The sequence below is a fragment of the Bacillus cereus group sp. Bc010 genome (assembly GCF_027716745.1).
GTDB lineage: Bacteria > Bacillota > Bacilli > Bacillales > Bacillaceae_G > Bacillus_A > Bacillus_A pacificus.
The window spans coordinates 57672-103019 of sequence record NZ_JAQFUY010000017.1 but is presented as its reverse complement, the minus strand read 5'-3'; the positions used below and the strand labels follow the sequence as shown (position 1 = coordinate 103019).

The window sequence follows — 45348 nt, the reverse complement described above, 5'->3', positions numbered from 1 at the left end:
ATAGGTTCGAGGTGGAAGCATGGTGACATGTGGAGCTGACGAATACTAATAGATCGAGGACTTAACCATATAATATGAAGCAAATGTTATCTAGTTTTGAAGGAATATGCCTTCATAGTTTGGTGATGATGGCAGAGAGGTCACACCCGTTCCCATACCGAACACGGAAGTTAAGCTCTCTAGCGCCGATGGTAGTTGGGACCTTGTCCCTGTGAGAGTAGGACGTCGCCAAGCAAAAGCCTAAGTCGTTTCGACTTAGGTTTTTTTGTGTTTATTTTTATATATCAAATGTCATAATCCGTAAATTTAGTAATCTTAATGAGAGAAAAGAATGAAAATGAGGCTATTGAGGGTAATAGTAATGATTTTTTTGCTTTTCAGGCTTTCTAAGTGCTCCCAAACAATCCTTATGATAGGAACTGTTATTCTTACTACAAGTATATATTTTACATAATGAGAGTAAGAAAAGCGGGATGAAAATAAGTATTCAATCCTTACAGTAATGAATGCGATACAAAGGAATAGAAACGATATGCTTTATTCCGCATTAACGGGCAGTAAGACTCCCACCTCAAAATTCAGCGGAAGCAAAGAAGCTAGGTCGGGGATCAACTGCCCGTAAAAGCCCGATTGGTGAGGGTTGATTAAAGTTTCACTTTATATAAAAGCATACGTAATTAATATACAAACGGTTTTGTGTATGGTAGATCTCTAGAAATATATATTCTAATTGCTTATCCTTCTTGCATATAGTTACAATTATTCTTTTGAATATAACTAAAACACGAACGTTATTGGTGAGTAATAAAAAAACATTCGATTATTTGTTGACATTGTTTATGAAATATTGTTAATATAGCCATAGAAAGAATAATATATAAGACCTCATATAATCGCGGGGATATGGCCTGCAAGTCTCTACCTAACGACCGTTATTCGTTAGACTATGAGGGAAAGTCACTCGGTATTTTTCTATTCACAAGGGATACGTATGCCTGAGTAGAGCGCTTTCTCTCATAGTAAAAGAGAAACTGTTCTATTTCAGGCTTTTTTTATTTGAATCGGGGGGATTCTAATATGAAATCACTAGTTGGAGTCATAATGGGAAGCACGTCAGACTGGGAAACAATGAAATATGCTTGTGACATTTTAGATGAATTAAATATACCGTATGAGAAAAAGGTTGTATCCGCTCATCGGACTCCGGATTATATGTTTGAATATGCAGAGACGGCTCGTGAACGTGGATTGAAAGTTATTATTGCTGGAGCTGGTGGAGCAGCACATTTACCAGGAATGGTTGCAGCGAAGACAAATCTTCCTGTAATCGGAGTTCCAGTTCAATCAAAAGCGTTAAACGGCTTAGATTCATTATTATCCATCGTCCAAATGCCAGGAGGGGTTCCAGTTGCAACTGTTGCAATTGGTAAGGCTGGTTCAACAAATGCTGGTTTACTTGCTGCACAAATACTTGGATCATTCCATGATGACATATATGATGCATTAGAATTGAGAAGAGAAGCAATTGAAAAAGATGTGCGCGAAGGTAGTGAGCTAGTATGACGAGAATCATTTTACCTGGAAAAACAATCGGTATTATTGGAGGCGGCCAGCTAGGAAGAATGATGGCATTGGCGGCTAAGGAGATGGGATATAAAATTGCTGTTTTAGATCCTACAAAAAACTCACCATGTGCACAAGTTGCTGATATTGAAATTGTTGCATCATATGACGATTTAAAAGCAATTCAGCATTTAGCAGAGATCAGTGATGTTGTCACATATGAATTTGAGAATATTGATCATAGATGTTTACAATGGCTTGAAAAACATGCTTACTTACCGCAAGGCAGTCAGTTGTTAAGTAAAACGCAAAATCGTTTTACAGAAAAGAATGCGATTGAGAAAGCAGGATTACCAGTAGCAACGTATAGAGTAGTTCAAAATCAAGGTCAGCTTACTGAAGCAATCGCTGAGTTATCATATCCTTCCGTCTTAAAAACGACGACAGGCGGATATGATGGGAAAGGGCAAGTTGTTTTAAGAAGTGAGGCTGACGTTGATACAGCGGGAGAGCTTGCGAATGCGGCAGAGTGTATTTTAGAGAAATGGGTGCCTTTTGAAAAAGAAGTATCAGTTATTGTCATTCGTAGTGTAAGTGGTGAAACGAAAGTATTTCCGGTAGCGGAAAATATTCATGTAAATAACATTTTGCATGAATCCATCGTTCCAGCTCGCATTACAGAAGAACTTTCTCAAAAAGCTATTGCTTATGCAAAAGTGCTTGCGGATGAACTAGAACTTGTGGGAACACTAGCGGTAGAGATGTTTGCTACAGCTGATGGTGAGATTTACATTAATGAATTAGCACCAAGACCTCACAATTCAGGACACTATACACAGGATGCATGTGAAACGAGTCAATTCGGCCAACATATTCGAGCAATCTGTAATTTACCTCTTGGAGAAACAAATTTGTTAAAACCAGTTGTCATGGTAAACATTTTAGGCGAACATATAGAAGGGGTCCTAAGACAAGTGAATAGATTAACCGGGTGCTATTTACACTTGTATGGAAAAGAAGAAGCAAAAGCAAAAGCGCAGCGAAAAATGGGGCATGTTAATATTTTAAATGATAATATTGAAGTCGCTCTAGAAAAAGCGAAGAGTTTGCATATTTGGGACCATCAAGAACAACTGTTGGAGGGAAAAAGATGATTAGTCGTTATACACGCCCAGAAATGGGTGCAATTTGGACGGAAGAGAACAAATTTAAAGCGTGGTTAGAAGTTGAGATTTTAGCTTGTGAAGCATGGGCTGAGCTTGGCGATATTCCGAAAGAAGATGTTAAAAAAATTCGTGAGCATGCATCATTTGATATTGATCGTATTTATGAAATTGAAAAAGAGACACGTCATGACGTAGTTGCATTCACTCGTGCTGTATCAGAAACACCAGCATTAGGCGAGGAACGTAAATGGATTCATTACGGTTTAACATCTACAGACGTAGTAGATACAGCGTTATCTTACATTTTAAAACAAGCGAATGAAATCATATTAAAAGACTTAGAAAACTTTGTAAGTATTTTAGCTAACAAAGCGAAAGAGCATAAATACACGATCATGATGGGAAGAACACACGGTGTTCATGCAGAACCAACAACATTCGGTTTAAAACTTGGTCTTTGGTATGAAGAAATGAAACGTAACGTAGAGCGTTTCAAACAAGCTGCTAATACAGTTCGTGTTGGTAAATTATCTGGTGCGGTTGGTACATATGCAAATATCGATCCATTCGTAGAAAAGTATGTTTGTGAAAACTTAGGATTAGAAGCAGCACCAATTTCAACACAAACATTGCAACGTGATCGCCATGCACATTACATGTCAACACTTGCATTAATCGCAACGTCTATCGAAAAGATGGCAGTTGAGATTCGTGGTTTACAAAAGAGTGAAACACGTGAAGTTGAAGAAGCTTTCGCCAAAGGTCAAAAAGGTTCTTCTGCAATGCCGCATAAGCGTAATCCAATTGGATCTGAAAATATGACTGGTTTAGCTCGTGTTATCCGCGGTTATATGATGACAGCTTATGAGAATGTTCCATTATGGCATGAGCGTGATATTTCTCACTCTTCAGCAGAACGCGTAATTTTACCAGATGCTACAATCGCGTTAAATTACATGCTAAACCGCTTTGGTAATATTGTTAAAAACTTAACTGTATACCCAGAGAATATGAAACGTAATATGACAAGAACATACGGCTTAATTTATTCTCAGCGCGTAATGCTTACGTTAATTGACAAAGGTATGGTGCGTGAAGAAGCTTACGATATCGTACAACCTAAAGCAATGGAAGCTTGGGAAACACAAGTACAATTTAAAGAGCTTGTAGAAGCTGATGAGCGTATTACGAGCAAGTTAACACAAGAAGAAATTAATGAATGCTTCAACTATGAGCATCATATGCAACACGTTGATACAATCTTTGAACGCCTTGGATTAAACGAAGCGTAAAATTTCATATGGCACAGAATAGAGTCATTCTGTGCCATTCTTTATAAAAACATTATTCACATTTTTCAAACTACAGGGGGCTTGCGAAATGCAAAAGCTAGAATTGCTGTATGAAGGTAAGGCAAAAAGAATTTATCGTACAGAATCAGCAGATATGGTTTGGGTAGAGTACAAAGATAGTGCGACTGCTTTCAATGGGGAGAAAAAAGAGACGATTACAGGAAAAGGTCGTTTGAACAATGAGATTACAACTTTATTGTTCAGAAAGTTACAAGAAGTAGGAATTAAAACACACTTTGTTGAGAAGCTATCTGAAACAGAACAACTTGTTAAAAAAGTGAGTATTATTCCTTTAGAAGTTGTCACAAGAAATGTAATTGCAGGAAGTCTTTCAAAACGATTAGGAATGGAAGAGGGAACTGTACTTGCAGAACCAATCGTAGAATTTTACTTCAAAGATGATGATTTAGGAGATCCGCTTGTAACGGAAGATCATATTCGTGTATTAAACGTTGCATCGCCAGAGCAAGTAAGCGTATTACGAGATATGGCTCTACAAATCAATCAAGTGTTGATTGATCATTTCGCAAGCTGTCGTGTAAGATTAGTAGATTTCAAATTAGAGTTTGGTGTAACGGATGAAGGAGAAATCATTTTAGCAGATGAAATTTCACCAGATACTTGCCGTTTATGGGATGAAACGAGCAATGAGAAGTTTGATAAAGACGTATTCCGTCGTGATCTTGGAAATTTAACAGATGCTTATGAAGAGATTTTAAAACGTTTAGGGGGAATTTCACATGTATAAAGTTAAGGTATATGTAACATTAAGAGAAAGCGTATTAGATCCACAAGGAACAGCAGTAAAAGGAGCACTTCATAGCCTTTCATTCACAGAAGTACAAGATGTTCGAATTGGAAAGTACATGGAACTAACAATTGATAAATCGGTAACTGACTTAGATAGCAAGGTAAAGGAAATGTGTGAAAAACTATTAGCAAACGTTGTAATGGAAGACTTCCGTTATGAAGTTGAGGAGGTTGTCGCACAGTGAAATTTGCCGTAATAGTATTTCCAGGTTCGAACTGTGATGTCGATATGTTCCATGCAATTAAAGATGAGCTTGGCGAAGAAGTAGATTACGTTTGGCACGATACAGAGAATTTAGATGAATATGATGCAATTCTACTACCAGGTGGTTTCTCTTACGGTGACTACTTACGCTGCGGTGCTATTTCTCGCTTTGCGAATGCAATGAAAGCAGTACAGAAAGCTGCTGAGCAAGGAAAGCCAATTTTAGGTGTATGTAATGGATTCCAGATTCTTGTTGAATCAGGATTATTACCAGGAGCATTAATGAGAAATGAAAACTTAAAATTTATGTGTCGAACAGTTCAGTTACGTGTTGAAAATAATGAAACAATGTTTACATCACAATATGAAAAAGATGAAGTAATCAATATTCCAATTGCACATGGTGAGGGGAATTACTATTGTGATGAAGAGACTCTTAAACAATTAGAAGAGAATAATCAAATCGCATTCCGTTACGTAGAAAACCCGAACGGAAGCGTTTCAGATATTGCTGGTATTGTAAACAAAAAAGGAAATGTACTGGGTATGATGCCACACCCAGAGCGTGCTGTAGATGAATTACTTGGCGGTGCTGAAGGGTTAAAAGTCTTTCAATCTATCTTAAAACAGTGGAGGGAAACATATGTCGTTAATGCTTGAACCAAATCCAACACAAATTAAAGAAGAGCGCATATATGCGGAAATGGGGCTAACAGACGAAGAGTTCGCCATGGTTGAAAAGATTTTAGGCCGTCTGCCAAATTATACAGAAACAGGATTATTCTCTGTTATGTGGTCTGAACATTGTAGTTATAAAAATTCAAAACCAGTACTTCGAAAATTCCCAACAACAGGTGAGCGCGTCTTGCAAGGGCCTGGGGAAGGTGCTGGAATTGTAGACATCGGTGATAATCAAGCGGTTGTATTTAAAATGGAAAGTCATAACCACCCTTCTGCTATTGAGCCATATCAAGGAGCAGCAACAGGTGTTGGCGGTATTATTCGTGACGTATTCTCTATGGGAGCACGTCCAGTAGCTCTATTAAACTCACTTCGATTTGGAGAATTACAATCACCACGTGTGAAATACTTATTCGAAGAAGTAGTAGCAGGAATTGCGGGATACGGTAACTGTATCGGTATTCCGACTGTTGGCGGCGAAGTACAGTTTGATCCATGTTATGAAGGAAATCCACTTGTAAATGCAATGTGCGTAGGCTTAATTAACCACGAAGACATTAAAAAAGGGCAAGCGCACGGTGCTGGAAACACAGTAATGTACGTAGGAGCATCAACTGGTCGTGATGGTATCCACGGTGCTACATTCGCATCTGAAGAGTTATCTGAAAGCTCAGAAGCGAAGCGTCCAGCAGTTCAAGTAGGAGATCCATTTATGGAGAAACTTCTTATTGAAGCTTGTTTAGAACTTATTCAATCGGATGCACTTGTTGGAATTCAAGATATGGGTGCAGCTGGTTTAACATCATCTTCTGCAGAAATGGCAAGTAAAGCAGGAATGGGTATTGAAATGTACTTAGATGATGTACCACAACGAGAAACAGGAATGACACCATATGAAATGATGCTATCTGAATCACAAGAGCGTATGTTAATTGTTGTGAAAAAAGGTAGAGAGCAAGAGATAGTAGATTTATTTGAGAAGTATGGTCTTGCAGCCGTTACGATGGGGAAAGTAACGGAAGACAAAATGCTTCGTTTATTCCATAAAGGTGAAATGGTAGCTGAAGTACCAGCGGATGCTCTTGCAGAAGAAGCGCCAATTTATCATAAACCATCACAAGAAGCAGCATACTTTGCTGAATTCCAGCAGATGAAAATGGAAACACCAAAAGTAGAAAATTATAAAGAAACGTTATTCGCTCTATTACAACAACCGACGATTGCAAGTAAAGAGTGGGTTTATGATCAATATGATTATCAAGTTCGCACAAGCACAGTTGTTACACCGGGTTCAGATGCAGCAGTTGTACGTGTACGCGGTACAGAAAAAGGATTAGCAATGACGACAGATTGTAACTCTCGCTACATTTATTTAGATCCAGAAATGGGCGGTAAAATTGCAGTAGCAGAGGCAGCACGTAATATCGTATGTTCTGGAGGAGAGCCACTTGCAATTACAGATTGCTTAAACTTCGGTAATCCAGAGAAACCAGAAATCTTCTGGCAAATTGAGAAATCAGTAGATGGTATGAGTGAAGCTTGTCGCACATTACAAACACCAGTTATAGGCGGAAACGTATCAATGTATAACGAACGTAGTGGTGAAGCGGTATATCCAACACCGACAGTTGGGATGGTCGGACTAGTACATGACTTAAAACATGTAACAACACAAGAATTTAAGCAAGCTGGCGATTTAGTTTATATTATCGGAGAGACGAAAGCTGAGTTTGGTGGAAGTGAATTACAGAAAATGCTTCACGGCAAAATTTTCGGCCAATCACCAAGTATCGATCTAGACGTAGAATTAAAACGTCAAAAACAAGTATTAGCAGCAATTCAAGCTGGCCTTATTCAATCTGCACATGACGTTGCTGAAGGTGGTTTAGCAGTTGCAATTTCAGAAAGTGCAATTGGTGCTAACGGCTTAGGTGCTACTGTGAAATTAGACGGGGAAGCAACAGCGGCATTATTTGCGGAATCGCAATCTCGCTTTGTGATAACTGTAAAACGTGAAAATAAAGAAGCGTTTGAGAAAGCGGTAGAAGCAATTCAAGTTGGAGAAGTAACAAATACAAATGAAGTGACAATTCATAATGAAGAAAATGAAGTATTACTTACAGCAAATGTAGATGAAATGAGAAAGGCTTGGAAAGGGGCAATCCCATGCTTGCTGAAATAAAGGGGTTAAACGAAGAATGTGGCGTTTTCGGAATTTGGGGGCATGAAAATGCGGCACAAGTTTCATATTACGGATTGCACAGTTTACAGCACCGTGGGCAAGAAGGCGCAGGCATTGTTGTAAATAATGGAGAAAAAATCGTCGGTCACAAGGGGTTAGGTTTAATATCGGAAGTGTTTTCAAGAGGAGAGCTAGAAGGATTGAACGGGAAATCAGCAATCGGACACGTACGATACGCGACGGCTGGTGGAAGTGAAGTGGCTAACGTTCAACCATTACTATTCCGTTTTTCTGATCATAGTATGGCATTAGCTCATAACGGGAATTTAATTAATGCAAAAATGCTTCGCCGCGAATTAGAGGCAGAGGGAAGTATTTTTCAAACAAGTTCAGATACAGAAGTACTTTTACACCTTATTAAACGTAGTACGAAAGATTCGTTAATTGAAAGTGTAAAAGAAGCTCTAAATAAAGTGAAAGGTGCGTTTGCATATCTTTTACTAACTGGAAATGAAATGATCGTTGCGCTAGATCCAAACGGATTCCGTCCCCTTTCAATTGGAAAGATGGGAGATGCTTACGTTGTAGCATCAGAAACATGTGCTTTTGATGTAGTAGGTGCAACATACATTCGTGATGTAGAACCGGGTGAATTACTTATCATTAATGATGAGGGAATTCACGTAGATCGTTTTACAAATGATGTAGAACATGCAATTTGCAGTATGGAATACATTTACTTCGCACGCCCAGATTCAAATATCGCTGGTGTTAATGTCCACGCAGCACGTAAAAACATGGGGAAACGTTTGGCGGCAGAAGCTCCTATTGAAGCTGATGTTGTTACTGGTGTACCAGACTCTAGCATTTCAGCAGCAATTGGTTATGCGGAGGCGACAGGTATTCCATATGAGTTAGGATTAATTAAAAATCGTTACGTTGGACGTACGTTTATTCAACCTTCTCAGGAACTGCGAGAGCAAGGGGTTAAGATGAAGCTTTCAGCAGTAAGGGGTGTAGTTGAAGGAAAACGAGTTGTTATGATTGATGATTCTATCGTACGAGGAACAACGAGTAAACGAATTGTTCGTATGCTTCGCGAGGCTGGAGCGACAGAAGTTCACGTAAGAATAGCTTCACCACCTTTGAAATATCCATGTTTCTATGGCATTGATATTCAAACGAGAAAAGAATTAATTGCAGCAAATCATACGGTAGAAGAAATTCGTGAAATGATCGGTGCAGACTCATTAACATTTTTAAGTGAAGATGGATTAGTAGATGCAATTGGACGTCCATATGAAGGGAAATACGGTGGCCTATGTATGGCGTACTTCAATGGAGATTATCCAACAGCTCTTTATGATTATGAGCAAGAGCTTTTAGAAAGTATGAAATAAGAAGAAAAAAGCTTCTACTTCTTTTTGATGTAGAAGCTAGCTTCTTTCTTAAAACGGCCCGCACAGGATAGGGAGAAATTAAAAGACGAGGTGTAGATAACGATGGCGAATGCATATAAGCAAGCAGGAGTAGATATTGAAGCTGGATATGAAGCGGTATCTCGCATGAAAAAACACGTACAAACAACAATGAGAAAAGAAGTACTAGGCGGTTTAGGCGGTTTTGGAGGTATGTTTGACCTATCAAAATTTGCATTAGAAGAACCTGTATTAGTATCTGGAACAGATGGCGTGGGAACGAAATTGATGCTCGCTTTTATGGCAGATAAACATGACACAATTGGTATTGATGCGGTAGCAATGTGTGTAAATGATATTGTTGTCCAAGGAGCAGAGCCGCTTTTCTTCCTTGATTATATTGCTTGTGGTAAAGCTGAACCTAGTAAAATTGAAAACATCGTCAAAGGTATATCAGAGGGCTGTCGCCAAGCAGGTTGTGCTTTAATTGGTGGAGAAACAGCTGAAATGCCAGGAATGTATTCTACAGAAGAATACGATTTAGCTGGTTTTACAGTTGGGATCGTTGATAAAAAGAAAATTGTAACAGGTGAAAAAATTGAAGCTGGTCACGTATTAATTGGCTTAGCATCTAGCGGTATTCATAGTAACGGTTATTCTTTAGTACGAAAAGTATTACTAGAAGATGGAGAACTATCTTTAGATCGCATTTACGGACGCTTAGAGCTACCTCTTGGTGAAGAATTATTAAAACCAACGAAAATTTATGTCAAACCTATTTTAGAACTATTGAAGAAATATGAAGTATACGGTATGGCACATATTACAGGTGGCGGATTCATTGAAAATATTCCACGTATGTTACCAGAAGAAATCGGTGCAGAAATTGAATTAGGATCTTGGGAAATTCAGCCGATCTTTAGTTTACTTCAAGAAGTTGGCAAGCTGGAAGAGAAAGAAATGTTCAATATTTTTAACATGGGTATTGGTATGGTAGTAGCGGTGAAGGAAGAAGATGCAAAAGATGTTGTTCGTCTTCTTGAAGAGCAAGGAGAAACTGCTCGTATTATTGGACGCACTGTACAAGGAGCTGGCGTTACTTTTAATGGAGGCACAGCGCTATGAGTAGATTAGCAGTTTTTGCTTCTGGAAGCGGATCTAACTTTCAATCTCTCGTTAATGCAGTAGAAGAAAAAAGATTGGATGCAGAAATTAGTTTATTAGTATGTGATAAACCAGAAGCACGCGCTGTTGGGCGAGCACATTATCATCATATCCCGTGTTTCGCTTTTTCAGCGAAAGCATATGAGTCAAAAGAAGCGTTTGAAAAAGAGATATTAAAGAAGCTAGAAGAGTATGAAATTGATTATGTTATTTTAGCTGGATATATGCGTTTAATTGGACCAACTTTACTAGAAGCTTACGGCGGAAGGATTATTAATATTCATCCATCACTATTACCGAGTTTTCCAGGGAAAGATGCTGTTGGTCAAGCGTTAGAAGCAGGTGTGAAAGTAACTGGAGTAACGATTCATTATGTAGACGCAGGTATGGATACAGGGCCAATTATTGCACAAGAAGCAGTAGTTGTTTCTGAAGGGGATACGAGAGAAAGCTTACAAAAGAAAATTCAACAAGTTGAACATAAATTATACGTAAATACAGTGAATCAAATTGTTCAATCTACGAAAGAACCAACTGTTAACTAACATACAACCAGGGGTGAAGGGTAAATGAAAAAGCGTGCATTAGTAAGTGTTTCAGATAAAACAGGAGTAGTAGAATTTGTTAAAGGTTTACTAGAACAAGGAATCGAAGTTATATCAACAGGCGGTACAAAAAAATTACTAGAAGAAAACGGCTTACAAGTAATCGGTATTTCTGAAGTAACTGGTTTCCCAGAAATTATGGATGGTCGTGTGAAAACATTACATCCAAATATTCATGGTGGTCTATTAGCAGTTCGCGATAATGAAACGCATGTAGCACAAATGAATGAGTTAGGTATAGAGCCAATTGATTTTGTTGTCGTTAACTTATACCCATTCAAAGAAACAATCGCTAAGCCTGATGTAACATTTGCTGATGCAATTGAAAATATTGATATTGGTGGCCCAACAATGATTCGCTCTGCTGCGAAAAATCACAAATTTGTATCGGTAATTGTAGATCCAGTAGATTACGATGTTGTATTAGCAGAACTGGAAGAGAACGGTGAAGTAAAAGAAGAAACGAAACGTAAATTAGCAGCGAAAGTATTCCGCCATACAGCAGCATATGATGCGTTAATCTCTAACTACTTAACAGAGCAAATGGGTGAAGAAAGCCCAGAAACATTAACTGTGACATTTGAGAAAAAGCAAGACTTACGTTATGGCGAGAACCCACATCAAAAGGCAACTTTCTATAAAGCGCCATTTGCAGCAACTTCTTCTGTTGCATACGCAGAACAATTACATGGTAAAGAATTATCATATAACAATATTAATGATGCAGATGCAGCACTTAGCATTGTAAAAGAATTTACAGAACCAGCAGTAGTAGCAGTAAAACATATGAATCCATGTGGTGTTGGAGTAGGAACTGATATTCATGAAGCATACACACGTGCTTATGAAGCGGATCCAGTATCAATCTTTGGAGGGATTATTGCAGCGAATCGTGAGATTGACAAATCTACAGCTGAAAAGTTACATGAAATTTTCTTAGAAATTATTATTGCACCTTCTTTCTCAAAAGAAGCTTTAGAAGTGTTGCAAAGTAAGAAAAACTTACGTTTACTAACTGTAAATATTGAAAAATCGACAAGTGCGAGCAAAAAACTAACTTCTGTACAAGGCGGACTTCTTGTTCAAGAGGAAGATACGTTATCATTAGATGAAAGTACAATTTCAATTCCAACAAAACGTGAACCTTCAGAGCAAGAATGGAAAGATTTAAAACTAGCTTGGAAAGTTGTAAAACATGTGAAGTCAAATGCAATTGTTTTAGCGAAAGATGATATGACAATTGGTGTCGGTGCGGGACAGATGAACCGTGTAGGTTCTGCAAAAATTGCAATTACACAAGCTGGTGAAAAAGCACAAGGTAGCGCGCTTGCATCTGATGCTTTCTTCCCAATGCCAGATACATTAGAAGAAGCAGCAAAAGCAGGAATTACAGCAATCATTCAACCAGGCGGATCGATCCGTGATGAAGATTCTATTAAAGTGGCGGATACGTATGGGATTGCGATGGTGTTCACTGGCGTACGTCATTTCAAACACTAATAGAGGGTGTTTAAAAAGTCCGGTTAAGATAACCTTCGCATGTCGTCGTTGCATTGCCAGTGCGGTACTCATGTAGGAGAACTACACTCCGTGTCCTCCTGGCAAATGCGCCTCGACCTGCTCGGTTCTCTTGATCCTCCTTTTTAAACTTACAGTGATATGAAAACAAACTAGGAGCATAGCTTCTAGTTTGTACTTATTTAAGTATTGGGGGATGAAATATGAATGTTTTAGTAATTGGACGCGGTGGGCGTGAGCATGCTTTAGCTTGGAAGTTTGCACAATCTACAAAAGTGAAAAAGGTGTATGTAGCACCGGGCAATGAAGGTATGCGCGATATTGCAACACCAGTTGATATTGATGAAAATGATTTTGATGCGTTAGTTTTATTTGCTAAAGAGAATAAGGTTGAATTAACTTTCGTTGGACCAGAAATTCCGCTTATGAATGGAATTGTTGATCGTTTTACAGAAGAGGGACTTCGCGTATTTGGTCCGAATAAAGCGGCTGCTGTTATTGAAGGTAGTAAAGCTTTTACGAAAGAATTGATGAAAAAATATGATATTCCAACTGCGGCATATGAAACTTTTACAGATTATGAAGAAGCAGTACAGTACATTCAAAAAGTTGGTGCACCAATTGTTATTAAGGCAGATGGATTAGCTGCTGGTAAAGGTGTAACAGTAGCGATGACGCTTGAAGAAGCATTACAGGCTGTGAAAGAAATGCTACAAGATGTAAAGTTCGGCGAAGCGAGTAAGAAGGTCGTTATTGAAGAGTTTTTAGATGGACAAGAATTTTCATTAATGGCATTTGTGAATGGAACAAATGTGCATCCGATGGTAATCGCGCAAGATCATAAACGAGCTTTTGATGGAGATAAAGGTCCAAATACAGGTGGAATGGGTGCATATTCTCCAGTACCACAAATTCCGGAATCAGCAGTTCAAGAGGCGATAAAAAACGTATTGCATCCAACTGCTAAAGCGATGATTGCAGAAAATCGATCGTTTACAGGCATTTTATATGCGGGACTTATTTTAACAAATGATGGTCCAAAGGTAATTGAGTTTAATGCTCGCTTTGGTGATCCTGAAACAGAAGTTGTATTACCACGCCTAGAAAATGATTTAGTTGATGTATGTAACGCTGTATTAGATGAGAGTGAACTAACGTTACAATGGTCAGAAGAAGCAGTTATTGGCGTTGTACTTGCTTCGAAAGGATATCCGGAAGCATATAAAAAAGGTGAAATTATTAAAGGGCTAGATGCATTGCAAGATGTGATTGTTTTCCATGCAGGTACAGCAATGAAACATGGTGACTTTGTAACGAACGGTGGTCGTGTATTATTTGTTGCTTGTAAGGCGAATAGTTTACAAGAAGCGAAAGATAAGGTGTATAAAGAAATCGGTAAAATTGAGAGTGATGGTCTATTTTACCGAAGTGATATAGGATATCGTGCAATTGGGCATGAGATGATGAGAAGCTAATATGTAAAAAATCTCGCTGAGAAATCAGCGAGATTTTTTATACATCTTTATCTTTTTTCAATTTCCCTTTTTGCTTTGCCATTTCTCGAAGTAAATACTCGATGTGTGCATTGACGCTACGAAACTCATCATTCGCCCATTTTTCGATGACTGCGTGTAATTCAGGATCAATACGTAATGGAAAGCTTTTCTTTTTAGCCATAGTGATTTACAACCTTTTAGTATAGGCTTCCTGTATTAATAACTGGTTGCGCACCTTTATCTGAAACGATGGCAACTAATAGGTTGTTCACCATATTCGCTTTACGCTCGTCATCTAATTCAAGTACGCCTTCTTCATCTAACATATGGATTGAATCTTTTGCCATCTTCACAGCACCTTCAACAATCTCTTTTCTAGCAGCTAATACTGCTTTTGCTTGTTGGCGTTGTAGCATTGCATGGGCAATTTCTGTTGCATAAGCTAAATGTGTTAAACGAGTTTCTAACACTTCTACGCCAGCAATTTCAAGGCGTGCTTCTAATTCACGTTTTAATTCTTCAGAGATTTCTTCAGTATTTCCACGTAACGTAATGCAAGTTTCATCTTGGAAATTATCATAAGGATATTTCGTTGCAACGTGGCGGATTGCCGTTTCGCTTTGAATTTCTACAAATCGATCATAATGTTCAACGCCGAACATCGCTTTTGCAGAATCAACAACTTTATAGACGATAACAGCTGCAATTTCAATTGGATTTCCGTCAACATCATTTACTTTTAATTTCTTACTATTAAAGTTCTCAACACGTAATGATACAGTTTGACGGAACGCGAACGGAATCGTTAAAAATAAACCGTTTTGACGAATTGTTCCTAAATAATTACCGAAAAACGTAATGACTTTTGCTTGATTTGGTTGAACAATACCAATACCTGTAGCAAGAACTGCAGCTAAAATAATAGTTAATGCTGCTCCTATGAAAATTTCTTGCACGAGGAAAAATACACCGATAGCGGCTAAAATCAAAATTCCAATAATCCCAAGAAAACCATTAATATAAAATACTTGTTTTTCTTTCATATGATCGCCTCCTGATATAAAAATGATATCACTTTTATATCATTTTAAGCAAGAGGTGTACACCTAATTTTATGAATTTTATTGATTATGTATATTTTAATGTTCTAAATGGGAATGTACGTTCTGTTTTTGTGATAAAATAAAGAAGACTTAACCGCCCACTGCAGCAGCTAAGTCCCTTTGAGAGCATCTTGCATCGTGACAAATGATTCAAAGCGGTTTTGCCAGGATTATATCTTCAATCGCTGACTCAATCTCTTTGTCAGAAGCGTCATAACTTCCATTTGACTGTGGTTTGTCATGATTGGAAGTTTGGTTCACTTCTTCTTTAGTATGTCCCTTTTCAGTGAAATTCATGCTAGGCATTTTAAATGCCCCCATGTTCATGTATTTTCCGAATTTCCACATTTCAACAATAGGGCAGAAACGAACAATTCCCTCTGCAACTTTCATTGCACCAATCCATAGCAAAATGTTAGACCAAGTGCACCAAGGTTTGCGCACGAGTTTCGTTGCACTACAACCGAAGAGGACAAGTCCGAGTGTAATTCGAATTAGGGCATTTATTGTACCGATATTTTGCTTCATTAGAAAAACACTCCTTTTATGAAAGTTGAAATAGATAATACTATTTCTTTTATTAGTATCCCTTTTGATTTTTCGGATATGTAATCCAACATTTGACGTGGAAAAAGATGTTGGATTGTGCGTGTGTGTAAGTAGCTTTTTTTGTTATAATGAAAGAATGCATAAAAGGAAGTTCAAAATTAAATCCTCTCGTTTGAAAAATGTGGAAGAGGGGATTCCAAACTTAATTCTCCGCTTTAAACAAATATTTAAGGTGAACTTAAAAAATCCTAATGAAAATAAACTGTTATTTTAAACAGAAATATATACAACTTGAGAAAAGAAAGGGTGTTTTCATGTACGATATTTCCGGATGGAAACATGTATTTAAGCTTGATCCGAATAAGGAATTAAGTGACGAACATTTAGAAATGATTTGTGAGTCTGGAACAGATGCTGTTATTGTAGGCGGAAGTGATGGGGTGACAATTGATAATGTACTACACATGCTAGTTAGCATTCGTAGATATGCAGTTCCTTGTGTGTTAGAGGTTTCTGATGTGGAAGCAATTACACCAGGATTCGATTTTTATTATATCCCAAGCGTTTTAAATAGCCGAAAGGTGGAATGGGTAACAGGCGTTCATCATGAGGCTTTGAAAGAATTTGGGGATATTATGGATTGGGACGAAATTTTTATGGAAGGATATTGTGTTTTAAATCCTGAAGCGAAAGTAGCCCAGCTTACAGATGCAAAGTGTGATGTAACAGAAGATGATGTGATTGCATACGCGCGTTTAGCAGACAAGCTATTACGTTTACCGATATTTTATTTAGAGTATAGCGGTACGTATGGAGATGTTGAACTTGTTAAAAATGTAAAAGCACAATTGAAACAAGCTAAGTTATATTATGGCGGTGGTATTTCTAATGCTGAACAGGCGAAGGAAATGGCGCAGCATGCTGATACAGTAGTTGTTGGAAATATTATTTATGATGATATAAAAGCAGCGTTAAAAACGGTTAAAGCAGTAAAAGGAGAGTAGGTGCAGGCGTATATGAGTATGACAGATAGATTATTAAATGGTTTAAATCCGCAGCAACAAAAAGCAGTACAAACAACGAACGGACCACTTCTATTAATGGCAGGCGCAGGTAGTGGTAAAACACGTGTGTTAACACATCGTATTGCGTATTTACTTGGTGAAAAAGGAGTAGCGCCATGGAATGTACTAGCTATTACCTTTACAAATAAAGCGGCTCGTGAAATGCGCGAGCGTATTGATACACTTGTCGGACCAGAAGCTGAAGATATTTGGATTTCTACGTTCCACTCTATGTGTGTACGTATTTTACGACGTGATATCGATCGCATTGGTATTAATCGTAACTTTACAATTTTAGATTCAGGTGATCAGTTAACTGTAGTTAAAAAAATTATGAAAGAGCGTAATATTGATCCGAAGAAATTTGAGCCGCGCTCTATTTTAGCTGGTATTAGTAATGCGAAAAATGAATTGTTATCTGCGGATAAATATGCGAAGAAAATTACAATTGCTGATCCATATGAAAAATTAACGAGCGATGTATATACAGAATATCAAAAACGTCTTTTGAAAAATAACTCACTAGACTTTGATGATTTAATTATGACGACGATTCAACTATTTGAACGTGTTCCAGAAGTACTAGAGTTTTATCAGCGTAAATTCCAGTATATTCACGTGGATGAGTATCAAGATACGAACAAAGCGCAGTACCTTCTTGTTAAACATTTGGCAGCACGTTTTAAAAATTTATGTGTTGTAGGTGACTCAGATCAGTCAATTTATCGCTGGCGTGGTGCGGACATTTCTAACATTTTGTCATTCGAAAAAGACTATGAGAATGCGCAAGTTATTCTGTTAGAACAAAATTATCGTTCGTCACAAAATATTTTAAATGCAGCGAATGCTGTCATTGAAAGAAATACGAATCGTAAACCGAAGAAATTATGGACAGATAATGAAGTTGGAAGCAAAATCTCTTACTATCGTGCTGCAACGGAAAAGGACGAAGCATACTTTGTTGCGAAAAAAATTCGCGACGATATTCAAATGGGAAAACGAAAATATACTGATTTTGCGGTGTTATATCGTACAAATGCGCAGTCTCGTATGGTCGAGGAGATTTTCCTGAAATCTAATATTCCTTACAAAATTGTCGGCGGTACGAAGTTCTACGACCGTAAAGAGATTAAAGACATTTTGGCGTATTTACGCTTAATTGGGAATCCAGATGATGAGATTAGTTTCGCACGTATTATTAACGTGCCAAAGCGCGGAATTGGTGCGACTTCTATCGATAAAATTATTAATTACGGTGTACAAAATGGAATTTCATTAACAGCTGTATTCGATGAGATTGAGCATGTTGGAGTAAGTGCAAAGGTTACAAAGGCAGTAAAAGAATTCGCAGGTTTATTACACAACTGGGTAAATATGCAAGAGTATTTATCTGTTACAGAATTGGTAGAAGAAGTTATTGAAAAAACCGGCTATCGCGACATGTTGAAAAACGAGCGTACGTTAGAAGCGGAAGGTCGTCTAGAGAACTTAGATGAGTTTTTATCTGTTACGCAAACATTTGAATCTCAAAGCGAAGATAAGAGCCTTGTTGCATTCTTAACAGACTTAGCACTTGTTGCAGATATTGATCGTGTAGATGAAGACCCGACTGCTGGTGAGGAAGTTATTTTAATGACGATGCACTCAGCGAAAGGATTAGAATTCCCAGTTGTCTTTATTGTTGGTTTAGAGGAAGGAATATTCCCGCATACTCGTTCCCTAATGGAAGAAGATGAAATGCAAGAAGAGCGTCGTCTTGCTTATGTAGGTATTACTCGTGCAGAAGAAGAGTTGTATTTATCAAATGCACAAATGCGTACTTTATTTGGTAGAACAAGTATGAATGCCGCATCCCGATTCATTACAGAAATCCCGACAGAACTAGTAGAACCATTAAATGAAACAGCACCGAAGCGTGAAACTTCGTTTGGTGCAAAAGGAAGAACGGCAAGTAGCAGTAAAATGACAACTACAACACGTTCTCGCTCAGCTTTCGCGCGTCCTGCAGCTAAGACGACAGGCGGCGAACAAATCGGCTGGGCGGTAGGCGATAAAGCTTCCCACCAAAAATGGGGAATCGGTACAGTCGTAAGTGTAAAAGGTGAAGGTGATGCAAAAGAATTAGATATTGCGTTCCCAAGCCCAATTGGTGTTAAACGTTTGTTAGCAAAATTTGCACCTGTGACGAAACAATAGGAAAGGAATGAGGATATGTCAAAAGAGATAGCAAAAAAACGTATAGAAGAACTACGTGATTTGTTAAATACATTTAACTATCAATATCACGTGTTAGACAATCCTTCTGTTTCTGATGCGGAGTATGACCGTAATATGCAGGAGCTTATAAAATTAGAAGCAGAGAACCCAGAGTTTATGAGTGAAGATTCTCCCTCCGTTCGCGTTGGGGGAACGGTTCTTGATATATTTGAAAAAGTAACACACAAGTCACCGATGTTAAGTTTAGGAAATGCATTTAACGAAGGAGATTTACGTGATTTTGACCGACGAGTACGTCAAGGAATTGATGATGCGAATGTAAGATATATATGCGAATTAAAAATTGACGGACTTGCTGTTTCACTTCATTATGAAAAAGGACGCTTTATTCAAGGGGCAACACGTGGTGATGGTGTAACAGGTGAAGATATTACTCAAAATTTAAAAACGATTAAAGCAATCCCGCTTCGTTTAAATGAAGAAGTAACGTTAGAAGCACGAGGCGAAGCTTATATGCCGAAGCGTTCATTCGTTAAGTTAAATGAAGAAAAAGAGCAAAATGGTGAAGATGTATTTGCAAATCCGCGTAATGCGGCAGCAGGTTCAATCCGCCAACTTGATCCGAAAATTGCAGCGAAGCGTAACTTATCTATGTTTGTATACGGTCTTGCGAATGTAGAAGAAAAAACAATCCTATCACATAGTGAATCGCTTGATTTCTTAGGTGAACTTGGATTCAAAACAAATCCAAATCGACGCACATGTGAAACAATTGAAGAAGTTATAGCTTATGTAGAAGAATGGCAAGAAAAACGTCCGCATCTTGATTATGAGATTGATGGGATCGTTATAAAAGTAGATGATGTTGCTCTTCAAGAAAGTCTAGGCACTACAGCAAAGAGTCCAAGATGGGCAATTGCGTATAAATTCCCAGCTGAAGAAGTTGTAACAAGATTAACAGGGATTGAATTAAGTGTTGGTCGTACAGGGGTTGTAACACCGACTGCAGAGCTAGAGCCAGTGCGAGTGGCTGGTACGATCGTTCGTCGTGCTTCTTTACATAACGAAGATTTAATTCGTGAAAAAGATATTCGAATTGGTGACTACGTTGTTGTGAAGAAGGCTGGAGATATTATTCCTGAAGTTGTAAATGTTATTTTCGATAAGCGTACTGGTGAGGAAGAAGAATATCATATGCCAACGCATTGCCCAGCATGTGAGAGTGAACTAGTTCGTTTAGAAGAAGAGGTAGCACTTCGTTGTATAAATCCAACTTGTCCTGCTCAAATTCGAGAAGGGTTAATCCATTTCGTTTCAAGAAATGCAATGAATATTGATGGACTTGGAGAACGTGTCATTACACAACTCTTTGAGGCAGATTATATTCGTACATTTGCTGATTTATATTCGTTGACGAAAGAGCAATTATTACAGCTAGAACGATTTGGAGAAAAATCAGCAACGAATTTAGTACAAGCAATTGAGAATTCTAAAGAAAACTCATTAGAGCGATTATTATTCGGTCTTGGTATTCGCCATGTTGGAGCGAAAGCAGCACGTACATTTGCAGAGCATTTCGAAACGATGGATGCGCTTGTGAAGGCAACGGAAGAAGAATTAAAAGCAATTAATGAAATTGGTGAAAAAATGGCTCAATCCGTAGTAACGTATTTCGATAATGAAGACGTATTAGAGTTATTACAACAATTTAAAGAATACGGCGTGAACATGACATATAAAGGCATGAAAATTGCTGATTTACAAAACGTTGAGTCGTACTTCGCAGGAAAAACTGTCGTTTTAACAGGGAAATTAGAAGTTATGGGACGTAGTGAAGCGAAGAAGAAAATTGAGGCATTAGGTGGAAAAGTAACAGGAAGTGTTAGTAAAAGTACGGATTTAGTTGTTGCAGGTGAAGCGGCAGGTTCGAAATTAGCACAAGCGGAGAAACATAATGTTGAGGTTTGGAATGAAGAGAGGTTCTTACAAGAGCTAAATAAGTAAGAGGTGCAAACTTACCATGAAAAAAATAGCATTAGCGGTATTAAGCCTTGGCCTACTTGTAAGTGGGTGTAGTGCAGGTGCCGACAAAGATGAAAAAGTGGTTGAGAAATCGGGGAAAGCAAAAGAGCAAGCAATTGTCCCGAATTACTCTATTTCGGATGAATATTATAAGACGACTATTCCATTTGAGGGAGGAAACGCACGTGGCTTAGTTGTGCAAGGAGTAAGTAATCGTCTTGATATAGATGAATTTGAAACAGGATTAATGCGTATTGCGAAAGAATCATTTAGTACGAAAGATAATGTTTTAAAAGGCGGAAAATCCCTAAATACTCAGTATATACAGATGCTTGTTAAAAGAAAACGTACAGATGCAGAACAAAAGGAACTAGAAGGTACACTAAAAAAAGATGCGGTTAAATTCCCGAACATAGGGTTAAATCCTGCATTAGGTACAGGATCCGAATCACTAGAAGTGAAAAATAAAAAAAATCCAATATATATTTCAAATATTTTAGAGCATGATTATTATGTGAACAAAGGCGAAAAAAATGAGCGTAGCGGCATTGTAGTTGGATTAGCGATGAATTCGGTTCATTATTATGAGGAAGAGCATGGTTATCCGCGTGAGGCTGCAATTTCGAATGAAAAGATGTTAGCGGAAGGGAAAAAAATGGTGCCAGAAATCTTGAAAGTTATGCATCAACAAGATCCTGAGACAAAAAACCTTCCGATAACATTTGCGATTTATCGTCAGGCTCCAAAGTCTTCGCTCGTACCAGGTAACTTTGTTTCTTATGCGAATGTTGAAAAAGGCAGTGAAACGGTTGAGGATTGGAAACAAATTAATGAGAAATATTATTTGTTCCCATCTGAACAAGCGAAAACAGATAATAAACGTGAAGATCTGGCGAGAGTATCAAACTTCAAGGCAAAATTAAGTGATTATTTCCAAGGCGACTATACAGCTGTTATCGGTACTGGTATGTATAGAGACGATGAATTAAGAGAAATAAAGCTCGATATTCCTGTCCAGTTTAATGGGAAAGCAGAAATAATTGGCTTTACACAATATGTAGCCGGGCTTGTTATGGAATACTTCTCGAATTATATGAAAGTACAAGTAACGATTAAATCTGTAGAGCGTCCAGAAGCGATTATTATACGTGAAGCGAAGCAAGATGAACCGTATGTGAAAATTTTAGATTAAATACAAGGGCCGTTCCTTTATGGAACGGCTTTTTTTCTTGGGTAATTTTGTTATAATTTAAAATGTTGTAAATAATGGGGTAAGGGGTAAAGCGCATGGACGAATTAAGTTTTCAAGTCATTATTTTATTAATTGCATTCGGTTTTTTAGCAGCTTTTATTGATTCAGTTGTTGGTGGTGGAGGATTAATTTCGCTTCCGGCACTTATGTTTGTTGGTTTACCACCAGCTTCGGCAATTGCAACGAATAAATTAGCTGCAACGATGGGGACGTTTACGAGTGCGATTTACTTTATTCGATCGGGAAAGGTTGATTTTAAAATTGTAGGAAAGTTAATCCCGTTAACTATTATAGGGGCAGTCGCAGGTGCTTTAGTAGTAAAGTTTATTCCGCCGGATATTTTACGTCCGTTAGTGCTTGTGATGTTGGTGTTTATTGCCATTTATATTATTGCGAAAAAGGATTGGGGAAGTGTATCTACCTATAAGAAGATGACGAAAAGAAAAACATTAATATTTTTCTTTGTTATTTTAATGATAGGGTTTTACGATGGATTTTTTGGACCAGGAACAGGATCCTTTTTAATTTTTGCATTTTTATTAATTGGTTTGGATTTTATTCAAGCGGCAGCATCTGGAAAACTTTTGAACTTTGTTAGTAATATCGTATCGTTAATCACTTTTTTATTTTTAGACGTAATTCATTTTGAATACGGTATTATTATGGGATTATCGATGATTTTTGGCGCCTATTTTGGATCGAAGTTTGCAGTTCAAAAAGGTGTTGGGTATGTAAGAACTTTATTTTTGTTAGTAACTATTTTATTGATTAGCAAAAACGTTTTGGAATATACTCATATTTTGTAGAGTTATACATTTGTATAACTCTGTTTTTTTATTATATTTTAAAAATTAATTAATTTTTAAAATATAAGTCTAGGAATATTTGAATAAATCTAAATTATCGTGTAGAATAATGTTGTAAAATGTAAACGTTTTTCTAAGGGGAGGCTAAAAATAATGGTAGTAGCATACAAACATGAGCCATTTACAGATTTTTCAGTAGAGGCTAACAAATTAGCGTTTGAAGAAGGTTTAAAGAAAGTAGAATCTTATCTTGGACAAGACTATCCATTAATTATTGGGGGAGAAAAAATCACTACAGAAGACAAAATTGTTTCTGTAAACCCTGCAAATAAAGAGGAACTTGTTGGTTGCGTTTCAAAAGCAAGCCGTGAGTTAGCTGAAAAAGCAATGCAAGTAGCGGATGAAACATTCCAAACTTGGAGAAAGTCAAAACCAGAAATGCGTGCAGACATTTTATTCCGTGCTGCAGCGATCGTTCGTCGTAGAAAACATGAATTCTCTGCTATTCTTGTAAAAGAAGCAGGTAAACCATGGAATGAGGCAGATGCTGATACAGCAGAAGCAATCGACTTTATGGAATATTATGGTCGTCAAATGTTGAAATTAAAAGACGGAATTCCAGTAGAAAGCCGTCCAATTGAATATAATCGTTTCTCTTACATTCCATTAGGAGTAGGTGTTATCATTTCTCCTTGGAACTTCCCATTCGCAATTATGGCAGGTATGACAACAGCTGCTTTAGTTTCTGGTAATACAGTATTACTAAAACCAGCTAGTACAACTCCTGTAGTAGCAGCGAAATTCATGGAAGTATTAGAAGAAGCTGGCTTACCAGCTGGCGTAGTAAACTTCGTACCAGGTAGTGGTTCTGAAGTTGGTGATTACTTAGTAGATCACCCTCGTACACGTTTCATTAGCTTCACTGGATCTCGTGATGTAGGTATCCGTATTTATGAGCGTGCAGCGAAAGTAAACCCAGGCCAAATTTGGTTAAAACGCGTTATCGCTGAAATGGGTGGTAAAGATACAATCGTTGTTGATAAAGAAGCAGATCTTGAATTAGCAGCTAAATCTATCGTTGCATCAGCATTCGGATTCTCAGGACAAAAATGTTCTGCATGTTCTCGTGCAGTAATCCACGAAGATGTATACGATCACGTATTAAATCGTGCTGTTGAATTAACGAAAGAATTAACAGTTGCTAACCCAGCTGTATTAGGTACAAACATGGGTCCTGTTAATGACCAAGCTGCATTCGATAAAGTAATGAGCTATGTTGCAATTGGTAAAGAAGAAGGTAGAATCTTAGTAGGTGGCGAAGGAGACGATTCTAAAGGCTGGTTCATTCAACCAACAATCGTTGCTGACGTTGCAGAAGATGCTCGCCTAATGAAAGAAGAAATCTTCGGACCAGTAGTAGCATTCTGTAAAGCAAAAGACTTTGACCATGCACTTGCGATTGCAAACAATACAGAATACGGTTTAACAGGAGCAGTTATCTCTAACAACCGTGACCATATTGAAAAAGCACGTGAAGACTTCCACGTAGGTAACTTATACTTCAACCGTGGATGTACTGGTGCAATCGTAGGATACCAACCATTTGGTGGCTTTAACATGTCTGGTACAGACTCTAAAGCTGGTGGCCCTGACTACTTAGCACTTCACATGCAAGCAAAAACTACTTCTGAAACTTTATAAGAAATAGTAGAAGAGATCTTCGCAGTCTGCGAAGATCTCTTTTTTCTGCTTATATGTGGATTAAGATACATATAAGCAGAAAAAATAATATAAGGTTTACTTCAGTAAAATAAGGTATATTATATTGGTTGAATAAATTCTCTTTCAAGATAAGAAAAGTAGGTGAACAAAATGGGAAAATATCAATTGGATTATAAAGGTCAGGTAGCTGTCGCAAAGTTTCATGAAAAACAGACGCCTGTCAAGTTTGATAAAAAGCAGCAAATTGAAAAATTGCGTGCGGAGTATTTGAAAAAGAAACAAAAACAAACAGATAAATAGTAGGAGAAACTAGTTAATTTGAATAAAAAACACTTACCATATATTACTATTTGGTAAGTGGAACTAGCTAAACCCTATTCATATCAAGATAAACATGTAAATAGAAACAAAACAATGAGAAAAGTTGACTTATTAGTCACATTTTTTTGTATTCATTTTAAGGATTTCCTGTATAATACAATTTGAAAGAAAATCTATGGTTTGACAAGAAACACTCTTTTCGGTTTTGCTCACTGAAGAGAGTGTTTTTTTGTAGCTAAAAACTCCTCTGTACTCATTACATTTGCATAGACACCATTTAAACTAGCTAAAATTGTGTTATGAATATAAACGGCTGGTATAGTAGCATTCTTAAAAGAAAGGTCTTTTGTAGCACAAGCATCATGTATAACAGTACATTGCAAGCCGAAATCAAAGGCAGCCCTTACGGTAGCATCAATACACATATGAGTCATCATCCCGCATATGACAACGTGTTCAATAGCTAAACGTTGTAATTGCTTTAGAAGATCAGTTTCGCGAAAACTATTTGGATAATGCTTGAGTATAACCGTTTCTTCTCTAAGTGGGCGTACGCTTTCATGAATATGTACACCTTCTGTATTGGGTAGGAAAAAAGTAGCGTCCTCTTTTATTGCTACATGTTGGATATGAAAAATAGGTTCGTTTTTCTTTCTAAAGAGCTGTAGTAGCCGACGGGCATATGCGCTTGCTTCGACTGGATTACGTAATTCCATTTTGCCGTGTGGAAAATAATCATTTTGAATATCAATGAGTAAAAGAGCTGTTTTCATATATTTATCTTCCTCCGATTTCATATTCAAATAATGGTATTCAATTAGTAGAGAAGATTATCCTTTTAAAAAATATGCAAGAGGAGAATTTTACATAACTTTAAAGATTACTATTTTTTCTTGAATTTTTCATCTGAAAATTTTAATAAAGAAATAATTAATATTTTTCTAAAAAATATATTGACTCTTATTATTCTGAGTTCTATAATGAGAATTAATTAAACGACAATTAAATCGATACATTCTTATCCAGAGAGGTGGAGGGACTGGCCCTACGATACCTCAGCAACGGGTTTTTTTAATACCGTGCTAACTCCAGCAAGCCTATGAAAGGCTTGGAAGATGAGAAGATGTGAACGAGTACATATAAGTGCTCTCCTTCTTATCTTTATGGTTGATAAGAAGGAGAGCACTTTTTATTTTACCTCGAGAGCTCTGCTTCAAGTTTTCACAGCATATAGGAGGGGAAAAAATGATTTCTTTTAACAATGTAAGTAAAGTATATGAAACAGGTGGGCAATCTGTTCATGCGGTGGAGGATGTAACATTATCAGTTGAGAAAGGCGAAATTTTTGGCATTATCGGTTTTAGTGGCGCTGGAAAGAGTACGTTATTACGCCTAGTAAACATGTTAGAGAGACCAACGGCAGGAACGATTTCAATAGATGATAAAGAGATTACATCATTATCGACGAAAGAATTACGGAAGCTAAGACAAAGAATCGGGATGATTTTTCAAAGTTTTAATTTATTTAATTCAAGAACAGTATTTGGGAATATTGCTTATCCATTAAAGTTAGCGAAAGTACCAAAGAATGAGATAAAAGAAAGAGTAAATGAATTGCTGAAGTTTGTAGGGTTAGAAGATAAAGCAAACAATTACCCAGAGCAGCTATCAGGTGGACAAAAGCAGCGTGTTGGTATTGCTAGAGCGCTCGCAACATCACCAGATATTCTTATATGTGACGAAGCAACATCAGCTTTAGATCCAGAAACAACGACAGAAATTTTGAACTTATTAAAGAAAGTAAATCGAGAATACAACTTAACAATTCTTCTTATTACACATGAAATGCATGTTGTGAAAGAAATTTGTCACCGTGTAGCTGTAATGGAGAAAGGAAAAGTTATTGAAGAAGGAAAACTGTTTGATGTTTTCACACAACCAAAAACAAAGACGACTCAAAACTTTGTACGTTCTGTTATTAATGATCATTTACCGGAAAGTGTTTTAGCAAAAATTCAAAATGGTGGTCAGATTTATCGTCTAACATTTACTGGCGAGGAGACAGGACAGCCAGTACTATCATATATCGCAAAAAACTATAATGTCGATGTAAATGTACTGTACGGAAATATTATTGAACTTCAAAATGTGCTATTTGGAAATCTTCTTGTAGAATTGCAAGGTGAACAGAGGGAAATTCAAAAAGCATTACAACATCTAAGACTGCAAGTGCAGCTGAAGGAGGTAGAAGCTCATGCGAGTTGATTGGAGTATATTTTGGCCGCGCATACTAGATGCAACGGGGGATACTCTCTTAATGGTAATTGTAACCCTTATATTTGCTACAATTCTTGGTATACCTCTAGGTTTACTTCTATATGTAACGAGAAAAGGAAACTTTTTAGAAAATAAATGGGTCTTTTCTATTCTTAATATTATCATTAATACAATTCGTCCGATTCCATTCATCATCTTCTTAGTAGCTTTAAGCCCGCTAACAAGAAGTGTTATCGGAACGACAATTGGAACGGCGGCAGCAATTTTCCCAATGACGTTAGTTGCATCAATCGGTATTGCTAGAATGGTTGAAACAAATCTTGTTTCTGTTCCGAAAGGGGTAATCGAAGCAGCTCAAGCGATGGGTGCTTCGCCAATTAGAATTGTTTTTGAAATCCTTGTACCAGAAGCGTTAGCGCCATTAATTTTAGGTGTTACATTTATGACAGTTGGTTTAATTGAATTTTCTGCAGTTGCTGGGCTTGTCGGTGGTGGCGGTCTTGGTGACTTAGCAATGACATATGGTTATCAACGTTTTGATACATCAGTTATGTTCGTAACGGTCGTTTTACTTATTATTCTCGTACAGTTAGCTCAAAATTTAGGAAACTACTTTGCGAAAGTCTTTTTACGCAGATCATAAAAAGAAAGAGGGGAAAGAAAATGAAGAAAATTTTAGCATTTGCATTATCAGCGATTGTAGGGGTTTCAGCGTTAAGCGGTTGCTCAAGTGGAGACACGGGGGCAGGGGCGAAAGAAAAAGTAGTTCGTGTCGGTGTAACTGGAACGGATGGAGACGCTTGGGAAATTTTGAAGAGGAAAGCTGAAAAAGAAGGAATTAAAGTTAAACTGGTTGAGTTCTCTGATTACACGACGCCAAATAAAGCGTTAGCTGATGGAGATATTGAGCTAAACTCATTCCAGCATATTGCTTTCTTAGAGCAATTTAAAAAGGAGCATAAATTAGATATTACAGCTGTTGGTACAACGCAAATTGCACCAATGGGTTTATACTCTGAAAAACATAAGAAAGCAAATGAAATTCCAGATGGTTCTGAAATTGCGATTCCAAATGATCCAACGAACCAAGCACGTGCATTAAAACTTCTTGATGCAGCTGGGTTATTAAAGCTTAAGAAAGACTTTGGCTTATTTGGAGATCCAAGCGGCATTGCTGAAAATCCGAAGAAATTAAAAATTACACCGGTTATCGCACAGCAAACACCTCGTGTATTAAAAGATGTTGCAGCTTCAGTTATTAATAACGGTGTTGCTGGTCAAGCTGGATTAGATCCAGCTAAGGATCCAATTTTCTTAGAAGATCCAAAGAATGAAAATGCGAAGCCATATATTAATATTTTCGCAGCTCGTACGAAAGATAAAGATGATCCAACACTGAAAAAAGTAATTGAACTATATCATTCAAAAGAAGTAACAGAGGCAATTAAGAAAGAAACAAATGATGGTTCCATTTCAGTAGATCTTTCACTTGATGAGCTTGAAAAGATCGTAAAATAATGATTGGGTTTAATGGACTAACAGAAGGAACCCCTCCGCTGTTAGTTCGTTCAACATATAATCTACTTAACAAACAAAACAAACCCTAATTCTGTACCTTCCAATTCTGTATAACATAGAATCCAATGTTTGTTAAGTAGAGTAATGGACCAGGAGTTTTCCTGGTCTTTTTTATTACTGAAAGCAACTAGCAAGTAGTAAGGTAATCCAAATTATAATGGGGTAAGAAAATAAGCTGAACACGAGTGTAATTACGAATTGCTTTTTTTGAATTAAGTGTTTTTGGGATGAAAAAAAGAAAATAGAAAAGATAACAATGAAAACAGCTGATACTACGCCCGGATTATAGGAGCGGTAAATGAAAAACAAAATAATATGTTGAACAGAGTTGAAGAAGATAGCTCCTTGTATAAAAATAATCCAGTATATAGAAGACAAGAAGTTTAGTTGATATAGAAAGACGATAAGTAAGACAAAGAGAGTTAATACAGAAATTGCAATGAAAAATTGTTGGCTAGTTATAAAAGTAATTGAAAATTGATTAGCAAGATATTGTGGCATTTGGAAAGATTCTTCAAGGTTATGAATGAGAAATAACAAGGGAATCATCCAAAGCATAATAGTGGAATGTTTTTTAAACAACTTACATCGCTCCAATATAGAGATAGAAAGCCTAAAAAGGCCCTCTATCCAGAGATATTCATTCGATTATAATATTTTTTAAATTATTTTTATGATGCCCTTGTTCTTTCGGATAAGCAGCTAGCTCCTCTTGTAAAATATTTAGTATTTGCTTAGCTGATTGCTGGATGGGTGCAGGTAACTCTTCTAATATATGCATACCCATTTTTATTTTTGTACGAATTACCTTCCTTATTAATTCCTCATGCATGCACGACACCTCCAAAACGAATGTTTAGTACATCATCTTCAAATTTTGCTCCTTGAATAGAAAGGTGTGTTAACGTTTTGGGTAATGTGATGTTTCGTTTAACAGAACTAGCACGAATGATAAGCTCGTCACCTTTTTGATTTAATGCAAGTTCACTTTTGTTAGAGAAGGGAATGGACAGAACGAAAATATACTCATCGCCATCTTTTTTTACATATTGAGTGCGACCGTTAAATTTTACTTCAGTAGGACAATAATCTTCTTTAAATAAAGCATCTCCAACGCGTTCTAACATAGGTAAGCCAACAACTTCTTGTTCAAACATTGGAGCTTCGTAAATAGGAAGTGGATCAAAACTATTTTGAATTAATGTTTTATATTTCTTTTGAGTATCTTTCCAAGCTTGAAAATAAGGATCGATGACAGTGTTAGGGATGACGCGGTTAATCATAATCGCATCTACGTTATAATCGTATAAATTTAAATACGTAAAGCTACGCTGAGCCTCTTTAATGACCATTTTTTCGGGATTTACAACGATGCGGATACTTGTTACGTCTCGGTTTGATAAAATATCTCTCATTTCTCCAAGTTGTTCAAGTGTATTTGTTAATTCGTCCATAATATCATCGGTTGGAAGGGGGACACCAAGAAGTGGTTGAGCTACAGGGCGAACAACTTTTAAAACTTTTCTTTTAATAGGGAAGAGTTTTTCCATCCACCAGCCGAGCATGTCTGGAAAACTGAGTATTGCTAATGTTTCTCCTGTTGGAGCACAATCAATGATAATAACGTCATATGTGTTTTGTTTATAATAATCGAGTACGCGAAGTAAACTAATTAAATCTTCCATACCGGGAAACATCGTTAACTCTTCGGTTGTAATATCATCAGCTGCTTTGGAAGTGAAAAGTAGTGTAATATATTTCTGTAACTTTCCCCAGCCCTTTTCCATTTCATAAATTGTATTAATTTCTTGTGCCCATAGGTTTTCACGAATTTCTAATGGTTCAGAAGATAGTTTTATACCAAATGAATCTCCTAAACTATGAGCTGGGTCTGTGCTCATTACTAAAGTTTTTAATCCTTGTTTTGCGCTTTGAAGTGCAGTTGCCGCTGAAATGCTAGTTTTTCCTACGCCGCCTTTACCTGTATACAAAATAATTCTCATCATTCATATCCCCTTTGTTTCGAGCATCGAATATTACGAGTAACGAAATATTTTTTTGAATAAAAACCCTATTAAGGTTTTTATTCAATCGGAATGTTTTTCATTTTAGGTGCAGAAACCTTTTCTTCTGTTTTTTGCTGTGATGTAGCAATGTGATTCATAATCTTTTGGAAGATTTGTAGTAAAAATGCTTTTTCTTCTTCCGATAATGCTTCGGTCACTAGGTTAAAATAATGGGCTGCATTTTGTTTTACTTCTTGAACGAGCATTACACCGTTTTCTGTTAAACGAATTAATACAATGCGTCGGTCGTTTTCATCACGGTATCTTTCAATATATCCTTTTTTTACAAGGCGATTTACAACACCTGTCGTTGTACTCATCGGTATATCAAGAAGATCAGCGATTTTTGTCATTGTAATATCCGTATTTCGCTCCATCCAAAGTAAACAAAATACTTCAGTTTTAGAAAGTGTTAAATCTAAGCTTACCCATTCTTCAGGATAGAAAAGTTTCTTGGCGTTATCTAGCAGTAAGTCTAAAAAATGTTCGTATTGCAACAATTAATTCCACTCCCGTATATTTCGAGGTTCGTAATATTTATTTTTATTTTATGTAGAATTGAAATAAATGTCAATGTTTTTAACTGTTTTTTCAGATTAGAAAGAAAACTATCTTTAAAATAATATTTTTTTGTGATAGATTTATAAATAGTAAACTAGAATTTACATAAAAATCCATCATGGTAAATATACTTATCTATAATGGATGTACAGCTAACGAGGGGGAGAACGATGAGAAGACGTAATACGCAAGCGTTCACGTTTTTAGCATGGACTTCATTTGTTTGCGCGCTTTCAGGTATGCTAATTGGAATTTATACGCTAGATGAAACGCTTAGTGTAAAAGGATATTATTTACTTGGAACATTATTTTTAACGATGTCTTGTTTTGTATTACAAAAAACAATTCGTGATAATGAAGAAGATAACGAGAGATTTCCGAAAAATAAACCGTTAGATAAAGAGTAAATCGTAAAGAAAGGCGTTTGCCTTTCTTTTTTTATGTAAAAATGCTGTAAGTGCCGTGTGTTGACTTGCTTGAAGTACTGAAAATTTGGTATCATCAATAGTATTGTAGATTGAACGATATATTATGGAGGTGGCCTAGCCGTGTCAAGAATTTCCGTTGAGAATGTAAAGCACGTAGCACATTTAGCACGTCTTGCAATTACTGATCAAGAAGCAGAAAAATTTCAAAAACAACTAGATGCAATTGTTACATTTGCAGAACAGTTAAATGAATTAGATACAACAGATGTAAAACCAACAACTCATGTATTAACTATGAAAAATGTTATGCGTGAAGATGTACCAGAAAAAGGTTTACCAGTTGAAGAAGTATTAAAAAATGCACCGGATCACAAAGATAATCAAATCCGTGTTCCAGCAGTATTAGAATAGAGGAGGGGAATTTCGATGTCATTATTTGATCATTCAGTATCAGAGTTACATAAGAAATTAAACAACAAAGAAATTTCCGTTACGGATTTAGTAGAAGAATCTTACAAACGTATTGCGGATGTTGAAGATAACGTAAAAGCTTTTCTTACATTAGATGAAGAAAACGCACGCGCGAAAGCGAAAGAATTAGATGCGAAAATTGGTGCTGAAGATAATGGTTTATTATTCGGTATGCCAATCGGTGTTAAAGATAACATTGTAACTAACGGTCTTCGTACGACTTGTGCAAGCAAAATGTTAGCAAACTTCGATCCAATTTATGATGCGACAGTTGTGCAAAAGCTAAAAGCTGCTGACACAATTACAATCGGTAAATTAAATATGGACGAGTTCGCAATGGGCTCTTCAAATGAAAACTCAGGTTTCTACGCTACGAAAAATCCGTGGAACTTAGATTACGTTCCAGGCGGATCTAGTGGTGGTTCTGCAGCAGCTGTAGCAGCAGGAGAAGTATTATTCTCTCTAGGTTCTGATACGGGTGGTTCTATCCGTCAACCAGCTGCATATTGCGGCGTTGTAGGTTTAAAACCAACTTACGGACGTGTATCTCGTTACGGATTAGTAGCATTTGCATCTTCACTTGATCAAATCGGACCGATTACACGTACAGTAGAAGACAATGCATACTTATTACAAGCTATTTCAGGTCTTGACCGTATGGATGCAACTTCTGCTAACGTTGAAGTAGGAAACTACTTAGCTGGTTTAACAGGCGACGTTAAAGGTTTACGCATTGCTGTACCGAAAGAATACTTAGGAGAAGGTGTTGGCGAAGAAGCTCGTGAGTCAGTACTAGCTGCTTTAAAAGTATTAGAAGGTATGGGCGCAACTTGGGAGGAAGTATCTCTTCCACACTCTAAATACGCTCTAGCAACGTATTACTTATTATCTTCTTCTGAAGCATCAGCTAACCTTTCACGCTTTGATGGCGTACGTTATGGTGTTCGTTCTGATAATGTGAATAACTTAATGGATCTTTACAAAAACACACGTAGCGAAGGCTTCGGTGATGAAGTAAAACGTCGTATTATGCTTGGTACATTTGCTCTTAGCTCTGGTTACTATGATGCATATTACAAAAAAGCACAACAAGTACGTACATTAATTAAAAACGACTTTGAAAATGTATTTGCTAACTACGATGTTATTATTGGACCAACAACGCCAACTCCGGCATTTAAAGTGGGCGAAAAAGTTGATGATCCAATGACAATGTATGCAAATGACATTTTAACAATCCCAGTAAACTTAGCAGGTGTTCCAGCGATTTCTGTTCCATGTGGATTCGGTGCTAACAACATGCCACTTGGTTTACAAATCATTGGTAAACACTTCGATGAAGCGACAATTTACCGCGTTGCACATGCGTTTGAGCAAGCAACAGACCATCATACAAAAAAAGCAAGTCTGTAAGGAGGCGAGCATAGATGAATTTAGAAACAATTATTGGTTTAGAGGTTCACGTTGAGTTAAAAACAAATTCGAAAATTTTCTCTGCGAGTCCAACAGAATTCGGAGCGGAACCAAATACACAAACAAGTGTAATTGACTTAGGATACCCAGGAGTACTTCCTACTTTAAATAAAGAAGCAGTTAACTTTGCAATGAAAGCTGCAATGGCATTAAACTGTGAAATCGCAACAGAAACGAAGTTTGACCGTAAAAACTATTTCTATCCAGATAATCCGAAAGCTTACCAAATCTCTCAGTTTGATAAGCCAATTGGTGAAAATGGTTGGATTGAAATTGAAGTAGACGGTAAAAAGAAACGTATCGGTATTACACGTCTTCATTTAGAAGAAGATGCTGGTAAATCAACGCATACAGCTGACGGCTCATTAGTAGACTACAACCGTCAAGGTATGCCTTTGATTGAGATCGTATCTGAGCCAGATATGCGTACGCCAGAAGAAGCATATGCATACTTAGAGAAGTTAAAATCAATCATTCAATACACTGGCGTATCTGATTGTAAGATGGAAGAAGGTTCCTTGCGTTGTGATGCGAACATTTCCCTTCGTCCAGTTGGACAAGAGAAGTTCGGTACAAAAGCGGAACTGAAAAACTTAAACTCTTTCACTTACGTACAAAAAGGTCTTGAGTTTGAGCAAGCTCGCCAAGAAAAAGAATTATTATCTGGTGGTATCATCCAACAAGAAACACGTCGTTATGATGAAGCAACGAAGAAAACAATCTTAATGCGTGTGAAAGAAGGATCTGATGATTACCGTTACTTCCCAGAGCCGGACTTAGTTGAACTTTACATCGACGATGAGTGGAAAGAGGCAGTTCGTGCTTCTATTCCAGAACTTCCAGATGCACGTAAAGCTCGCTACGTTGCAGAATTAGGCTTACCGGCTTATGATGCACACGTATTAACATTAACGAAAGAAATGTCTGATTTCTTTGAAGCAACTGTTGCAGATGGTGCTGATGCGAAATTAACATCGAACTGGTTAATGGGTGAAGTGCTTGCGTACTTAAACAAACAACAAAAAGAATTAAAAGACGTTGCATTAACGCCTGCTGGTTTATCTAAAATGGTTCAATTAATTGAAAAAGGTACAATTTCTTCTAAAATTGCGAAGAAAGTATTTAACGAATTAATTGAAAAAGGTGGAGACCCAGAAGAAATCGTTAAAGCGAAAGGCCTTGTTCAAATTTCTGACGAGGGTACACTTCGTAAAGTTGTAACAGAAATTCTTGATAATAATGAGCAATCTATCGAAGACTTTAAAAACGGTAAAGACCGTGCAATTGGCTTCTTAGTTGGTCAAATTATGAAAGCTACAAAAGGACAAGCAAATCCACCGCTTGTTAACAAAATCTTACTTGAAGAGATTAATAAGCGATAATAGTAGTAACTTTTAAAGATTAAGCAGAAAAACACCCGTACATGGGTGTTTTTCTAGGTTAATCAAACGTTTGTTTAAATGAGAGAAAATTATTTAAACAAACGTTTGATTAACTGTCAAAAGTGGAAAAATGTTTGTATAGCAACTATGGTATGATAGTTGCAAAAAGGTGGGAATAATGATAAATCTAGAAATAGAGGTTTTTTCATCTCATGAAATAATAGATAATTATTATTCGTTATATGTAAATTGTTGTGAAGAAATAGATGGACATAAATTTTTTGTCAAATAAAACAAAACCATTGAAATGAATATTTACTTTTGATGGGCTACACGAATCGGGTTCTTACTGCCTGTTTGAGCGAGATAAAAGAAGGATAGGAAGATGAGAGGAGGTAGGCATGGGAATACTGAATAGAAGTTCGGTATGTTCTTTGTCGATACATAAAGAAATTTCCTGTGCTAATAAATGATGAAGCGAGCAAGAATTATTTATAATCCTACTTCTGGGCGTGAGCTATTTAAGAAGAGCTTACCGGAAGTATTACAAAAATTAGAACAAGCTGGATATGAAGCATCTTGTCATGCGACAACGGGTCCTGGAGACGCAACTGTGGCGGCGAGGCAAGCTGTAGAGCGTAAATTTGATGTTGTTATTGCGGCTGGTGGTGACGGCACGTTAAATGAAGTCGTAAACGGTCTAGTTGGTCATGAATTCCGTCCGAAATTTGGAATTATTCCAGTTGGAACGACAAATGACTTTGCACGTGCAATCGGTGTACCTCGTTCTATTGAAGAGGCAGCGGATATTATTTGTGAAGGAAAAACTGTGCCATTAGACCTTGGTAGAGCAAACGATACATATTTTATTAACATCGCTGGTGGCGGTCGTATTACAGAATTAACATATGAAGTACCAAGTAAGCTAAAGACTGTATTAGGACAACTTGCTTATTATTTAAAAGGTATCGAAATGCTACCATCACTCCATCCAACATATGTTGAAATTGAGTATGATGGAAAATTACTACAAGAAGAAATTACGATGTTTTTAATTACGAATACTCGTTCAGTGGGCGGCTTTGAAAAGGTAGCACCATATGCATCGATTAATGATGGCTTATTTGATTTGTTAGTGCTGAAAAAAGGTTCCATTGCCGACTTAATTAAAGCTGCAACACAAGCGCAGCGTGGTGAACATATTAACAATCCAAAAGTACTATACACACAAGCGAACCGAATTAAAGTGCATTCACCAGATAAACTAATGATTAATTTAGATGGTGAATATGGTGGAGATGCACCGATGGAATTCGAAAATATGTATCATTGTCTGGAACTATTTGTTCCTGAACATCAAGAGGATGCCCTGTAAAGGCATCCTTTTTTATTATATAGAAGAATTGTAAATTTGAAGTTAGTTTGATTTTTATGGTATTTTTACAATTCGTTTATTTTATATCCATACTTTATTGATACACTGGAGGAGATAAGAGATGAGAGGTGGGGTGTTATGGAGAAAGTAAAAGCAATACTATTTGATAAAGATGGGACATTAATGGATTTTCATTCAATTTGGATAAAAGTGGCTGAAGAACTTGTGGCTGAATGTATAAAATTATACCAACTGCCACAGTCAATGCAGCCGACTTTATTAAAAGAGATCGGTGTGGATGGGGTATTTGTTCACCCACGTAGCGCAATAGCGGCAGGAACAAGCCTTGATGTGGCAAAGGGGCTTTGTAAGTATATTACGTCATCTAAGGAAGAGGAATTGCATGAATGGGTAAGTGAAAAACTGTTTGCCCTTATGTACGAGCATCGTTCTTACATGAAAATGACGGCAGATTTACCGAGAATTTTACAAAGCTTAAAGGATAGAGGATTTATTTTAGGTGTTGTTACAGCTGATGATTTCGCACCGACAGAATTATTTTTAAAACAGTATCAATTAGAGACCTTTTTTGATTATGTTGTAGCTTCAGATACATTTGCGGCACAAAAACCAGATAAAAGAATTATAGAATCCTTCTGTGAGAGGTTTCATTTAAAGGCATGTGAAGTAGCGGTCGTTGGGGATACACCGACTGATTTATATTTAGCGAAAAATGGTGATTGCTATGCAATTGGAGTACTATCTGGTACAGGGAATCGTCAAACATTAGAACCACTTGCTGATTTAGTAGTACAATCTGTTGGGGACTTTATTTCTCATTCAGGTGAGTTTGTTTGGGAAAAAGGAAAGTCTAATGTGTAAGAAAAATAAGTCTATAAAGACTCTGAATGAGTCTTTATAGACTTATTTTTTATGGCGAAATAGAAGGTGTGTAGGATGAATACTGAAAAAGAATATTGGCATACATTTTGCAATGAAAAGAGAAAACAATGTAAAGAAAAGGATGGGGTACGTAATGAATACAAAAAAATTTGCTAAAGTAAATGAACAAATTCCTGGACCGAAAGCAGCGTCTTTACTAGAACGCCGCCAAAATATAGTACCAAAAGGAGTAAGTAACGGCATCCCAACGTTTGTACAATCTGCAAATGGTGCTCTTGTTACTGATGTTGATGGTAATCAGTACATTGATTTCGCTGGAGCGATAGGAACAATTAACGTAGGACATTGTCACCCAGCTGTTAAAGAAGCGCTCCATAAACAAGTAGATCAATACATTCATACTGGCTTTAATGTCATGATGTATGAGCCATATATTGAATTAGCAGAAAAACTTGCGGCATTAGCGCCGGGAAGTTTTGATAAGCAAGTACTATTTTTAAATAGTGGTGCAGAAGCAGTCGAGAACGCTGTGAAAATCGCTCGTAAATATACAAAAAGACCTGGTATTATCGCATTTTCTAAAGGATTCCACGGGCGTACATTAATGACAATGACAATGACAAGTAAAGTAAAACCATATAAATTTGGATTTGGTCCATTTGCGCCTGAAGTCTATAAAGCGCCATTTCCGTATGAATACCGTCGCCCAGAAGGATTAACGGAAGAGCAGTACGATAACTTTATGATTGAAGAGTTTAAGAATTTCTTCATATCAGAAGTAGCACCAGAAACGATTGCAGCTGTTGTAATGGAACCTGTTCAAGGGGAAGGTGGATTTATCGTCCCAAGTAAGAAGTTTGTGCAAGAAGTACGCAATATTTGTTCAGAACACGGCATCTTATTTGTAGCGGATGAAATTCAAACTGGATTTAGCCGTACAGGAAAATATTTCGCCATTGATCATTATGATGTCGTTCCGGATTTAATTACGGTATCTAAATCATTAGGTGCTGGTGTACCGATTAGTGGTGTTATTGGGCGCAAAGAAATTATGAATGAGTCTGCACCAGGAGAACTTGGTGGAACGTATGCAGGAAGCCCGCTAGGATGTGCGGCAGCATTAGCAGTACTTGATGTAATAGAAAAAGAGAATTTAAATGATAGAGCGATAGAATTAGGAAAGGTCGTAATAAACCGATTCGAAGAGATGAAAAATAAATATAATTGCATCGGTGATGTGCGCGGTTTAGGAGCAATGTGTGCATTTGAGCTCGTTCAAGATCGTAAGACGAAAGCACCTGATAAAACGTTAACAGCTAATTTATGCGCAGAAGCAAATAAACGCGGCTTACTTCTACTATCAGCAGGAACATACGGTAATGTTATTCGTGTGCTAATGCCACTAGTGATTACAGATGAGCAACTTGAAGAAGGATTAACAATCATTGAAGAATCATTGCAAGTCTGTTATGAGAAAGCAAATATTGCTCGTGTTTAAAAGTTAAATAATAAAACAGCAAACATTCTAGCTGACTCTATATAAAATCCAGAAAATTCACTTTATAATAAAGGTAGTGAAGTGAATCGACGGATTGGAAGTTAGGGGTGGCTAGGATGGTTGCAGAAAAGGAACGAGTGTTAATGGATTTACAAGATGTATTTGAATATGCGTTTGACGAAATTTTTGTGACTGACGAAAAGGGAATCGTTGTACGTGTAAATAGTACATGTGAAAGGCACTATCAATTGGCTGCTAAAGAGTTAGTAGGTAAACATGTAAAAGAATTGCAGAAGGATGGTATCTTTTATCCATCGGCAACGTTAGAAGTAATTGAAAAAAAGAGACCGATTGAACTCGTTCAAACGACAAAATCAGGAGAGTATTTACACGTTCGTACAAGGCCTGTTTTTGATGAAGAGGGCAATTTAAGAAGGGTGATCAGTTACTCTCGTGATCTTACAGAACTCTATCAATTACGTCAAAAGGTAGAAGAAATGGATAATCAGTTAAAAACATATAAAAAAGAATTAAGAGAAACATATGAACATGAAGGACTTATTTTTAAAAGTATCGCTATGCAAAAAATAGTCGAGACAATCAAGAAAGTATCCGTGGTAGATAGTACTGTTCTCGTTTTAGGTGAGACAGGAGTAGGAAAGAGTCGATTGGTGCGTCATTTACATGAAGTGAGTAACCGGAAGAATGAAAGTTTCTATGAAATTAACTGTGCGGCATTGCCAACGAATTTAATTGAATCAGAGCTTTTTGGATACTCAGGCGGATCTTTTACAGGTGCGAATCGTGAAGGGAAAAAGGGACTATTAGAATCAGCGCATAAAGGAACTCTTTTCTTAGATGAAATTGGTGAAATGCCGCTTGAAATTCAAGCGAAGCTTTTGCAAGTGTTGCAAGAAAAAACGTTTCGCCCTATAGGCGGAAGAGAATTAAAAAAGGTGGACGTTAGAATTGTAGCGGCAACAAATAGAGATTTAAGTATGATGGTGAAACAAGGAACATTTCGGAAAGATTTATATTATCGTCTGAATGTTATTCCCATTGTAATCCCGCCACTACGGGAAAGAACAGAAGACATTTTGCCACTTATTTATCATTATTTACAACACTTTAACGAGAAATATGGTCGGAATGTAAAATTAGCGCCTAGCACATTGCAAATGTTTGTTGGTTACCCGTGGGAAGGAAATAATAGAGAAATTGAAAATGTGATTGAGCGAATTGTTATAACTGCTGATGATATCGTTACGATAGAGGATTTGCCAATAGCGATGCAAGAATCAACAGTTGAACAGTCTGGTCAAAGTCTCTATAAAATGTTAGAAGAAGTAGAACGGAATATTATTTTGAAAGCATATAAAACATATGGATCGAGTTATAAAGTAGCGGAGTTTTTAAAAATAAGTCAATCTGCTGCCACGAGGAAAATAAAGAAACTTATAGAGGAGGAAGAGAACATTGGATAAAAAAGCGACGTTTGTAAATGTAGAGAAAAAGGCGATGTATATAAATGGTGAGTGGATTACATTGCAAGAACAAATCGAAGTAAATAATCCAGCAACGAAGGAAATATTTGCGACTGTACCAAAGGGTGGGGTAACTGAGGCAAGGCAAGCCGTTGATGCTGCACATGAAGCTTTTAAATCATGGTCTAAGTTAACAGCGGCAGACCGTGCAGTGAAATTAAAAAAATGGTTTACACTTATCGATGAAAATAAAGAAGAGATTGCAGCGATTATGACGAGAGAACAAGGAAAGCCGTTTGCAGAAGCGCTTGGTGAAGTGAATTATGCAAATAGTTTTGTCGAATGGTATGCAGAAGAAGGAAAACGCGTGTATGGTGAAATGATTCCTGCTTCTCATCCAAATAAACGTATTTTAGTTATGAAGCAACCAGTTGGCGTTATGGCAGCTATTACGCCTTGGAACTTCCCGGCCGCTATGATTACGAGAAAGGTAGCTCCGGCGCTTGCAGCAGGATGTACAGCGGTTGTAAAACCTGCAAGTCAAACGCCGTTAACTGCGTTAAAATTAGCTGAATTAGCTCATGAAGCAGACATTCCAAAAGGCGTAATAAATATTGTAACAGGTAGTGCGAAAGCAATTGCTGATACGTGGATGGAAGATGGGCGTGTTCGAAAAGTGTCCTTTACAGGATCAACGGAAATTGGGAAAGAGTTAATGGCTAGTGCGGCACAAACGATGAAAAAGGTTTCACTTGAGTTAGGCGGTCACGCACCGTTTATTGTTATGAATGATGCAGACTTAGATAAAGCAGTAGAGGCAGTAATCGGTTCGAAATTCCGTAACGCAGGACAAACGTGTATATGTACAAACCGAGTATTTGTTCAGGAAGAAGTTTACGAAGTATTCGCAGAGAAGTTTCAAAAGGCAGTAGGGCAGTTGAAAGTAGGAGACGGTTTCGGTGACGGAACGACTGTAGGACCACTTATTGACGAGAATGCAGTTTCGAAAGTACAGGAACATATTGAAGATGCTATTCAAAAGGGTGGAACAGTTTTATATGGTGGTCAAAAGGTTGCAGAGCTAGACGGATACTTTATGCAACCAACTGTAATTGGATTGGCGAATGATACGATGCTTTGTATGAATGAAGAGACATTTGGACCAGTTGCACCTGTTGCGAAATTTAAAACGGTTGAAGAAGTAATTGAACGTGCAAACAATACACCATACGGTTTAGCAGCGTACATTTTCACGAAAGATATTAGTCAAGCATTCCAAATTAGCGAAGCGTTAGAGTACGGTATTATCGGATTAAATGATGGACTTCCATCAGTTGCACAAGCACCGTTCGGTGGCTTTAAAGAAAGTGGTATTGGCCGTGAAGGAGGTCATTTCGGTATCGAGGAATATTTAGAAATTAAATATATTTCATTAGGACTATAAGTAGTATACTAGAATCTCTATAAGGTAACAGAGAAGGAGATTCTAGTATGGTATATTGGCTATTATTACTTGTAACAATTATTTTTGAAGTAGCTGGAACAATTGCGATGAAATTATCAAACGGTTTAACAAAGCTTGTTCCGAGTGTACTGATTTTCGTGTTTTATGGAATTTGTTTCAGCGTGTTCGCCATCGTTGTGAAAAAGATCCATTTAAGTATTGCTTATGCTATTTGGTCTGGCGTTGGAACATTGCTTATTACAATCATTAGTGTGTACTTTTTTAAAGAGCATATTAGTTTATTTCAAGCATTTTGTATTCTTTTTATTGTTTTGGGTGTCATTGGGCTTAAGGTTTCATCTGCATCATAAAAGGCTATCTTCCAGTGCGGAAGATAGCCTTTTGCTTTTGTTAAAACGCCCAATTACCTTTACGGAAGATTGGCTCATGTCTGCCATCAGCAGTAATACCGTCAATATCAAGCTCAGCTGATCCAATCATGAAATCTTCGTGTGTAATACTAGCGTTTGCGCCATTTTCAGCAAGCTCTTCTTTAGACATTGTTTTTCCGCCAACTAAGTTAAATGCATAAGCATTTCCGATTGCAAGGTGGCAAGATGCGTTTTCATCAAATAGCGTATTGTAGAATAAAATATTTGTGTTTGAAATTGGTGAATCATGAGGTACTAAAGCTACTTCTCCTAAGAAGTGAGAACCTTCATCTGTTTCTACTAAATGTTTTAAAGCTTCTTCTCCAACTTCAGCTTTATAATCTACGATACGTCCGTTTTCAAATGTTAACGTGAAGTTATCGATAATGTTACCTGCAAATGCTAACGGTTTTGTACTAGATACTTGGCCGTTTACACCTGTTTTAAGTGGCATTGTAAACACTTCTTCAGTTGGAATGTTCGCCATAAATGGTACGTTCTTTTCATTTAAGCTACCAGCACCAGCCCATACATGTTTTTCTGGAAGTTCGATTGTTAAATCTGTTCCAGGACCTGTATAGTGAAGAGCTTTATAATGCTTTTCGTTTAAGTAATCAACTTTTGTATGTAATGTTTTATCGTGTTCTTTCCATGCTTCCACAGGATTTTCTAAATCAGCACGAGTCGCTTTGAAAATAGCATCCCATAGTTTTGCTTCTTGTTCTTCTGGTGCAACGTCAGGGAATACTTTCGCAGCCCATTCTTTCGTAGGAACAGAAATGACACACCAGCTTACTTTATCAGCTTGTACGTAATCACGGTATACTTTCATTGCTTCACCAGCTACTTTATGAGCTGTTGCGATAAGCGTTGGTTCTACACCTTTTAATAAATCAGGGTTTTCTGCATAAATAGACATAAATGCAGCGCCTTCTTTTGCTAATTCTTCACGAGCGTGTGCTTTCCAAGATGGGAACTCAGCGAATGCTTCTTCAGGAGCTAGATCAAACTTTAAGCGTGTTAACGTCTCATCATTCCAATCCACATATACGTGTTTTGCACCAGATTTATATGCTTTTTCTGTAACGAGGCGTACAAATTGTACAGCTTCAAGAGGTGCGCTAATTGATAATGTTTGTCCTGGTTGAATATTAACACCAACATTGACTGCAAGGGCAGCATATTTCTCTAACGTTTGTTCAAATGACATATGTATAATCTCCTTTAATTTGAAAGATTTCTTACTATATATAATACAAGAAAATTCAAAAAATATATATAAATATAGCGTAAAAAGAGAGCTCAAAATATATTGAGCCCTCATCGTTATTGAATCGAAGAAGCAAACTGTTCTACGGTCGTCGTATGGTGTATGCGAACACGCTTCATTTTTAACAATTCATCGGGTTCACCTTTTGTAATGAATTTTCCGGGTTTTGTTGTCGTCGCAAATTGATAATATTTCTTCGTTTCTGCAACGACTTTATCATCTACATGACCGAATGGATAAGCAACTGCGATAACGGGCTTACCTGTTATTTTTTCTAACTTTTCTTTTGATCCTTTTAATTCCTCTTCATAGTTTGTAATTTTCGGTAAGTCTGCATGCGTCGCTGTATGAGATTGCACTGAGAAAATGCCGGAATCGACCATTTCTTTTATTTCAGAAGTAGACAGTGATCCTTCTACATCAACGTTATCAACAATCATATATTCTGTTGCTGTTGGTTTAAATGTATCGTCTTTTAGCTTTTGTAAAACATGGAATGCATTCATATTATTTTTCATACCGTCATCAAATGTAACAAAGATAGGTTTATTTACTTTATTAATATCACCCCAACGTTCAAAAGTTAGTAATGTATAGCCGTTGTCTTTTAAATATTTCATTTGGGCTTCAAAGTTAGCAGGTGATACGAATAAGTCTTTAATGCCTTGTCCGTGATAATCATCGATTGCATGGTACATAAGAACGGGAACTTTTTGCTCGAAAGTAATAGCAGATTTTGTGAGTGGAATGGTTTTCCCATCTTCTTTTATACCTATTGCTTCAATTTGAAACTCACCGCGTTTTCCTTCAAATTCTTTTATATCAAAAGGAAGTGTAAACTGTTTCTCCTTTTCTTTAGAAGAAAAAGATTTAGTGTGTTCCCTTCCACTTCCATCAGCAGTACGCCAAATTTTATATTGTACTTCAGTTAAAGCATCTTTTATATCTGTCATATGAATAGTAGTGTTTGTAGATTCATGTGTAATTTGGTTATAAGAAATTTTCCCTTGTTCTTTCACGGTCTCTTCTTGTTTCTTAGTTTCTTGAACTTTTTTCTCTTTTTTAGGTTCTTGACTTACATTGTTAGTATTACAACCTGCTAAAATGGCAGATGTACATAAAGCGATTGCAGCATATTTTCTCATAAAATCACCTTCTATTGTGTATTATGTTACATACTTCTATTTAAAATCCCCACCGCTGTAAGAGAGGTGGGATATACCCTTGTTCATCATATCATTTGAATAAAATGGATGGAATGAGAAAAGTAACAATAGATAAAAAAATCACCTTACTTCAACGAGTAAGGTGATTTTTATTAAATGAATAATCCAGCGATTGTAGCAGATAAAATAGAAGCAAGTGTTGATGCAAATAACATTTTCCAACCAAATTTAGAAACGATGCTTCCTTGTTTTTCAGAAAGGGCACGGATTGTACCAACAATCGCACCAATTTGGCTAATACTCGCGAAGCTAATTAAGAATACTG

The 45348-nt window shown here is 37.1% G+C and carries 43 protein-coding genes, 1 rRNA gene and 2 riboswitches (1 of these 46 cut by a window edge); of the genes, 33 read left to right on the top strand and 11 right to left on the bottom strand.

Going from position 1 to position 45348, the window contains the following annotated elements:
- The first annotated feature begins 118 nt into the window (after positions 1 to 118).
- From rrf to purD, 13 genes are all read left to right on the top strand, one after another.
- A 5S ribosomal RNA gene (gene rrf, locus PDQ68_RS18410) occupies positions 119 to 234 on the top strand.
- A 631-nt stretch (positions 235 to 865) separates the two neighbouring features.
- Positions 866 to 967: riboswitch (purine riboswitch) on the top strand.
- 110 nt (positions 968 to 1077) lie between these two features.
- The gene (gene purE, locus PDQ68_RS18400; RefSeq protein ID WP_000839371.1) at positions 1078 to 1563 is read left to right on the top strand and encodes a 5-(carboxyamino)imidazole ribonucleotide mutase; all 486 of its coding nucleotides are present in this window, start codon (positions 1078 to 1080) and stop codon (positions 1561 to 1563) included.
- A complete protein-coding gene (purK, locus tag PDQ68_RS18395; protein WP_270786910.1) occupies positions 1560 to 2717 on the top strand; it encodes a 5-(carboxyamino)imidazole ribonucleotide synthase in 1158 nt (385 codons plus the stop codon). The genes purE and purK overlap by 4 nt, the downstream gene beginning before the upstream one ends.
- Entirely contained in the window at positions 2714 to 4021 is a 1308-nt protein-coding gene (purB, locus tag PDQ68_RS18390; RefSeq protein ID WP_000625677.1) for an adenylosuccinate lyase, read from the top strand. The genes purK and purB overlap by 4 nt, the downstream gene beginning before the upstream one ends.
- A gap of 88 nt (positions 4022 to 4109) precedes the next feature.
- A complete protein-coding gene (purC, locus tag PDQ68_RS18385; protein ID WP_001170542.1) occupies positions 4110 to 4829 on the top strand; it encodes a phosphoribosylaminoimidazolesuccinocarboxamide synthase in 720 nt (239 codons plus the stop codon).
- A complete protein-coding gene (gene purS / locus PDQ68_RS18380) occupies positions 4822 to 5076 on the top strand; it encodes a phosphoribosylformylglycinamidine synthase subunit PurS (protein ID WP_000278826.1) in 255 nt (84 codons plus the stop codon). Before purC ends, purS begins: the two co-directional genes overlap by 8 nt.
- The gene (purQ, locus tag PDQ68_RS18375; protein WP_061183753.1) at positions 5073 to 5756 is read left to right on the top strand and encodes a phosphoribosylformylglycinamidine synthase subunit PurQ; all 684 of its coding nucleotides are present in this window, start codon (positions 5073 to 5075) and stop codon (positions 5754 to 5756) included. Before purS ends, purQ begins: the two co-directional genes overlap by 4 nt.
- The gene (gene purL, locus PDQ68_RS18370) at positions 5740 to 7959 is read left to right on the top strand and encodes a phosphoribosylformylglycinamidine synthase II (RefSeq protein ID WP_000055585.1); all 2220 of its coding nucleotides are present in this window, start codon (positions 5740 to 5742) and stop codon (positions 7957 to 7959) included. The genes purQ and purL overlap by 17 nt, the downstream gene beginning before the upstream one ends.
- The gene (gene purF, locus PDQ68_RS18365) at positions 7944 to 9359 is read left to right on the top strand and encodes an amidophosphoribosyltransferase (RefSeq protein ID WP_000879025.1); all 1416 of its coding nucleotides are present in this window, start codon (positions 7944 to 7946) and stop codon (positions 9357 to 9359) included. Before purL ends, purF begins: the two co-directional genes overlap by 16 nt.
- A 102-nt stretch (positions 9360 to 9461) precedes the next feature.
- On the top strand, positions 9462 to 10502 hold the full coding sequence (gene purM / locus PDQ68_RS18360; RefSeq protein ID WP_001262431.1) for a phosphoribosylformylglycinamidine cyclo-ligase: 1041 nt from the start codon (positions 9462 to 9464) through the stop codon (positions 10500 to 10502).
- Positions 10499 to 11086, top strand: coding sequence for a phosphoribosylglycinamide formyltransferase (gene purN / locus PDQ68_RS18355; protein ID WP_000088580.1), 588 nt, complete (start codon positions 10499 to 10501; stop codon positions 11084 to 11086). Before purM ends, purN begins: the two co-directional genes overlap by 4 nt.
- Positions 11087 to 11110: 24 nt before the next feature.
- The gene (gene purH / locus PDQ68_RS18350) at positions 11111 to 12646 is read left to right on the top strand and encodes a bifunctional phosphoribosylaminoimidazolecarboxamide formyltransferase/IMP cyclohydrolase (protein ID WP_016716317.1); all 1536 of its coding nucleotides are present in this window, start codon (positions 11111 to 11113) and stop codon (positions 12644 to 12646) included.
- A gap of 221 nt (positions 12647 to 12867) precedes the next feature.
- The gene (gene purD, locus PDQ68_RS18345) at positions 12868 to 14139 is read left to right on the top strand and encodes a phosphoribosylamine--glycine ligase (RefSeq protein ID WP_073531303.1); all 1272 of its coding nucleotides are present in this window, start codon (positions 12868 to 12870) and stop codon (positions 14137 to 14139) included.
- Positions 14140 to 14176: 37 nt separating this feature from the next.
- Here purD and PDQ68_RS18340 read toward each other — a convergent pair whose 3' ends face one another.
- The 3 genes from PDQ68_RS18340 to PDQ68_RS18330 form a co-directional block, all read right to left on the bottom strand.
- Complete coding sequence (locus PDQ68_RS18340) at positions 14177 to 14341, bottom strand: type II toxin-antitoxin system antitoxin (RefSeq protein ID WP_001085173.1); 165 nt, start codon at positions 14339 to 14341, stop codon at positions 14177 to 14179.
- Between the two features lie 16 nt (positions 14342 to 14357).
- Complete coding sequence (locus PDQ68_RS18335; RefSeq protein WP_061183756.1) at positions 14358 to 15203, bottom strand: SPFH domain-containing protein; 846 nt, start codon at positions 15201 to 15203, stop codon at positions 14358 to 14360.
- Between the two features lie 210 nt (positions 15204 to 15413).
- Positions 15414 to 15791: a YgaP family membrane protein gene (locus tag PDQ68_RS18330; protein ID WP_061183757.1), complete on the bottom strand. Its 378-nt coding sequence runs from the start codon at positions 15789 to 15791 to the stop codon at positions 15414 to 15416.
- Between the two features lie 335 nt (positions 15792 to 16126).
- Here PDQ68_RS18330 and pcrB point away from each other — a divergent pair, with 335 nt between their 5' ends.
- The 7 genes from pcrB (at position 16127) to PDQ68_RS18295 (ending at position 25195) form a co-directional block, all read left to right on the top strand.
- Complete coding sequence (pcrB, locus tag PDQ68_RS18325; RefSeq protein ID WP_000272093.1) at positions 16127 to 16816, top strand: heptaprenylglyceryl phosphate synthase; 690 nt, start codon at positions 16127 to 16129, stop codon at positions 16814 to 16816.
- Between the two features lie 12 nt (positions 16817 to 16828).
- Positions 16829 to 19072 carry a DNA helicase PcrA gene (gene pcrA, locus PDQ68_RS18320; RefSeq protein WP_061183782.1) on the top strand — a complete coding sequence of 748 codons (2244 nt, stop codon included), beginning with the start codon at positions 16829 to 16831 and terminating at the stop codon, positions 19070 to 19072.
- Positions 19073 to 19087: 15 nt separating this feature from the next.
- Positions 19088 to 21097 (top strand): NAD-dependent DNA ligase LigA, encoded by a 2010-nt coding sequence (ligA, locus tag PDQ68_RS18315; protein WP_000031440.1) that lies wholly within the window; start codon positions 19088 to 19090, stop codon positions 21095 to 21097.
- 16 nt (positions 21098 to 21113) lie between these two features.
- Positions 21114 to 22307 carry a CamS family sex pheromone protein gene (locus PDQ68_RS18310; protein WP_061183758.1) on the top strand — a complete coding sequence of 398 codons (1194 nt, stop codon included), beginning with the start codon at positions 21114 to 21116 and terminating at the stop codon, positions 22305 to 22307.
- Positions 22308 to 22402: 95 nt separating this feature from the next.
- The gene (locus PDQ68_RS18305; protein WP_046199396.1) at positions 22403 to 23173 is read left to right on the top strand and encodes a TSUP family transporter; all 771 of its coding nucleotides are present in this window, start codon (positions 22403 to 22405) and stop codon (positions 23171 to 23173) included.
- Positions 23174 to 23326: 153 nt separating this feature from the next.
- Positions 23327 to 24874 carry an L-glutamate gamma-semialdehyde dehydrogenase gene (pruA, locus tag PDQ68_RS18300; RefSeq protein WP_270786909.1) on the top strand — a complete coding sequence of 516 codons (1548 nt, stop codon included), beginning with the start codon at positions 23327 to 23329 and terminating at the stop codon, positions 24872 to 24874.
- A 171-nt stretch (positions 24875 to 25045) separates the two neighbouring features.
- Entirely contained in the window at positions 25046 to 25195 is a 150-nt protein-coding gene (locus PDQ68_RS18295) for a hypothetical protein (protein WP_000521648.1), read from the top strand.
- 230 nt (positions 25196 to 25425) lie between these two features.
- Here the strand turns inward: PDQ68_RS18295 and PDQ68_RS18290 are convergent, their stop codons facing one another.
- Entirely contained in the window at positions 25426 to 25989 is a 564-nt protein-coding gene (locus PDQ68_RS18290; protein ID WP_000844890.1) for a cysteine hydrolase family protein, read from the bottom strand.
- 242 nt (positions 25990 to 26231) lie between these two features.
- Positions 26232 to 26338, top strand: a riboswitch (SAM riboswitch).
- 123 nt (positions 26339 to 26461) lie between these two features.
- Between PDQ68_RS18290 and PDQ68_RS18285 the strand changes: the two genes are divergently transcribed.
- Genes PDQ68_RS18285 through PDQ68_RS18275 form a run of 3 tightly spaced genes read left to right on the top strand, consistent with a single transcriptional unit; the run spans position 26462 to position 29011 of the window.
- Positions 26462 to 27481 (top strand): methionine ABC transporter ATP-binding protein, encoded by a 1020-nt coding sequence (locus PDQ68_RS18285; protein WP_000622992.1) that lies wholly within the window; start codon positions 26462 to 26464, stop codon positions 27479 to 27481.
- Positions 27471 to 28136, top strand: coding sequence for a methionine ABC transporter permease (locus PDQ68_RS18280; protein ID WP_001261859.1), 666 nt, complete (start codon positions 27471 to 27473; stop codon positions 28134 to 28136). The genes PDQ68_RS18285 and PDQ68_RS18280 overlap by 11 nt, the downstream gene beginning before the upstream one ends.
- 20 nt (positions 28137 to 28156) lie before the next feature.
- Positions 28157 to 29011, top strand: a complete 855-nt coding sequence (locus PDQ68_RS18275; protein WP_000721607.1) for a MetQ/NlpA family ABC transporter substrate-binding protein — start codon at positions 28157 to 28159, stop codon at positions 29009 to 29011.
- 174 nt (positions 29012 to 29185) lie between these two features.
- On the opposite strand, the gene PDQ68_RS18270 is transcribed toward PDQ68_RS18275, so the two are convergent.
- The 4 genes from PDQ68_RS18270 to PDQ68_RS18255 all read right to left on the bottom strand — a co-directional run bounded on the left by PDQ68_RS18270 (position 29186) and on the right by PDQ68_RS18255 (position 31637).
- Positions 29186 to 29653: an HXXEE domain-containing protein gene (locus PDQ68_RS18270; protein WP_061183760.1), complete on the bottom strand. Its 468-nt coding sequence runs from the start codon at positions 29651 to 29653 to the stop codon at positions 29186 to 29188.
- Positions 29654 to 29711: 58 nt separating this feature from the next.
- Positions 29712 to 29903, bottom strand: a complete 192-nt coding sequence (locus tag PDQ68_RS18265; RefSeq protein ID WP_000544085.1) for a DUF3926 domain-containing protein — start codon at positions 29901 to 29903, stop codon at positions 29712 to 29714.
- Positions 29896 to 31077, bottom strand: coding sequence for an ArsA family ATPase (locus PDQ68_RS18260; protein ID WP_080444178.1), 1182 nt, complete (start codon positions 31075 to 31077; stop codon positions 29896 to 29898). The genes PDQ68_RS18265 and PDQ68_RS18260 overlap by 8 nt, the downstream gene beginning before the upstream one ends.
- Before the next feature lie 77 nt (positions 31078 to 31154).
- Positions 31155 to 31637, bottom strand: coding sequence for a MarR family winged helix-turn-helix transcriptional regulator (locus PDQ68_RS18255; protein WP_000942476.1), 483 nt, complete (start codon positions 31635 to 31637; stop codon positions 31155 to 31157).
- Between the two features lie 231 nt (positions 31638 to 31868).
- Here PDQ68_RS18255 and PDQ68_RS18250 point away from each other — a divergent pair, with 231 nt between their 5' ends.
- The 10 genes from PDQ68_RS18250 (at position 31869) to PDQ68_RS18205 (ending at position 42527) form a co-directional block, all read left to right on the top strand.
- The gene (locus PDQ68_RS18250) at positions 31869 to 32105 is read left to right on the top strand and encodes a YiaA/YiaB family inner membrane protein (protein WP_001254396.1); all 237 of its coding nucleotides are present in this window, start codon (positions 31869 to 31871) and stop codon (positions 32103 to 32105) included.
- 141 nt (positions 32106 to 32246) lie between these two features.
- Positions 32247 to 32537 (top strand): Asp-tRNA(Asn)/Glu-tRNA(Gln) amidotransferase subunit GatC, encoded by a 291-nt coding sequence (gatC, locus tag PDQ68_RS18245; protein WP_000086999.1) that lies wholly within the window; start codon positions 32247 to 32249, stop codon positions 32535 to 32537.
- Positions 32538 to 32552: 15 nt separating this feature from the next.
- Entirely contained in the window at positions 32553 to 34010 is a 1458-nt protein-coding gene (gene gatA / locus PDQ68_RS18240) for an Asp-tRNA(Asn)/Glu-tRNA(Gln) amidotransferase subunit GatA (RefSeq protein WP_000051445.1), read from the top strand.
- A gap of 14 nt (positions 34011 to 34024) precedes the next feature.
- Positions 34025 to 35452 carry an Asp-tRNA(Asn)/Glu-tRNA(Gln) amidotransferase subunit GatB gene (gene gatB / locus PDQ68_RS18235; RefSeq protein WP_001047674.1) on the top strand — a complete coding sequence of 476 codons (1428 nt, stop codon included), beginning with the start codon at positions 34025 to 34027 and terminating at the stop codon, positions 35450 to 35452.
- A gap of 469 nt (positions 35453 to 35921) precedes the next feature.
- A complete protein-coding gene (locus PDQ68_RS18230; protein ID WP_000977677.1) occupies positions 35922 to 36827 on the top strand; it encodes a diacylglycerol kinase in 906 nt (301 codons plus the stop codon).
- Positions 36828 to 36965: 138 nt separating this feature from the next.
- Positions 36966 to 37709 (top strand): HAD family hydrolase, encoded by a 744-nt coding sequence (locus PDQ68_RS18225; RefSeq protein ID WP_016716323.1) that lies wholly within the window; start codon positions 36966 to 36968, stop codon positions 37707 to 37709.
- A 154-nt stretch (positions 37710 to 37863) separates the two neighbouring features.
- Positions 37864 to 39228, top strand: coding sequence for a 4-aminobutyrate--2-oxoglutarate transaminase (gene gabT / locus PDQ68_RS18220; RefSeq protein ID WP_001093016.1), 1365 nt, complete (start codon positions 37864 to 37866; stop codon positions 39226 to 39228).
- Between the two features lie 116 nt (positions 39229 to 39344).
- Entirely contained in the window at positions 39345 to 40712 is a 1368-nt protein-coding gene (locus tag PDQ68_RS18215) for a sigma-54 interaction domain-containing protein (RefSeq protein ID WP_000225163.1), read from the top strand.
- A complete protein-coding gene (gabD, locus tag PDQ68_RS18210) occupies positions 40705 to 42156 on the top strand; it encodes an NADP-dependent succinate-semialdehyde dehydrogenase (protein ID WP_270786908.1) in 1452 nt (483 codons plus the stop codon). Before PDQ68_RS18215 ends, gabD begins: the two co-directional genes overlap by 8 nt.
- A gap of 47 nt (positions 42157 to 42203) precedes the next feature.
- The gene (locus tag PDQ68_RS18205) at positions 42204 to 42527 is read left to right on the top strand and encodes a DMT family transporter (protein ID WP_000263262.1); all 324 of its coding nucleotides are present in this window, start codon (positions 42204 to 42206) and stop codon (positions 42525 to 42527) included.
- A gap of 40 nt (positions 42528 to 42567) precedes the next feature.
- On the opposite strand, the gene PDQ68_RS18200 is transcribed toward PDQ68_RS18205, so the two are convergent.
- The 3 genes from PDQ68_RS18200 to PDQ68_RS18190 form a co-directional block, all read right to left on the bottom strand.
- A complete protein-coding gene (locus PDQ68_RS18200; protein ID WP_061183764.1) occupies positions 42568 to 43797 on the bottom strand; it encodes an aminopeptidase in 1230 nt (409 codons plus the stop codon).
- Positions 43798 to 43913: 116 nt separating this feature from the next.
- The gene (locus PDQ68_RS18195) at positions 43914 to 45002 is read right to left on the bottom strand and encodes a polysaccharide deacetylase family protein (protein WP_270786907.1); all 1089 of its coding nucleotides are present in this window, start codon (positions 45000 to 45002) and stop codon (positions 43914 to 43916) included.
- Positions 45003 to 45175: 173 nt separating this feature from the next.
- Positions 45176 to 45348 carry the end of a NupC/NupG family nucleoside CNT transporter gene (locus PDQ68_RS18190; RefSeq protein WP_061183765.1) on the bottom strand. 1024 nt of this gene lie beyond the right edge of the window, so only the last 173 of its 1197 coding nucleotides appear in the window; the start codon falls outside the window, past its right edge; the stop codon is at positions 45176 to 45178.

Bases quoted from the DNA above. Each gene is read 5' to 3' on its own strand.
- purE (WP_000839371.1), top strand. From the start codon at position 1,078: ATGAAATCACTAGTTGGAGTCATAATGGGAAGCACGTCAGACTGGGAA.
- purK (WP_270786910.1), top strand. From the start codon at position 1,560: ATGACGAGAATCATTTTACCTGGAAAAACAATCGGTATTATTGGAGGC.
- purB (WP_000625677.1), top strand. From the start codon at position 2,714: ATGATTAGTCGTTATACACGCCCAGAAATGGGTGCAATTTGGACGGAA.
- purC (WP_001170542.1), top strand. From the start codon at position 4,110: ATGCAAAAGCTAGAATTGCTGTATGAAGGTAAGGCAAAAAGAATTTAT.
- purS (WP_000278826.1), top strand. From the start codon at position 4,822: ATGTATAAAGTTAAGGTATATGTAACATTAAGAGAAAGCGTATTAGAT.
- purL (WP_000055585.1), top strand. From the start codon at position 5,740: ATGTCGTTAATGCTTGAACCAAATCCAACACAAATTAAAGAAGAGCGC.
- purF (WP_000879025.1), top strand. From the start codon at position 7,944: ATGCTTGCTGAAATAAAGGGGTTAAACGAAGAATGTGGCGTTTTCGGA.
- purM (WP_001262431.1), top strand. From the start codon at position 9,462: ATGGCGAATGCATATAAGCAAGCAGGAGTAGATATTGAAGCTGGATAT.
- purN (WP_000088580.1), top strand. From the start codon at position 10,499: ATGAGTAGATTAGCAGTTTTTGCTTCTGGAAGCGGATCTAACTTTCAA.
- purH (WP_016716317.1), top strand. From the start codon at position 11,111: ATGAAAAAGCGTGCATTAGTAAGTGTTTCAGATAAAACAGGAGTAGTA.
- purD (WP_073531303.1), top strand. From the start codon at position 12,868: ATGAATGTTTTAGTAATTGGACGCGGTGGGCGTGAGCATGCTTTAGCT.
- PDQ68_RS18340 (WP_001085173.1), bottom strand. From the start codon at position 14,341: ATGGCTAAAAAGAAAAGCTTTCCATTACGTATTGATCCTGAATTACAC.
- PDQ68_RS18335 (WP_061183756.1), bottom strand. From the start codon at position 15,203: ATGAAAGAAAAACAAGTATTTTATATTAATGGTTTTCTTGGGATTATT.
- PDQ68_RS18330 (WP_061183757.1), bottom strand. From the start codon at position 15,791: ATGAAGCAAAATATCGGTACAATAAATGCCCTAATTCGAATTACACTC.
- pcrB (WP_000272093.1), top strand. From the start codon at position 16,127: ATGTACGATATTTCCGGATGGAAACATGTATTTAAGCTTGATCCGAAT.
- pcrA (WP_061183782.1), top strand. From the start codon at position 16,829: ATGAGTATGACAGATAGATTATTAAATGGTTTAAATCCGCAGCAACAA.
- ligA (WP_000031440.1), top strand. From the start codon at position 19,088: ATGTCAAAAGAGATAGCAAAAAAACGTATAGAAGAACTACGTGATTTG.
- PDQ68_RS18310 (WP_061183758.1), top strand. From the start codon at position 21,114: ATGAAAAAAATAGCATTAGCGGTATTAAGCCTTGGCCTACTTGTAAGT.
- PDQ68_RS18305 (WP_046199396.1), top strand. From the start codon at position 22,403: ATGGACGAATTAAGTTTTCAAGTCATTATTTTATTAATTGCATTCGGT.
- pruA (WP_270786909.1), top strand. From the start codon at position 23,327: ATGGTAGTAGCATACAAACATGAGCCATTTACAGATTTTTCAGTAGAG.
- PDQ68_RS18295 (WP_000521648.1), top strand. From the start codon at position 25,046: ATGGGAAAATATCAATTGGATTATAAAGGTCAGGTAGCTGTCGCAAAG.
- PDQ68_RS18290 (WP_000844890.1), bottom strand. From the start codon at position 25,989: ATGAAAACAGCTCTTTTACTCATTGATATTCAAAATGATTATTTTCCA.
- PDQ68_RS18285 (WP_000622992.1), top strand. From the start codon at position 26,462: ATGATTTCTTTTAACAATGTAAGTAAAGTATATGAAACAGGTGGGCAA.
- PDQ68_RS18280 (WP_001261859.1), top strand. From the start codon at position 27,471: ATGCGAGTTGATTGGAGTATATTTTGGCCGCGCATACTAGATGCAACG.
- PDQ68_RS18275 (WP_000721607.1), top strand. From the start codon at position 28,157: ATGAAGAAAATTTTAGCATTTGCATTATCAGCGATTGTAGGGGTTTCA.
- PDQ68_RS18265 (WP_000544085.1), bottom strand. From the start codon at position 29,903: ATGCATGAGGAATTAATAAGGAAGGTAATTCGTACAAAAATAAAAATG.
- PDQ68_RS18260 (WP_080444178.1), bottom strand. From the start codon at position 31,077: ATGATGAGAATTATTTTGTATACAGGTAAAGGCGGCGTAGGAAAAACT.
- PDQ68_RS18250 (WP_001254396.1), top strand. From the start codon at position 31,869: ATGAGAAGACGTAATACGCAAGCGTTCACGTTTTTAGCATGGACTTCA.
- gatA (WP_000051445.1), top strand. From the start codon at position 32,553: ATGTCATTATTTGATCATTCAGTATCAGAGTTACATAAGAAATTAAAC.
- gatB (WP_001047674.1), top strand. From the start codon at position 34,025: ATGAATTTAGAAACAATTATTGGTTTAGAGGTTCACGTTGAGTTAAAA.
- PDQ68_RS18230 (WP_000977677.1), top strand. From the start codon at position 35,922: ATGATGAAGCGAGCAAGAATTATTTATAATCCTACTTCTGGGCGTGAG.
- PDQ68_RS18225 (WP_016716323.1), top strand. From the start codon at position 36,966: ATGGAGAAAGTAAAAGCAATACTATTTGATAAAGATGGGACATTAATG.
- gabT (WP_001093016.1), top strand. From the start codon at position 37,864: ATGAATACAAAAAAATTTGCTAAAGTAAATGAACAAATTCCTGGACCG.
- PDQ68_RS18215 (WP_000225163.1), top strand. From the start codon at position 39,345: ATGGTTGCAGAAAAGGAACGAGTGTTAATGGATTTACAAGATGTATTT.
- PDQ68_RS18205 (WP_000263262.1), top strand. From the start codon at position 42,204: ATGGTATATTGGCTATTATTACTTGTAACAATTATTTTTGAAGTAGCT.
- PDQ68_RS18200 (WP_061183764.1), bottom strand. From the start codon at position 43,797: ATGTCATTTGAACAAACGTTAGAGAAATATGCTGCCCTTGCAGTCAAT.
- PDQ68_RS18195 (WP_270786907.1), bottom strand. From the start codon at position 45,002: ATGAGAAAATATGCTGCAATCGCTTTATGTACATCTGCCATTTTAGCA.